Origin of the sequence: Phytoamicus setariae (assembly GCF_016722925.1) — a bacterium.
Taxonomy (GTDB): domain Bacteria; phylum Pseudomonadota; class Alphaproteobacteria; order Rhizobiales; family Rhizobiaceae; genus Rhizobium_E; species Rhizobium_E setariae.
Genome location: NZ_JAEQNC010000005.1, coordinates 227725 through 282965, shown reverse-complemented (window position 1 = coordinate 282965; position 55241 = coordinate 227725). Strand labels below are relative to the sequence as shown.

Sequence of the window (55241 nt, the reverse complement as noted above, 5' to 3'; positions counted from 1 at the left end):
GTTCGATGCGTTCGCCGTTCACCATGAAGCCCCAGCGCATCGTGCGCCCATCGGCGGGGAGCCGATAGCCGATGCAGTCATGGCGGGCGATGTCCCCGGGAGTGAGTGGCGTGCCCCGGCGCGCGACATAGTCGGGCGAAGCACACATGATCATCGGGACGGTTGCGATCTTGCGGGCGATGAGGCCGGGCTCCAATTGTGCGCGGAAACGGATGCTGACGTCGATCTCGTCGGCGATATGGTCGACATTGCGATCGGTCAGGACCAGTTCGACCGACAGTTTTGGATAGAGGCTGGCGAAACGGGCGACCTGCACAGCGATACGGTGGCGACCGAAGGCGACGGCGGAGGCAATGCGCAGGCGACCGGAGACTTCGCCCTGCGATTCCGTCACCTGCTGGCCAGTCATTTCAAGCTCGTGGATCAGCGGCTTGGTGCTGGCGTAATAGCGGGCGCCCGCTTCCGTCAGGCTGATCTTGCGGGTCGTCCGGTTCAGCAACCGGGCACTGAGACTCTGTTCCAGCTTCTGGATGTTCTGGCTGACCGCCGCGGGTGTGACGCCCAGCTTGCGTGCGGCCGCGGCAATCGAGTGTTCCTCGACCGTGGTTACGAAGCACTCTATCCAGCGCAACTTGTGCAAACGGATTTTCCCTCATGTCATTCGATAGTTTTTCTAACTAATGCATTCAGAATATGCCGTCTACTCTAATGGCGGTCGAACGACTAGATACAGCTCCATCGAACAAAAACAACAATCAATGGACCAATTATGAACAATACATCTGCCGAAATCGCCGCTCGCCGCCCGTTCACCCTGGGCCTGCCGCGCGCTTTCACACCCTACGTTTTTTCGTTCTACATGGCGTTCATCATGTCGTTTGTCATGTCGGCAGTGCTGATCGCGGTCAACGCTGGCATTCAGGACGATTTTGGCGCGCGCCTGCTCGCAAGCTGGCGGATCGCATTTCCGACAGCCTTCGTCATCGTGCTCGGCGTCCGCCCGATTGTTCTCAGGCTTGTGGCACTCACGGTGCGTATGGCTTGATGGAGTGGGGGCAGGGAGGCCGGCGCCTCATTTGGCTGCCTGGCGCTTGTCATTTTCGCGGCACCGTTCCCAGGCGGTTTTGCCCCAGTTGCGCAGTGCCTTGAATTTGATGTAGCCGGTTGTCTCAAGCCCGGCCAGCCGCATGTCGCGCAGGTAGCCCTCGTCGCAATCCATGCGGCTTCTGCCCTGCGGGTCTGAGTAACAGGCGTCGTGATTGTAGCAGGCAATGTTCTCGCCCTTCGAAGGCTTCACCAGTACCGCGTCGTTACAATAGACCTTGCTCTCCTTGTAGGGCCGCTTCGTCGTGTTGGTCACCGGCACGGGGTTTGCGAGCGCTGTGGTCGCAAGAGCCGCTGCGGCAATGGCAATGACAAGGCGTTTCATACGGGAGTTCCTTCGGAAGAGAGCGGGACAATTCCACATCTCTGATTCGCAATAAAGAAGAATTGATGGCCGTCGGTACTGCGTCCTGCCGGGTTTAGCCTTTTATGACTTGCCGTCGGGATCGGTGCGAACGTCCAGTGTCAGTTGCAAGAAGGCAAGATCGAGCCAGACACCGAACTTCGTGCCCACCTGCTTCATATGGCCGACAGCCTCGAAGCCAAGTTTCTCATGCAATCTGATCGAGCCCTCATTGGTGGCGTCGATGCCGGCGACCATGACGTGCTTGCCGATCCCGCGGGCGCGTTCGATCAGAGCGATCATCAACGCTTTGCCCAAGCCCCCGCCGCGGCAATCCTTGCTGACATAAACGGAGTGTTCGACGGTGTGCCGGTATCCATCGAAGGCGCGCCAGTCGCCGAACGAGGCATAGCCGAGGACAGTGCCGTCGTCGCCGGCGGCGACCAGAACCGGATAGCCCTGTTTCTGACGGTCAGCCAGCCATCGGCTGCGGTTTTCGAAATCCACCAATGTGTCGTTCCAGATCGCAGTCGTGTTGGCGACCGCGTCGTTGTAGATTGCCAGGATGCCGGCGATGTCACCTGCCCCTGCGTCGCGTATTTGCATTGTCGATCTCCCTCGGGGATATTCGCTGTTGTAACGAAGGCAGGCGCAATCCGCTATTGGCCATTCACCAGTTTGAGCACCAGTTGATGGATATTGCCGCCCTCGCTAAGTTCCACCTGGTCGAAATCCCGACCTCTTTGGCGCTGTCGCTGGGATATGGTCGCCAGACGCGCCTGCAGATCCGCCCTGATCTTCTGGCACTTCGTATCATCCGGCGCGGACAGACCGACACTCACTTTCTCGATTTCCTGCACCATTTCCTTGATGAAGGTGCCATGAATGCGCTCGTGCGCGTGAACACCTGCAACGAACGCTTCCCAACTCGCGGCCAGCGGCGACGGAAGCGCGTTGGAGGGTTTCGGCAGTCTGTAGGTGATGATGAGTTTGGGCTTGGCAAGCGTCAGCACGCAGCTGCGATCAGGCTGCGGCTGGTACTTGCGCGTCCAGGTGAGCTTGAAATCCGTATGGGCGATGGCCCGGACATTGCCACCGGCAACGGGACCATGCTTGCCAATTGACCTATAAAGATCGATGCCCGAACTGCCTGTAATCGCATAGGTGGAGATCTTTTCGACGGGCTGCCATTCTGCTTGCCCGACAGCGGGAGCGATCGCCATCGCTGTCGCCAACCCCAATCGAATACCGGCCTTCAAATCTGCCCCCTGCAATGCATCGCGCCACGACATGTAACGGCAGGATGCCCTGTCATCAACCGGAATGGCTTTTGCCGGGCCATGGCGGCGGCGCTCAGTCAGCGCTTGCAGACATGGCGAATCTGCTGCAAGAGATCCGAATGACGCGCCAAAAGCGCAATCGTTCAGGCTCGCATTGCAAAGTTCTGGTCAATGATAGTTTCCCACAAGCACAAGATCATCTTCATCAAGCCGCGGAAGGTTGCGGGCACATCCTTTGAAATCGCTTTGTCCAAATACCTGGCTGAAGACGATATCATCACGCCGGTTTCACGCGAGGATGAAAAGATCAGGCGCAAACTCGGCTTTATCGGCCCACGCGGCTTCAGCTTCAGTCTTGCCAAGTATTTCAGCAAGAAGCCGTCCAAGCGCATTTCGTTTTTCGGCCTCAGGCTGCCCCACAAGTTTTACAATCACATATCGGCGCCGCAGATCAAACGCCGTTTGGACGCCGCCGCCTGGCGCGACTACCACAAGATCTCGATCGTGCGGAACCCGTGGGAGCGGGCTGTGTCCATCTTCTTCTGGAAGAATACCAAGAGCTGGAAGACGCCCGATCTGGCGGAGTTCACCAGTTACTTCAAGAAGAACAAATACCTGCTCAATATCAATTACCCGAATTACATGATCGGCGGCAAGGATGTCATCGACACCTATATCCGCTACGAGAATTTCGAGGAAGACATCCTCAAGCTCGAACGCCAGGTGCCCTCGCTCGCGGGACTATGGGACACGTTCAAGGACATCAATGCGAAAGCCGATACGCGCGACAAGTCGCGCAGTACGGCTGAGATATTCCGCAACAACCCTGAGGTGAACGCGCTTGTCGAGAAGATGAACCGCTGGGAGATCGAGAAGTTCTCCTATCATTTGTGACCTGTCCGGTTTCTCCGACTTTGCGCGACGCAGCGGCCTGAGCATCCGTGTGGGAGCCTTCCACATGGCGACCGCCAGCAATTGCCGCTCTTTTCGGTCCAATTCAGCCCTTCCCGGGCTGAACGATCTTTACACTTTTAGCCATTCCATTGTATGCGGGCCGCATGAGCACAGATAATCGCACTCCCCTATCCCATATCCGCAATTTCTCGATCGTGGCCCATATCGACCACGGCAAGTCGACGCTTGCCGACCGGCTGATCCAGACTACCGGTGGCCTGGCCGATCGCGAGATGTCCGAGCAGGTGCTCGACAACATGGATATCGAGAAGGAGCGCGGCATCACCATCAAGGCGCAGACTGTGCGGCTGCACTATCTCGCCAACAATGGCGAGAAATACATCCTCAACCTCATGGACACGCCAGGCCATGTCGACTTCGCCTATGAAGTGAGCCGCTCGCTGGCGGCCTGCGAAGGTTCGCTTTTGGTGGTCGATGCGTCCCAGGGCGTGGAAGCGCAGACGCTTGCCAACGTCTATCAGGCGCTCGACGCCAACCACGAGATCGTGCCGGTACTCAACAAGATCGACCTGCCTGCGGCAGAACCCGATCGCATCAAGCAGCAGATCGAGGATGTCATCGGCATCGATGCCTCGGACGCGGTGATGATCTCGGCCAAGACCGGCCTCGGCATTCCCGATGTGCTGGAGGCGATTGTCAACCGCCTGCCGCCGCCGAAGAACGGCGACGACAAGGCCCCGCTCAAGGCATTGCTGGTCGACAGCTGGTACGACACCTATCTCGGCGTCATGGTTCTCGTCCGCGTCATGGACGGCGTGATGAAGAAGGGCCAGACCATCCGCATGATGGGCACCGACGCCAAATACATGGTCGAGCGTATCGGCGTGCTGACCCCGAAGATGGTCAATGTCGAGGAACTCGGCCCCGGCGAAGTCGGCTTCATCACCGCTTCGATCAAGGAAGTGGCCGACACCCGCGTCGGCGATACTATTACCGAAGACAAGCGCCCGACTGCCGAAGCCCTGCCGGGCTTCAAGCCGGCCCAGCCGGTGGTGTTCTGCGGCCTGTTTCCGGTCGATGCCGCCGATTTCGAGGATCTGCGCGCCGCCATGGGCAAGCTGCGCCTCAACGACGCCTCGTTCTCGTTCGAAATGGAATCGTCGGCCGCGCTCGGCTTCGGTTTCCGTTGCGGTTTCCTCGGCCTGCTGCATCTCGAAATCATCCAGGAGCGGCTGGAGCGCGAGTTCGACCTCGACCTCATCGCCACGGCCCCCTCGGTCGTCTACCAGCTGTCGATGACCGATGGTACGGAAATCGAACTTCACAATCCGGCCGACATGCCCGACGTGGTCAAGATCAAGGAAATCCGCGAGCCGTGGATCCGTGCGACGATCATGACGCCGGACGACTATCTCGGCTCGGTGCTGAAGCTTTGCCAGGATCGCCGCGGTGTCCAGATCGAGCTTACCTATGCCGGCACACGCGCAATGGTTACCTACGACCTGCCGCTCAACGAAGTCGTGTTCGACTTCTATGACCGGCTGAAGTCGATCTCCAAGGGCTACGCCTCGTTCGACTACCACCTTACGGATTACCAGGAAGGCAATCTCGTCAAGATGTCGATCATGGTCAACGGCGAGCCGGTCGATGCGCTGTCGATGCTGGTCCACCGCTCGGCGGCGGAAAAGCGCGGTCGCGACATGTGCGAAAAGCTCAAGGACCTGATCCCGCGCCACATGTTCAAGATTCCGATCCAGGCGGCGATCGGCGGCAACGTCATTGCGCGCGAAACGATCTCGGCGATGCGCAAGGACGTGACGGCGAAATGCTACGGCGGCGACGCCACCCGCAAGCGCAAGCTGCTCGACAAGCAGAAAGAGGGCAAGAAGCGCATGCGCCAGTTCGGCAAGGTCGACATTCCGCAGGAAGCGTTCATCGCCGCACTACGGATGAGCGACGACTGAGGAAGCCCAAGCTTTCCAGTTTTTCCTGCTTCCATCAACCCACCTTTAGATCGCGTTCAGATTTTGGCGTTAGTTTGCGTTAATCTGTCCCACGAATCAGAGGGGGCGTTGATGGGTGCAGTGGCGGTGGAAGATGTGGATCGCCAGATCCACAATGGATTTCGGCTGCTGCGGTTCGCGCCTGACATAGAAGCGCCCTTCCTGCGTGATTATGTGGCTGCCCGCGTGCGGCTTGCGCCGATCTGGGCCGTGATCGGCATCCTGATCTACGATCTTGTCTATTTCGGCGATGCCACCATGATGTCGGATGTGTTCTCCGAACTGGTCGTAGTCCGTTTTCTGATCTTCACGCCGTTCGTCATCGCCAGCGTACTTGCGGTGCGGCGCTGGCCTAATGCCTTGCTATATGATCTCTTGTCGATCGCAATTGCCCTCCTCGGCGTGACGCTGCCGATGTCAGTCGCTGTCAACAGCCACAGCCCCTACATGTTTGTCTACCAGAACGGCAATGTCGCAGCCTTCCTGTTCTTCGTCATTGCGCTCAGGCCGCGCTTTGCCGCCATCGTGATCGGGCTGGTGCTGATGTGTGCGTCGCATTTCACCACGACCAGCCTCACCGGTGCGTTCGATGCGGTCACCCACAGCGGTATCGTTACTTTCTACGTGACCGTGTCGATCTTCCTGGCGATGAGCGCCTATTTCATGGAGCAGAAGGATCGGATGAATTTCCTCAACCAGCTGCGCGGCAGCATGTTGCACGCACAACTGGAGCAAAAGTCCGAACGTGACGAACTCACTGGCCTTCTCAATCGTCATTCGCTGGCGCGCGTTCGCGAAGCGGTCTGGCGAGGGCAAGGCTCGGCCGCCTCGGTGGCGGTGATCATGCTGGATATCGACAGGTTCAAGCTGTTCAACGATGTCCACGGCCATATCGAAGGCGACGATTGCATTCGCGCTGTCAGCCGGTGCATTTGCCGCGAGGTGGGTGGCGCTGGTGAAACCTTCCGCTTTGGCGGTGAAGAAATCCTGGTGCTGATGGCCAATGCCGAGGTTGAGGCAGCGTATGTGATGGCGGAAAGGATAAGGTCGGCGATCGAATCTCTTGGTATTCCGCATCACGGGCTTGCCGACGGCCATGTCGTGACTGCCAGCCTCGGAGTTGCTTGCGGCAAGTCATCAGAGCAGTCGCTGGAGGATTTGCTCAAGGGCGCGGACGCGGCGCTTTACAATTCAAAGCGTAACGGCAGGAATGCGGTTTCGGTATCCGGCGGCGGCACCGGCGTTTCGCTCCAGCGAAGCCAAGCGGACGACGGTGATGACGCCTCATTGGCGATGGCCGGCTGACGACCGACTACCCTAAATCTTGGCATTGAGCTTATCATATATAAGCAATACAACGCGTCGATGATTTGGATCAGCGCGGGCATGACATGAATTTTGAACGTTTCGACATTGAGGGGCCGGTGCTTGTCACCCCAAAGCGCATCGGCGACAGCCGCGGCTGGTTTTCCGAAACGTTCCGGGCCGACGCATTTGCCGACAATGTCGGCCCGCATACCTTCGTTCAGCACAATCAGTCGATGTCAGCTGCGAAGGGGACAGTGCGCGGTCTGCATTTCCAGCTTGCGCCGATGGGCCAGGGGAAGCTGGTAAGGTGCCTGCGAGGAGCGATTCTCGACGTTGCCGTGGACATCCGCCGCTCATCGCCGACCTTCGGCCGGCATGTGACGGCGGAACTGACTCCAGACAATAGCCGTCAACTTTGGGTGCCGGAGGGCTTTGCGCATGGTTTCGTCACGCTGACTGAAGACACCGAAATCTTCTACCTTGTGACCAACTATTATAGTCCGGCCCATGACCGAGGTCTGGCTTGGAACGATCCGGCGCTGGCGATCGAATGGGGCTTGGACGAAGCGAGCGCCCAGCTCTCGGACAAGGACCGCAAGTGGCCGGTTCTTGCCGAATTGCCCGACGCTTACATTTAAAGGGAATAGCATGAGAATTCTGATCACAGGCGGAGCGGGCTTCATTGGCTCGGCGCTGGTGCGCCATTTGGTGCGGGACGTTGGCGCTGACGTGCTTAATGTCGACAAGCTGACCTATGCCGGAAATCAGGCCTCGCTGAAGATTATCGAAAATGCCCCGAATTATCGCTTCCTCAAGGCCGACATCTGCGACGGGCAGGCGATGCATGAGGCATTTGCAAGCTTTCGGCCGGACCGGGTGATGCATCTTGCCGCAGAAAGCCATGTCGATCGCTCGATCACCGGGGCCGCCGATTTCGTTCAGACGAATGTGATGGGAACATTCGTGCTGCTGGAGGCTGCCCGCCGCTACTGGAGCGGATTGGAAGGTGAGGCGAAAGCCGATTTCCGATTCCTGCACGTCTCGACAGACGAGGTTTACGGTTCGCTGGGGCAGGATGGGCTGTTTCACGAGCAGACGCCTTATGATCCATCTTCGCCCTATTCGGCCACCAAGGCGGCAAGCGATCATCTGGCAATCGCCTGGCAACGCACGTATGGCCTGCCTGTCGTGGTTTCCAATTGCTCCAACAATTATGGTCCCTACCATTTTCCGGAAAAGCTGATCCCACTGATCATCCTCAATGCACTGGAAGGCAGGCAACTGCCGGTCTATGGCAATGGCGCCAATATCCGCGACTGGCTCTATGTCGAGGACCATGCGCGGGCGCTGCATGTCATCGCCTCGCGCGGCCGGCTCGGCGAGAAGTACAATGTCGGTGGCCGCAACGAGCGGCGAAACATCGATGTGGTGCAGCGGGTCTGCGCAATCATGGACCGGCTGAGCCCCAAGCCGAATCCACATGAGGCGCTGATCACCTATGTGACCGACCGGCCGGGCCACGATGCGCGTTATGCGATCGATGCCACCCGGCTTGAAACCGAACTCGGCTGGAAGGCGCTGGAGAATTTCGACAGTGGCATCGAAAAGACCGTCGCCTGGTATCTCGAAAACAGGTGGTGGTGGCAGCCACTGCGGGAAAAGGTTTACTCCGGCGAGCGGCTGGGCACGCTCGGCAAGGACAAATGATGCGTATTGTCGTGACCGGCAGGGAAGGGCAGGTGGCGCAGAGTCTGGCGGCGCTGGCGTTCGAACACGATGTCGAGGTCGTGCTTTGCGGCCGGCCGGAGCTTGATCTCGCTGATGCCCGCTCGATCTATCCGGCGCTCGCCGCGCTAAAGCCCGATGCCATTGTCTCGGCCGCCGCCTATACCGCCGTCGACAAGGCGGAAAGCGAACGCGAACTGGCTTTCTCCGTCAATGCCGTAGGGGCAGGGGCAGTGGCCGCCGCTGGCAAACAGATCGGCGTGCCTGTGCTCCACCTTTCGACCGATTATGTGTTCGACGGGAGCAAATCCGGTGCCTATGTCGAGACTGACCGGACAGGGCCGCGATCGGTATATGGCGCCTCCAAGCTCGAAGGCGAAAAGCGGGTTACTGCCGAGATATCGGACCACGCGATCTTCCGGACTGCCTGGGTCTACTCGGCGTATGGGCACAATTTTCTCAAGACCATGCTGCGGCTCGGTGAAACGCGCGATACTGTCTCTGTCGTTGCCGACCAGTGGGGTTGCCCGACCTCGGCGGAGGATATCGCCGCTGCGATTATCGTTGCGTCGAAGCGGATAGTTTCGGATTCCGATCCCCGCCTACGCGGCATTTTCCACCTGACCGGTTCGGGCGAGGCGAGCTGGGCGGATTTCGCCGAACATATTTTTGCCTGCGCCGGCCGGTTCGGGCGCCATCCGGTAGCGGTCAACCGCATCACCACGGCAGATTATCCGACGCCGGCCAAGCGGCCGGCCAATTCGCGGCTTTCCGGGCGAAAGCTGGAAGAGATCTACGGTATCACGTTGCCGCACTGGCAGGCATCGACCGAAAAAGCAGTCCGCGCATTGCTGGCGAGCCAAGGGAGCTGATATGAAGGGCATCATTCTGGCGGGCGGTAGCGGAACTCGACTACACCCGATGACTCTGGCGGTTAGCAAGCAGTTGCTGCCAGTCTACGACAAGCCAATGATCTACTACCCGCTGACGACGCTGATGCTGGCCGGTATCCGTGATATCCTCGTCATCTCGACCCCGCATGACATGCCGCAGTTCCAGCGGCTTTTGGGCGATGGCTCGCAATGGGGCATTTCGCTCTCCTATGCGGTGCAGCCCAGCCCGGACGGATTGGCGCAGGCTTTCATCATCGGGGCGGATTTCATCGGTTCGTCGCCGTCCTGCCTGATCCTCGGCGACAACATCTATTTCGGCCATGGTCTGCCGGAGCTGATGGCATCGGCGCGGGCGAACGAAGCCGGCGGCACCGTCTTCGCATACCACGTTTCCGACCCGGAACGCTATGGCGTGGTCGAGTTCGACGAGCGGATGAAAGCACTGTCGATCGAGGAAAAACCGATCCAGCCCAAGTCGCATTGGGCGGTGACGGGGCTGTACTTCTACGATTCCTCGGTGATCGACATTGCCGCCAACCTCAAGCCCTCCGCACGTGGCGAACTGGAGATCACCGACGTCAACCGCATCTATCTCGAACGCGGCGACCTGAATGTCTCGATCATGGGACGCGGCTATGCCTGGCTGGATACGGGCACACCGGAAAGCCTTCTCGAGGCGAGCGAATTCGTTCGTACCCTCGAGAAACGGCAGGGGTTCAAGATCGCCTGTCCCGAGGAGATCGCCCTTGCACAGGGCTTCATCTCGCTCGAGGCCTTCGAAAAGCAGGCAGCCAGATACGGCAAGGGTGACTACGGCAAATATCTGCAGTCACTTGCCAGGCAAGCGGGCAGGGCAGATTAGCCCCGCCGCGCAATCTCGGTGATGACCTCGAACGCGGTCTCGGCGTCCGCTTCGGTCATTTCGAACTGGCCAGCCTGGAAACGAATCGCGATCCGTCCGTCGACGCGCGTCTGGGTCAGGTAGATCCTGCCGTCGTCATTGATGGCGTTGACTAGGGCGATATTGTGGGCGTCGGGATCGCTTCCTCCGCGATGGCGGAAGGAAAACAGCGACAGGACCGGCTCTGTGACCAGTTCGAAATCGGCTTCGGCGGCGAGTTTCTCCGCCAGCCCGCGCGACCATGCCACATGGTTGCGGATCATCGTCCTCAGGCCTTCAAGACCGTGATAGCGCAGCAGGAACCAGAGCTTCAGCGCTCGGAAACGGCGACCGAGCGGCACGGACCATTCTGAATAGTTGATGATGCCGTCATGGCCATGGGTTTTGAGATATTCCGGCTGGATGGCAAGGGTACGGACCAGATCTTCCGGTTTGCGGATGAACTGGATCGAGCAATCGAATTGTGCACCGAGCCATTTGTGGGGATTGAAGACGATCGAATCCGCCCCTTCAATGCCTTTCCAGAGTTCCCGGAATTCGGGGCAGATCATTGCCGAACCCGCCCAGGCCGCGTCGACATGCAGATAGAGCCCGTGCTTGCGGGCAATTTCCGCCACTTCGGCAATCGGGTCGCAGGCGCCAGTCGAGGTGCCGCCGGTGCAGGCGATGATGCCGGCCGGCAGAAAGCCCGCCTCGCGGTCGGCGATGATTGCAGCTTCCAGCGCGGCAGGATCCATGCCGTTCAGGGGACCCGCAACAGGGATGCGCACCAGGTTTTTCTCGCCGATACCGGAAATCCAGATCGCCCGGTCGATAGAGGTGTGAACCTGGTTTGACGCATAGACTCTCGTGGCGGTATGGCCGGAAAGCCCGTCGCTGTTGCCATGCCATGCCAAAGCTCTCTCCCGCATCACCAGCACCGCGGCGAGAGTGGCGGTGGAGGCGGAATCCTGTATCACTCCGGCAAATCCGGAGGGCAGACCGATCGCCTGCCGCATCCAGTCAATCACCTTGGTCTCAAGCTCGGTTGCTGCGGGCGATGTTTGCCAGAGCATGCATTGCGCCGCCATCGCGGTCACCAGATACTCGGCAACCACAGAGACAGGCGCGGCGTTGGCGGGAAAGTAGGCGAAGAAACGCGGATGCTGCCAATGGGTCATTCCCGGAACGATCTTGCTTTCGAAATCAGCGAAGATTGTTTCCATGCTTTCGCCGGTTTCTGGCGCCGAGCGATCGATTGTCGAAGCGATCGATCCCGGTGCGGTTTTTGCTCGCACCGGCCGGTCGCGCAGAGATTTCCGATATTCCACGCCCCATCTGGCCGCTTTTTCCGACCAATGGTGAAATTCTTCTGTTTTCATGCCCGCCCCCAATAAAACTGCGAAACCTCTATAACAAATCAAACCAGAATTGGGACGAGGGCGATAACAAAAATTCGCGAGAGGGGTGGCGTTGAGCCTATCCAGTTGATTTCACTCATGCTAACAGCTTGCCGTTCGATGTTTTCTATTTATCTGGGGGACTACATGTTTAAGTTTATCAAGTCGTCGATTGCGACGCTTGCTGCATTCGCCTGCATTACCGCCGGCACCATATTGCCAACAGCTGCCTTTGCTGCGGACGTCACTTTCGTCATGAAGAACAGCCACCCGAATGCGGTGGAAGTCGAGCTTTACAGCCAGGATCGCGACCATGTCTGGCCGGGCAATGGTGAAGTCTATATTCTCGACGACGGTGAAACCAAGACCATGCCGCTTTCCTGCAATGAAGGCGAAAAGATTTGCTACGGCGCCTGGATTTCCGGCGACAAGGAAACCTACTGGGGTACCGGCCCAGGAAACAAGGAAACTTGCGAAGACTGCTGCTACACCTGCACGGGCGGTGAGACCGAAGAAGTCAACCTGACCGAATAATCAGGCCTGTTTTATCTCTGAATCTCCCCATTCAATTTCCTTATAGTCGAAGCCGTATTCCAAGGTCGGCTTGACGATGCGGAAGAATGGGGAGAGATCGAAATCCCGAGGCGCATAGAGCGAGTGATGCCTGATATGCAGGATCTCGCGCCTTGAAAATGACGATCGCGCTGATGACTGGCCCGGCTTGGGCTGGATATCCGGCAGGATCGGGTAGCGCACCATCTGAAAGGCTTCGGCGATCAGAGTCGAGCAGATCGCCCTTGTCGGGTCGCCGGAGCCGAACGCGATCATCTTGCGCCGCCAGCGCACCGGTACCGGTGGTGCCGGCAGGAAGTAGCGCAACAAGTCGACAATGTTCTTGAGGTCGTATTTTCGCCCCACGCTTGCGACCATAAACGCCAGGATGCGGTCCGCATCTTCGGGAACCAGACCGGATGGGCGGCATATGCGCGTGTTGTATGTTTCATACTTCCTGAGCGGTGAGGCAATGCAGCCATCGCCCAGCGTCACCTCGATGAGTTCGGGCCTGTCAGCCTCATCGCCGTTCCACGGCAGTTCGCGACCGGCATAGAATGCCGCATGCGACCATGTCGACTGGGTCAGATATTTGATCGCCGCGGACAAGCGATCGTTGCCTTCGATCAGGATCACATCACCGGGCCGCAGAGTCCTGCGCATTACCTCAGGATCGGATGGGGTAAAGGGTTCGTAGCCGGAGGTTTCCTGATGGAGCCGGCTTGCGAGCATTCGGCCGAACCGATCCAGAAGTGTGTCCTTCGCTAATTCCGGCCGCATCCACATCCCCAATGCTTGCTTTCGATCACATAGAGATAGTGTCCCCGTGTCGATAATTGCAACCGCCTTCGAAGCACTAGCTGCTTGACAGGTGAAGTTCGTCGTTGTCCTATTGTTGCAGTGCAAAACGGGGGTCTGACCATGAGTGACGACGTAACACCCGCAGACAACAAGCTTACGGCATCAAAGCGCCGCTGGGCCACCGAAGGCAAGTTTCTGACCGGCCGGATCAGCCGCCCCGAGGCAGATCGCCTGCCGCCGGGCCAGCACCTCGTCAAGAACTGGCCCGTGCTGGATCTGGGCCAGCAGCCGCGGATTACCACCAACGTCTGGAAGCTCGACATACGCGGCCTTGTCGAGGTGCCGTTGACACTCGATTGGCAAGCCTTCACGACGATGAGGCAGGTGGGGGCCGTCAGCGACATTCATTGCGTGACGAGCTGGTCGCGCTACGACAACTCCTGGAATGGTGTTGCGACTCGCGACCTCCTGGACCGGGTTAAGCCATTGCCCAAAGCCGGTCATGTGCTGCTGACCAGCTACGATGGCTATACCACCAACATGCCACTTGCCGACTTCGCAACATCGGATGCGATCCTTGCAACCGGATGGGACGGTGCGCCGCTGACACTGGAGCACGGAGGGCCGATGCGGCTTGTGGTGCCGCATCTCTACTTTTGGAAAAGCCCCAAATGGCTCAGCCGAATTGAATTCATCGCGGGTGATATTCCGGGTTTCTGGGAGCGGAACGGCTATCATATGTATGGCGATCCCTGGCGAGAGCAGCGCTATTCAGACGATTGATATTCATTGATAATCGGTCGTGTTTGCAGTTCCCGAGACTTGACGGTCCCTGATTGACGCCCTAAGTTTAGAATTATTCTAAACTTAGGGAATTGGTATGTTCAGCAGGTTTTTTTCCTCGGCCAAACGACCGCTCGCCTCGCTTTCCGAGCAGGAAGTTCTGGCGCTGGCGATCTCCAACGAGGAGGACGATGGCCGCATCTACCTCGCTTATGCAGATGCGCTGCGAGGAGATTACCCGCATTCGGCAAAGATTTTCGAGGACATGGCCGAGGAAGAAAGCCATCACCGGCAGATGCTGATCGATCAGCATACCGCACGCTTCGGAAGCAGAATCCCGCTGGTGCGGCGCGAGCATGTTCGCGAATTTCCCGAACGCAAGCCCGATTGGCTGATCCGCACCTTGTCGGTTGATGAAGCGCGAAAGCAAGCCGAGGTCATGGAGGAAGCCGCGCATCGCTTTTACCTGCAGGCAGCGGCAAACTCCACGGATGCTGCAACCCGCAAGCTGTTGGGCAACCTGGCGCTTGCTGAGAAAGCCCATGAAGGTCTCGCTCATCGTCTGGTAGAGAAGCATTTGCCGGAGGAAATAAAAGCCGGCGAGGATGAGACCGCACGCCGCAGTCTCGTTTTGACCTGGGTCCAGCCGGGGCTTGCGGGGCTGATGGATGGCTCCGTCTCCACGCTTGCGCCAATTTTCGCCGCCGCCTTTGCGACTGGCGATACTTTCCAGACCTTTCTGGTTGGCCTGTCTGCGTCGGTCGGCGCGGGCATCTCAATGGGATTTACCGAGGCGGCGCATGACGACGGGGTGATCTCCGGCAGGGGATCGCCAATCAAGCGCGGACTGGCATCCGGGATCATGACGACGATCGGCGGCTTAGGGCATACGCTGCCCTATCTGATCCCGAATTTTCAAACTGCCACGGCAATTGCCATCGCCGTGGTGTTCGTCGAACTCTGGGCCATTGCTTTCATTCAGAACAAATATATGGAAACGCCTTTCTTCAAGGCGACGCTACAAGTGGTGCTGGGAGGCGCGTTGGTGCTTGCCGCAGGTATCCTGATCGGGAACGCGTAACGGCGTTCCCGGATTGCTCTGTTACTTTTCGACGGCGCCGACGACCACTTCGTCGGAGTTGTCGATCGTGACCCAGCGGCCGGTGTTGAAGCTCGCCTGTCGCTTGAGATACCGGTAAGGTGTCTCGGACCAGAGCTTTACGGTGTCTTCGAGGTTATCGAGGACGTAGTCTCCGTCGGAGGTGCGCAAGGTGAGCACCGCATGGCCTTCGCCATCACGCTTGCGCACGACGGTAACCAGCAGGTCGGCAGCCGAAAAGCCGCGCTCCATCAGCATCTTGCGCTTGAGGAGCACGAAGTCCTCGCAGTCGCCGACTTCCTTCGGGTAGGCCCAGACTTCGTCGCGTCCATAGATCTGCTGGTCGGTCATCGGCATGATGTCCTGATTGACCTGAGCATTGATCTGGCGAACCACGTTCCAGCCGAATTCGGTCACCCGTGGAGCAACCGTATTGGTCGAGCGCACGGAACATTCGCTCTTGTGCGTCTGGCAAAACTCGTAGTGGCCGATTGGCTGCGAGGTAATAGCGCCGGCCTGCATGAAGCGCGAAGCGGCCTGCGCCGTCGTTCCTGCCGTGATCCCTGCCAGGATAGCCAGAGCCATCCATCCGGCTTTTGAACTCAATGCCATTGCCCATGCCCCTTCAATTCTTAAGAAAGAGTTAAAGTAATTTAGGGGCGATGAGTCAATCGTTAAGGAACCGTTAACCAATTCGTTCGCGCGATATGGTTAACAATCGGGCTGTTTTTCACCGGTTCTGTGTCATGGCAGTGACAGCGTCACAAATGCGCTCGATGTCCTCAGGGCGCGAAAGGCGGTGGTCGCCATCGCGAATTAACGTCAGGATTGCGTCGTCCGCGGCCAGCTGCTCCATGATCTTCAGCGCATGGGAGTAGGGCACATCCGGGTCCTTCATACCCTGCAGGATATGAACGGGGCAGCCGGTCTCGATCAAGCCCGTCAGCACTCTGTTGTTGCGGCCGTCATCGATCAGTTTCCTGGTGAAGCGGTTCGGCTCGGCGGCATATTCCGACGGTTCTTCGAAATAGCCCTTTTCCTCCAGCGAGGCGCGTTCGTCCGCCGTCAGGTTCGGTTCGATCAGTTCGACGGTGAAATCCGGGGCGGGTGCGATCAGTACCAGGCCCTCTGCCTGCGTTGCCGACTTCTGCTTGCGCAATTCCTCGATCAACCTGAGCGCCACCCAGCCGCCCATGGACGAGCCGACCAGGATCAAGCGCTTGCCCTGGGCAAAGGTGTCCAGTACCGCGCGGCTGTCTTCCAGCCAGGTCGAGATCGTGCCTTCGGTATAATGGCCGCTCGAGCTGCCATGGCCGGAATAGTCAAACCGGATGAACGGCACGCCTATCGCGGCTGCATGCGCCTCAAGTGCGACGGCCTTGGTGCCAGTCATGTCGGAACGGTAGCCACCGAGCCAGACTATGCAGAGATCGCCTTCGGCCCCCTCCATCCCCGTGGTGATCACCGCGATCCGGCGTGGTTCGTGTGCCGGACCGGCGTTGATATATTCGATGGAGTTGCCGTTTTCGGACATCATTCTTCCTTCCAATTCAAGTGCAAGTAACCGGCGCCGCAATTTCCATGGGTGATTCTTTGAAAAAATCGTGATATGAACTCGCGCTCTGCAAATCGGAGATTGCTTTCGAAAAGCGCTGATGGCAGATAGAGCCCCTGTTGTAAACGTTTAGGAGAATACGACCATTCGCAGACCTTTCAAGGCGGAGGGCCCCACCAAAGATGGCCCGCGTTCGAACCGGGAAATCCGTGTACCGCGCATCCAGCTGATTGATGCCGACGGAAACAACCAAGGTATAGTGCCGACCGATCAGGCGCTCGCCATGGCAGAAGCTGACGGTTTGGATCTGGTTGAGATTTCGCCGAATGTCGAACCGCCGGTTTGCAAGATCCTCGATCTCGGCAAGCTGAAGTACCAGACGCAGAAGAAGACGGCTGAGGCGCGCAAGAAGCAGAAGATCATCGAAATCAAAGAAATCAAGATGCGTCCGAACATCGACACCCACGACTATCAGGTGAAGATGAAGGCGATCCAGCGTTTCTTTGACGACGGTGACAAGGTCAAGGTGACCTTGAAATTCCGCGGCCGCGAAATGGCGCACATGGAACTCGGCATGAAGCTCTTGCATCAGGTCCGCGACGATACCCAGCTTATAGCCAAGGTCGAGGCCGAGCCGAAGCTCGAAGGCCGTCAGATGATGATGGTTCTGGCTCCCAGGTAATCCTTCCTGGTTTTAGGTTTGAAAAAGCCGTCCGGATCAACCGGACGGCTTTTTGCTGTCATGGGGCAATTTTCGGAGCCGTGACCCAGGCGTAGCTGAAGTCATAGCGGTCGCCCTCCCGGCCATAATGATAGGGAAGCGACATTTTCCCGATAGTGGAGATTGTGCCCGTGGTGGCGTTATCGCTCACCCATTGCTTGAGTTGTGCCGGAACGGAGGCGTCAGTCGCGGATCGCCAGACCAGCAAGACCGCTTGATCGTTGTTCCAGTCGAACGGCAGTTTGAAATTCGGAAACTGTGCGGTCATGACGGGTGTCTTGCCGACATTCAGCTTCATATTGCCGGCGAGATGCCGATCCTGGGCGATCACCACGGCCGGCGTTACGCTGTTGCCGGTCAGTTTCTTTGCGAATTCATCAAACGGGATATTGAGCTTGGTATAGGCACCTGTCATGCCTGTGGTCGTCACCCGCAGGAATATGCTTGCCGGGATCGCCAGCATGATAGCGAGCGGGATCACCAGAAGCCCCTTTCGCGTAATCGCACCGGCCTTGCCCGCCGCTTCGATTTTCATGCAGAGATAAAGCGGCAACACCAGAAGGAAGGGATCCAGCCAACGCTCGCGGACGTGCACGGTGCCGGTGGCGACAACGATGGCGATAAGCGCGACCGCCAGCAGCGCGATCATCCGTTCTGTGATCCTTATCGGGACCGATTGCGCTTTCAGGACCGTCCAGGCCGACCGGCGATAGACCGCGACGAAAATCAAAACGATCACTGCCGAGAAGGCGGCAATTGCGACGGCCATCGATCCTATGCCGCGAACAGCCGATATGGGGCCGACGGATACATCTCCGTTCTCGGTCATTTTACCGAGTGTCGCCGAAGTGGCGTGGTCGAAGTTCTGCAGCAGCCACAGCGCATGCGGCAGCACGATGGCGAAGGCGAGCGCCATGGCCATAACAAGACGCCAGTTGAAAATGCGGTCGCGCAGGTTTTTTTCGGGCAGGACCGCCAGCAAAGCCGCGATCGGCAGCAGCGGAAAATTGTACTTGGCGAGAAATCCGGCACCGACCGCCACGCCGGCCAGCAGGTAGGCTGTCGTGTCCGGTGCGGCGACAATCCGGTAAAAGGCATAGAGAAACAATGCCGTGGCTGAAAGAAGCGCCACCGTATGTGCCAGATCCTGCTGCGCCATGAACGAGACCTGCGGCAGCGCAAGCAGGCCCAGCACCGCGACGATCCTCAACCTGCTATCCCTTAGAACCTGGCAAGCGGCGAGCCAATAGAAGAAATAGCAGCTGAACAGGAGCGCGTTCTTGAGCAGGCTCAGCCCGAAGATTGAGCGGCCGGTGACCGCGAACACGGCGGTCTGTAGCCAGTTGTAGAGCGGCGGCTGCGGTCCATAGCCTAGTGTAAGCCACTGTGAATAGAATATCTGTTCGGCCTCATCCAGCTCGAGCGTCGCGGGCAGGCTCAAGCGCACGGCGATGTTTGCGAGAAAATAGACCGCCAATGCGATGAACAGGATTGTCGCCGGTTTTCGCTCGCTGGCCATCATAATCAGGCGTTTCGCTTGAATATGGTACGGATGACATAGCCGGGCGCAGCGCCGCCGCGGTTGTTGTTGCGCAGGTTCATCTCGGCGAGAATGCCTGTTGTGATCATCTGCACTGCACCAATGAAAAGCATGACTGCAACGATGAACAGCGGTCGCGTACCGATGTCCTCGCCGAAGATGAACTTCACCACGCCAAGCCAAACAAACATCAAGGCGCTGACGCCGCCGAAGCTGAGCCCGATCATGCCGAAGAAATGCCCGGGACGGGCGTGAAAACGCATGAAGAACAGCACGGCGAGCAGGTCGAGTATCACACGGAATGTTCGCGAAATGCCGTATTTGGACGTACCGTACTGGCGGGCATGGTGATTGACGACCGTTTCGCCGATGCGCGAGCTTGGGACCACGCTTGCCACCCATGCCGGAATGAAACGGTGCATGCCGCCCATGATCCGGACCTGTTTGATAATTTCAGCCCGATAAAGTTTCAGGCCACAGCCGTAGTCATGGATGTGTACGCCGGTAATCCTGCGGATCAGGCGGTTGGCGATCCACGAAGGAATGAGGCGCAGAAAGAGACCGTCCTGGCGCGACTTACGCCAGCCGCAGAGCATATGGAGGTCCCTTTCCTCGAGGACGCCGATCATCCTTGGGATGTCATAGGGGTCGTTCTGGAGGTCGCCGTCCAGCGTGGCGATCAGCCGGCCACGGGCCGCGTCGAAGCCTGCCTGCAGCCCGGCAGCTTGGCCGAAGTTGCGCTGAAATTCGATGATCCGGAGATCGATGTCGGTCCGGTCGAGCAATTTGCGCGCATTGGCAAGCGTGCCATCGGTCGAGCCGTCGTCGATGATGACGAGCTCCCAAGGCTTGCCGAAGTCTTTCAGCGCGTCGGCGACCCGTTCGATCATCAGGGTCACATTCTCCTCCTCGTTGTGGACGGGAATGAGAACCGAAAGTTCGATCGCGTTTGCAGGGTCGGCCTCTGCCTGCAGGACGGATGAGGACTGCAACAAGATGGTTCTCCGGAATGTGCTGGTTTTGCGAGCGCCTTCTGTTATAGCAGGCTCGGTGTCAAATCAATCGGGATCAAGAAGCGTCAAATGGCTGACGTGACGGTGCGAGGCTGGCTTGCAAGGAACCGCATCGCGCTTATCGCGGCCGCGGTGATCGCACTCTATGCGGCGTTCGTCCAGTATGCGTGGGGCTGGGCGTCGATCCTGTCGGGCTGGCGCGATGTGGGCGTGCTCAAAGTGTTCCTGGCGCTGGCATTGCTGGTCGGCACGTATTTTATCCGCACCCATCGCATGCAGGATTACTTCCCGCGCGAAACGGCGGGTCGCTTTCTATGGCTTTTCCGCGTCACGCAAATCCACAACCTGCTCAACATCATGCTGCCGTTCCGGACGGGCGAAACCAGTTTTCCGCTGCTGATGCGATCGGAATTCGGCGTGCCACTCGCGCATGGCGCCTCTGCCCTGCTGGTGCTCAGGCTGCTTGACCTGCATGCGCTGCTGGCGGCCGGCGGAGCCGGACTGGTGGCCGCGACCGGTTACAAGCCCTGGGCTTGCGCTGCCTTGGCCTTGTTTTTCGTTGCGCCGGTGCTGGTCTTTCCGCTCAAGGATCATGCAATTGGTCTTGTTCGAACGCGCGCAGGCAAAAGAATTTCAGCGCTGATGGATCAGGTCTCCGATGGCATTCCGGGTGATCTGCCGGCATTTCTCCGTGCATGGTTTCTCACGGTTCTGAACTGGGGCGTGAAGGTGCTTGTGCTCGCCTGGATACTCAAGCTGATGGGCGTCGATCCCATTGCTGCTTGCTTTGGGGGTGCACTCGGCGGCGAGCTTTCCTCCGTGCTGCCGGTGCACGCGCCAGGCGGTGTCGGCACCTATCCGGCCGGCATCGTGGCGGGCGCGGCAGCCTTTGGCGTGGGCACGGGGCTTGCCACCGTCGCCAAGGCTGGCATCAACGCGCATTTGCTGACAATCATTTCGGCGCTTGTCGGCACATGTTTGTCGTTGATCCTGCCGGCGTTGGCGGGAGTACAGCGGCACCGCACGTCCAACTGATCAAGGCAGCCTGCGCCGCGCATTTGCCCGAGCGATCTCGTCGCCGTCCACGCCCTCCGCCTTGCCTGTGGAGAACAGGAAGGCCAGAACGAACAATCCCGACATGATGAGAACGATTGTCGGCGCCGGGGCGCTGTCGATGAAGAACGACAGGTAGACGCCGGCAAACGACGAGAACACCGCTATCGCCACCGCTGTCACCATCATCGTTCCGAAGCGTCGCGTCACGAGATAGGCGATTGCGCCTGGGGCTATCAACAAGGCGATTGCCAGAATGATGCCCACGGCCTTCAACGCACCGACAATGGTCAGGGACAGGATGGCCAGCAGTCCGTAGTGCAGCCAACCCACGCGCAGGCCACTTGCCCTTGCCTGTGCTGGGTCGAATGCATGCAGCAGCAGGTCGCGCCATTTGAGCGTCATCGCCGTGGTTACGAAAAGCGCAATGAGCCCTGTCTCCAGTATGTCGCCCCAGCCGACTCCGAGAATGTCGCCGAACAGGATGTGATCGAGATGTACGTCGGACTGGATCTTGGTGTAGAGCACGATGCCCGAGGCGAACATGCCCGAAAACACCACCCCCATCACCGTATCCTGCTTGATGCGGCTGTTTTCCTTGAGGAAACCGGTGAGCATGGCCGAGCCCATGCCGGCGACGAAGGCGCCGATCGCCAGCGGTATGCCGGCGATATAGGCGAGCACCACGCCCGGAAGTACGGAATGGGACACGGCATCGCCCATAAGCGACCAACCCTTGAGCACAAGAAAGCAGGATAGCAGCGCGGCCGGGATCGCCACCAGCACGGCAATGATCAACGCCATCTGCATGAATTCGAAGCGGAAGGGCATCAGCGCAAGCTCGAGGAACCCGTTCATGGCATGGCCTCCAGTTCCAGGCGCGCCTTGCGGCGCGCTGCAAGCATGCCGTGCTTGGGTGCGAAGAAGAAGGCAGCGAGAAAGATCAGCGTCTGCAGAACGACGATGACACCACCTGTGGCACCATCGAGGAAATAGCTGATATAGGCGCCGAAAAAGCTGGTGACAGAACCTATCGCCACGCTGATCAAGAGCAGACGCGGAAATCTGTCGGTCAACAAATAGGCGGTGGCACCGGGCGTGACCACCAGCGCGATGACAAGAAAGGCCCCGACCGTCTGCAGAGCGGCGACAGTGCAGGCCGATAGCAACGTGAAGAACATGATTTTCAGCAGCACAGGATTGAGCCCGATGGTGCGCGCGTGGTTTTCATCGAAGAACACCACCATCAGATCTTTCCACTTCACCAGCAGGATGGCGAGGGAGACGAAACCAATGATGGCAAGCTGGATCGTATCCTCCGGTGTGATCGCCAGGATGTTGCCCATCACAATGGTCTGGATGTTGACCGCCATCGGCGAGAGCGAAACCATGAACAGACCCAGCCCAAAGAACGACGTGAAGATCAGGCCGATGACGGCATCTTCCTTCAATTTTGTCCGCTGGTTGAGGAAAAGCATGGCCGCTGCCGCCAGGCCGCCCGAAAAAAAGGCGCCAATAGAAAATGGCAAGCCGAGCATGTAGGCGCCGGCGACGCCAGGCACGATCGAATGCGAAAGCGCATCGCCGATCAGCGACCAGCCCTTCAGCATGAGATAGGCGGAAAGAAAGGCGCAGACGGCCCCCACCAATGCACTCACCCACATCGCGTTGAGCATGTATTCATAGGAGAATGGTTCGGCGAGCAGTTCGGTCATATGCCGTCCCCGCCTGGTTCATTGGGTCGATCGACCTGTCCACCGGCCTCATAGACCACGAAGGGGCGCTCGTCGTCGGTAATGACGCCCACCGCGTGGCGGTCGGTCTCACCGATGGTGTCGATAACCAGATGGCGCAGCACGCCGCCGAAAGCCTTCTCCAGGTTCTCGCGGGTGAAGACGCGTTCCGTCGGTCCGTAGGCCAGCACGGTTCCCTTGAGCAGCACTGTCTGATCGCAGAAATCCGGCACGCTGCCGAGATTGTGAGTGGATACCAGCATGACCCGGCCTTCGTCCCGCAGCGACTTCAACAGCGCGGTGATCGCTTCCTCGGTGGTGACGTCGACCCCGGTGAACGGTTCGTCCAACAGGATGACCTGGCCTTCTTGTGCAAGCGCTCGGGCAAGGAAGACACGCTTTTTCTGGCCGCCGGAGAGTTCGCCGATCTGGCGGTGCCGGAACGCGCTCATGCCGACCCGCTCGATCGCTGCATTGACAATCTCATGGTCCCTGCGCGAGGCAATGCGCAGCATGTTCATGTGGCCGTAGCGGCCCATCATCACCACGTCCTCGACCAGCACAGGGAAATTCCAGTCAACCTCTTCGGCCTGCGGCACATAGGCCACGAGATTGCGCTTGAGGGCTGCGGGAACCGGCATGCCGAGGATGGAGATCGAACCCGCAGACGCCCGTGCGAAGCCCATGATCGCCTTGAAAAGCGTTGACTTGCCGCTGCCGTTGACCCCGACAAGTGCCGTGATCGTACCCTTGCCAATCCGGAAGCTCGCGTTTCTGAGCGCGGTGTAGCCGTTCCGGTAGGTCACGGTCACTCCATCGACCGCAATGCCGGATCCGTCTGCTGGGTTGCCGTCGGGCTTGTTATCGCGGAGCGTCATATTCATTGCGACAGTCCCTTGGCTATCGTTTCCGATGTCACGCGGATCAGGTCGAGATATGTCGGAACTGGGCCATCGGCTTCACTGAGCGAGTCCACGTAAAGGACGCCGCCATAGTTCGCGCCGGTTTCCCGCGCCACCTGCCGTGCTGGTTTGTCCGAAACCGTGCTCTCACTGAATACCACGTGGATACCGTGCTCGCGTACGCCGTCGATGACCTTGCGAACCTGTTTCGGCGTACCTTGCTGGTCGGCGTTGATCGGCCAAAGATAGAGTTCCTTCAGCCCGAAATCGCGGGTGAGGTAGCTGAAAGCACCTTCGCTCGTCACCAGCCAGCGCTTTGCCGCCGGAATGGCATCGAGTTCAGCCTTGATCGGGCTGATCGTGGCGCTGATCTTCTGCTTGTAGGCCTCGGCGTTGGCTTTGTAGGTGTCGGCATTGGCGGGGTCATGCTTTGCCAACGCATCGCGAATGTTGTCGACATAGATCAATGCTGCCTGGGGCGACATCCATGCATGCGGATTGGGTTTTCCGGAATAGGGTCCTTCGCCGATGCTCATCGGTTCGACGCCCTCGGAGACGACCGCGCCCGGAACGTTGTCGAGGTTCTGGAAGAATTTTTCGAACCAGAGTTCGAGGCCAAGGCCATTCCAGAGGATAAGATTGGCGTCCTGGGCCTTGATGATATCACGGGGCGTTGGCTGGTAGTTGTGGATCTCGGCGCCGGGCTTGGTGATGGATTCGACGATCGCAGCGTCACCCGCGACGTTCTTCGCCATGTCGGCGATGACTGTGAATGTGGTGACTGCCTTGAACTTTGCGGATGCGCTGCCCGCACTGAGAAGGAGGAGGGCGGTCGCGGCAATGGCTGCGGCCGGTATGCACTTTCTGAGGGATCGAAACATAATTTCTCCAACGCCAGACATCATTGCCAGGCAAGATGGCACAGAGAATCTGCTATTGCAACTTATTCTCAATAACAAACTCAGCAACATCGAGAGAATCCGCAAACCCCCTGTTGCGCTTTCATCAGGCAGCGGTTATATCACCGCGTCCGAACGGTCCGGCAGGGCATGCCGTGGCCGTTCTTCACGCTTGAAATGAACCTCATCAGTTCGTTTCTCAAAAACCGACAACAATGGAGTAGCAAAATGCCCAAGATGAAGACGAAGTCGTCTGCCAAGAAGCGGTTCAAGATCACCGCGACCGGCAAGGTTCTGTCGGCAGCTGCCGGCAAGCGCCACGGCATGATCAAGCGTAGCAACAAGTTCATTCGCGACGCCCGCGGCACGATGGTGCTGGCTGAGCCCGATGGCAAGAAGGTCATCAAGAACTACCTCCCGAACGGTCTCTGAGACTACCGGTATTTGTTGTTATAAGGAGATCATGATATGGCACGTGTAAAAAGAGGCGTTACGTCGCACGCCAAGCACAAGAAGGTTCTGAAGGCCGCTAAGGGCTTTTACGGCCGTCGCAAGAACACCATCCGCACCGCGAAGGCTGCCGTCGATCGCTCGATGCAGTACGCAACGCGTGACCGCAAGGTCAAGAAGCGCAATTTCCGCGCGCTCTGGATCCAGCGCATCAACGCTGCTGTCCGCGAGCACGGCCTGACCTACGGCCGCTTCATCGACGGCCTCAACAAGGCTGGCATTGAAGTCGACCGCAAGGTTCTTTCCAACATGGCAATCACCCAGGCTGAAGCCTTCGGTGCGCTGGTCGAAGCTTCCAAGAAGTCGCTCGGCTACCTGAAGGATCAGGGCACCACCAACGAGTTTGAAAGCGTCGTCCGTTAAGGCCAGCGCTTCCCAAACCTATATTTTCTTATTGGGAAACCCGCGCTGGCAGGGCTAGCGCGGGTTTTTTCTTGTCTCCATCAAATTCCCACTGTCAATCATGAGCGGTGCAATGTCCGATCTCGATCAGTTGAAACTATCCATTCTCGCCGAGGTCGCGTCCGCAACCGACGAAGCGGCGATCGAAAATGTCCGCGTCAACGCGCTTGGCAAGAAGGGCTCGATTTCCGAACTCCTCAAGACGCTCGGCACCATGAGCCCTGAAGAGCGTCAGACGCGGGGCGCGGCGATCAATCTCATCAAGAACGAGGTGACATCCGAGATCGCTGTCCGCAAGGCAGCGCTCAAGGATGAGGCTATCAATGCCAGACTGGCGCGCGAAACCCTTGATGTGACGCTGCCCGTCAGGTCCTCGCCTGCCGAGCGCGGCCGTATCCATCCGATCACCCAGATCATCGACGAAATCACCGCCATCTTCGGCGATATGGGCTTCTCGATCGCCGAAGGCCCCGATATCGAGACGGATTACTACAACTTCACGGCGCTCAATTTTCCCGAAGGCCACCCGGCCCGCGAGATGCATGACACCTTTTTCCTGCCGCCGAACGAAAAGGGCGAGCGCAAGGTGCTCCGGACGCATACCTCGCCGGTGCAGGTGCGGACCATGGAGAACCAGGAGCCGCCGATCCGCATCGTCATTCCCGGTAAGACCTATCGCCAGGATTCGGACGCCACGCACTCGCCGATGTTCCATCAGGTCGAGGGGCTGGTGATCGACAAGGGTGCCAATGTCGCCAACATGCGCTGGGTGCTGGAAGAATTTTGCAAGGCTTTCTTCGAAGTGCCATCGGTGAACATGCGTTTCCGTCCGTCCTTCTTCCCGTTCACAGAGCCCTCGGTCGAGGTCGATATCCAGTGCGATCGCTCCGGCGACGTGGTGAAGTTCGGCGAGGGCAACGACTGGATGGAGATCCTCGGCTGCGGCATGGTGCATCCCAATGTGCTGCGCGCCGGTGGTCTCGACCCCGATGTCTATCAGGGCTTTGCCTGGGGCATGGGGCTCGACCGCATCGCCATGCTGAAATACGGCATGCCTGACCTGCGCGACTTCTTCAACGCCGATGTCCGCTGGATGAACCATTATGGCTTCCGCCCGCTCGACCTGCCGACGCTGTTCGGCGGCCTCAGTGCATAAAGGGAGATAGAGACAATGAAATTCACACTCTCCTGGCTAAAGGATCATCTCGACACCGACGCGACGCTTGAGCAAATCTGCGAGCGGCTAACCATGATCGGCCTCGAGGTCGAAGAAGTCGATGACAAGGCCAGCTTCAAGCCGTTCGTGATCGCCAAGGTTCTGAGCGCCGAAAAGCATCCGCAGGCCGACAAGCTCAAAGTGCTATCGGTCGATACCGGCATGGGCAAGCCGGTGCAGGTCGTCTGCGGCGCACCCAACGCGCGTGCGGGCTTGGTCGGCGCATTTGCGGCTGCCGGCACCTATGTTCCCGGTATCGCGGTGACGCTCGCCGTCGGTAACATCCGTGGCGTCGAAAGCCACGGCATGATGTGCTCGGAAAAGGAACTGGAAATCTCCGACGATCATGATGGCATCATCGATCTTCCGGATGATGCGCCTGTCGGTACGTCGTTTGCCACCTATTACGGCATCGATGATCCGGTCATCGAGATCAACCTGACGCCGAACCGTCCGGATTGCACCTCCGTCCATGGCATTGCCCGCGATCTGGCCGCGTCCGGCATGGGCACGCTCAAGACCCGTCCCGCGCCGACCTTTGCCGTTTCCGGCGAGACGCCGGTGAAGGTGGCGCTGGATTTCTCCGCCGAGGACAAGCATTTGTGCCCAGGCTTTGCGCTCCGCCTCGTGCGCGGCGTCAAGAATGGTCCGAGCCCGGCCTGGATGCAGAAGCAGTTGCGCGCCATCGGCCAACGGCCGATCAATGCGCTGGTCGACATCACCAATTACATGACCTTCGACCAGGGCCGCCCGTTGCACGTCTTCGATGCCGCCAAGGTCAAGGGCAACCTGACCGTTCGCCGCGCCAAGGACGGCGAGACGGTGCTGGCGCTCGACACCAAGGAATACAAGCTCAACCCGGCCAATGTTGTTATCTCCGACGAAAAGGGGATCGAGTCGATCGGCGGCATCATGGGCGGTGAACATTCTGGCTGCGATGAGAACACGATCGACGTGCTGATCGAGTCGGCTCTCTGGGATCCGCTCAACATCGCCCGCACAGGTCGCGCGCACTCCATCATCACCGATGCGCGCTACCGCTTCGAGCGTGGCGTCGACCCGGAATACATGGTGCCGGGCCTGGAACGTGCCACCGAATTGGTGCTGGAGCTTTGTGGCGGCACGCCGGCTAAGACGGATGTCGTGGGCTACGAAGGATACACGCCCAAGGCCGTGACGTTCCCGCTTTCCGAAGTCAAGCGCCTTACGGGGCTTGATGTCAGCCGCGACGAAAGCCTTGCGATCCTCGGTCGTCTTGGTTTCAAGGTGGATGGCACTGGCGACACGGTCGCGGTGCAGGTTCCCTCCTGGCGTCCTGATGTCGATGGCAAGGCCGATCTGGTCGAGGAGGTCATGCGCATCCACGGCATCGACGAAATCAAGCCGCAACCGCTGCCGCGACTTGCCGACGTCAACGCCAGGATCCTGACCACGCTGCAGATCCGCACCCGGCTAGCAAAGCGAGTACTGGCCACGCGCGGCATGCTGGAAGCGGTCACCTGGTCGTTCATCCCTGCCGATCAGGCGACGCTCTTCGGCGGCGGCAGTGCTGCACTGAAGCTCGAAAATCCGATCGCCGCCGATATGTCCGATATGCGGCCGTCGCTGTTGCCCGGTCTGCTGACTGCCGCCCAACGCAACGCCGACAAGGGGCATGGCGATGTGGCGATCTTCGAAGTCTCCGGCACCTATGAAAACGATACGGCAGAAGGCCAGCGGCGCGTTGCCGGCGGTATCCGCCGCGGTACCGCGACGCTCAACGGGCAGGGACGTCTCTGGTCGAACAAGGACAAGGGCGGCGGCAAGCCGATCGATGTCTATGACGCCAAGGCCGATGCGCTCGCCGTGCTGGAGGCCATGGGCTTTCCGGCCGCCAACCTGCAGATCGAGCAGGGCGGTCCGGCCTGGTACCATCCGGGTCGCTCAGGCACGATCAAGATGGGCCCGAAGCTGGTGATCGGCCATTTCGGCGAATTCCATCCGAGGACGCTCGAAGCGCTCGACGTCTCCGGTGCACTGTGCGGCTTCGAGATCGTTATCGACAAGCTGCCCGAGCCGAAGAAGAAGGCGACACGCACCAAGCCGGTGCTGGAGCTCTCGCCCTTCCAGGCCGTGAAGCGCGACTTCGCCTTCATCGTCGATCGCAAGGTCGATGCGGGTGCGATCCTCAGGGCGGCCGGCAGCGCCGACCGCAAGCTGATATCGGGCGTAACCGTGTTCGACGTGTTCGAGGGTGCTTCGCTTGGCGAGGACAAGAAGTCGATCGCCATCGAGGTGTCGATCCAGCCGTCCGACCGGACGCTGACCGACGAGGATTTCGAGGCGCTGACCGCGCGTATCATCGCCAACGTGGAAAAATCCACCGGCGGTGTGCTCAGGGGTTAATTCTTTCGGTCTTCGATCCTTTTGAGATGACGCTGGTCATAGGCAATGCTGCGGTGCGCAACGCCTATGACCAGCACAAATCCTTGATCTGTCTCCAGTAACTGGCAGATCAATCGGTGGGTCCCCGACGCGAAGCTTCCAAAGACCTTTCATGTTGGCGGAGTACGCTACCAGCTTTTGCCTGGGGTCCTCCAACGTCAAAAGTTCTGCGAGAACCTTCCTGATGCGACGTTAGACCGGTTCGCCAAGCCGCCGCAGATCATCGATCGCTTCCGGGTGCCACTCAATCTTCAATGCCTAGTTCCTTCCAGACATCTTCATTGGAGATCGTCTTGAAAGAATTGGACAGTCGTTCCTTCACGACATAGAAGTCTTCGAGTTCTTCCAGCTTTTCTAAGATTGCCTGCTGGAAAAGCTCGCTTTGATTGAGGCCATGGGTCTTGGCGAGGTTGTTCCACCTATCTTTGGTTTCGTCATCGATGCGGATGCTGACGGTCGCCATCGCAAAATATCCTTGTGCTACTTGTAATACAAATTGCACAGATATAGAGCGATTCCAACAAAGGCGCAGCGGACCTAAAAACTGTATGCCTTCCGCGCGCCTCGGATCGGCTTCATCTCCGGCTCGACCCAGTTGCTGGGCGGCGCGAGTAGATCACCGGGCAGGTCCGGCGTCGGCAGGTCGTTCATCCACAGCCAGACGCGCATGCAGAGCCATGCATCCTCAAGTGCGCCATGCTGCTTGCCGCGGCTTTTGTGGCCCATGTGGTCGAGCACCTTGTCGAGCCCGCCTGGCCGCGCATGCTTCTTCTTGTAGGCGCGCATGGTGCAATCGAACCGAGCTGGCGCCAGGGTATAGCCGCAAAGGGAGAACTCTGTGCGCATGAAGCGCTCGTCGAAGGCGGCATTGTGCGCGATGACCTGTTCCGCTCGTTCGAAGGGCGGCAGCAATTCCTCGGCATGGTTGGAAAATTCCGGCTGGTGCCTAAGCGTCCAGTCATCGTAACCATGTACGGCAGCCGCAAACGGATTGCTCGGCCGGCCGGGATTGAAGATCATATGGCCGGTTCTGGCGGCATCGGCGCCATCCCTCAGCGCTTCGAGGTCCAGCTCGACGTAGCCCAGCGTGATGACGCGGTCGTCATAGGTCAGGCCGGTGGTTTCGACGTCGACGAAAAGAAGCTTGTTGGGTGAAGTCACTCGGTAATCCACATTAGCCGGTCGTTTTATCCAGCTGGGTTAAGGTGTAAGGGCGGGGCTGGCAAGCCCCGATATGCGGGGAGCGGCCCCACTTCCAGTGTCGTCAATCCGGAATGTGGAATGCGCCCCTGAAATAGGCACGAAACGCCGTCATTGCGGGGGTGAACTCGGCGCTGCGCTTCCAGGCCAGGCCGACATCCATTGATGGAACAGGATCCTGCAACATCATCGCCTCGATGCGCCGTCCTTCGAGCGACCAGGGTCGGTGTACCATATCGGAGAGGATCGCCACACCCTGGCCATTGGCGACCAGCGAGCGCACCGCCTCGACCGAGGAGGTCCTGAGTGAGATCTTCGGTTGGTAGGGTGTCTGGCTCCAGTATTTCAGCGACGTATGCGAAGCCTCGTCTACTGTCAGCATGATATAGGGTTCCTCGGCCACTTCGCGCAGCCCCACCGGGCCGGCTGAAAGCAGCCTGTGCTGCGCTGGCAACCAAAGCCGGCGCGGCGAGCTCAGCAGTTTTTCCGCGCTCAGTTCCGGATTGAGGATGTTGGAGGTCAGCAGAACCGAGATGTCGTAGCGGTTGGTCAGCAGGCCTTCTTCGATCGACTCGCGATTGAGTTCGAAGAGCTGGATATCCAGGCCGGGGAACTGTCGCTTCAGACGTTCGATGTGATAGGGCAGGAAGTAGCCGATGACGGTATAGGTCGCGGCCACCGTCAGCCGCCCCGACACCTGGCTGGTTACCAGATTGAGCTGCTGGGCATCGGCCACCTTTTTCATGATGTCGTAGGCATGTGACAGGAACTGGCGGCCGGCATAGGTGAGGTGCATTCCGTGCGGCGCGCGGTCAAACAGCTGCGCCCCAACTGTCTCCTCAAGGTCGCGGATGGCTGTGGTGATCGCCGACTGCGATATCGACAGGTTGACGGCTGCCTGCGAAACCTGACCGGCTTCTGCCGTGGCAATGAAATAGCGGATTTGCTTGAAGCTCAGCGACACAGGTCCGTTCCTTATCTGAAAATCAGAACTTTAATATTTAAAATTCAGATAGACATGCGACCGATGCGTGCATTTCCGGTCGTTTCTGGATAAGGGAGTGCTGTAAAAATATGAAACTGCTTGGCAAAAACGCACATATCCTGTCCCCGGATCGTTCTGATTTTTAGATAATAGACACGAAAAAATAGAATTTTTCAAATGCAGTTTTTGCGCATAGCGTCGAAAGACCACTACCAATGCAGTCTGCGAAGCTGCGAAAAATGCAATCACAACGGGGAATATCGTGGCTCTCGACGTCGTAGATATCAATTGTGACATGGGCGAGGCGTTCGGCCGCTGGCATGTGGGCGACACGGACGATGCAAGCCTGATGGGCCTGATCAGCTCCGCCAACATCGCGGCCGGCTTCCACGCTGGCGATCCCAACCTCATGGACGAGACCGTCCGCCTAGCCGTCGGCCATGGCGTCGGTGTCGGCGCCCATCCCGGTTACAACGACCTGCAGGGTTTTGGTCGTCGCCGGATCAACGGCACGCCGCGCGAACTCGTCAACGACATCGCCTATCAAGTCGGCGCGCTCAGGGAATTTGCCCGCCGTCATGGCGCCAGCCTGCAGCATGTCAAGCCGCATGGCGCGCTCTATATGGAAATGGCTGTCAATCCCGAGCTTGCCCAGCAGTTCATCACCTACATGCGGACCGTTGCGCCCAACGCCTTCGTCTTCTGCATGGCTGGATCGGCAACCGAGCGGGCGGCAAAAGAGGCCGGCCAGCCGGCGATCCGCGAATTCTACGCCGACCGCGATTATGACGAAAGTGGCTCCATCGTGTTCACCCGCGATGCAGGCCGTCCCGATCCGGCCGCGATCGCCCGCAAGGTGGTCAGGGCGTGTACCGAGGGCAAGGTCACCGCAGTTACCGGCCGCGACATCGAAGTCCCATTTGAGAGCATCTGCTTTCATTCGGATACGCTAGGCGCGCTGGACATCATCCGCAACATAAGGGAAGCGCTGAAGGCTGCGGGCATTCGCATTGCGCCCGTATCCGAAATCGTCAGCGAACAAAACCGGAGACACTTATGAGCAAGTTGGAAATCAGATCGCCCCTTCCGGGCACCTTCTATCGCAAGCCGTCTCCGGATGCGCCGTTGTTCAAGACAGATGGCGATGCGGTGGCAGCCACTGATGTCGTCGGACTGATCGAAGTGATGAAGACTTTCCACGAGATCCCGGCCGGTCTCGACGGCAAGAACATCACCTTCCTGGTCGATGACGCCGAGCCGATCATGGCCGGCCAGGTGATCGCCGAGGTCGAGGTATGACGATCCGCTCGCTCCTCATTGCCAATCGCGGCGAGATCGCTGTCCGGATCATCCGGGCGGCGAAAGCGCTGGGCATCAGGACGGTTCAGGTCCATTCGGCGGCCGACAAGGATATGCTGGCGGTCAAACTTGCCGACGAGGCAATTGACATCGGACCGCCATCGGCGGCCAAGTCCTATCTCAAGATCGACGCCGTTATCGCGGCCGCGAAGGCTGCCGGCGTCGATGCGGTCCATCCCGGCTATGGCTTCCTGTCCGAGAATGCCGCCTTTGCGCAGGCGGTCGAGGATGCCGGCATGATCTTCGTCGGCCCCAAGCCCGAGGCGATCAGCCTGCTCGGCGACAAGGTCGAGGCGCGCAAGGTCGCCATGCGCGCCGGCGTGCCAACGGTACCGGGCAGTGACGGCCGCGTCGATAGCGTGGACGTTGCCCGCGAGATCGTCGGCAAGATCGGTTTTCCCGTAATGATCAAGGCCGCTGCCGGCGGCGGCGGTCGCGGCATCCGCATTGCCGATACGATGGAAGATTTTGAGCGGCATTTCCCGCAGGCCTCTGCCGAGGCGCTCGCAGCGTTTGGCGACGGTGGGCTCTATATCGAAAAGGTCATCACCCGTGCGCGCCATGTCGAGGTGCAGATCTTGGGTGACGGCGAAAACGCGGTGCATTGCTTCGAGCGCGAATGCTCCTTGCAGCGTCGCCGCCAGAAGGTCTGGGAAGAGGCGCCGTCGCATCTGCTGCCGAAAAATGTGCGTGCAGCCCTGTGCGCCAGCGCCGTGGCGCTTGCCCGTCAGGTCAATTATCGCGGCGCCGGCACCGTCGAATATCTTTACGATGAAGTGAGCGGCGCGTTCTATTTCATCGAGGTCAACACCCGCATCCAGGTCGAACATCCGGTCACCGAAATGATCACCGGCATCGATCTGGTGCAGGAGATGATCCGCATCGCCGGCGGCGAAAAGCTGTCGGTCCGGCAGGAAGACATCAAGGTCCATGGCCATGCGATCGAGTGCCGCATCAATGCCGAGGATCCGGCCAAGGGCTTCCTGCCCGGTCCCGGAACGGTCGAGACGCTGATCGTGCCGGAAGGCGAGGGCATCCGTTTCGATACGATGCTTTATGAAGGCTATACGGTTCCGCCGTTCTACGATTCTTTGCTGGGCAAGCTGATCGTCTGGGCCGAGACCCGCGAAGCCTGCCTTGTGCGTCTGGAAAGCGCGCTGGAGGGGCTGATCATCAAGGGGTTGCCGACCACCATACCGCTGCATATCGCGCTGGCGCGCGATGCTGCCGTGGCCAAGGCGGATTTTCATACGCGCTTTCTGGAATCGTGGCTTGAAACGGATTTTCCGGCGGCGCTGGCCGCTATCGAGGAGGTTGCCTGATGCCCATGCGTTACTCATTCGGGGGCGACGAGCATTTGTTCGTCGAGTGCAGCGAGGACATGTCGCTGGAAGCCTTCTTCAACAGCCTGTCGATGACAACGGGCATCAAAGAAGCAGGCATCAAGGGCATTACCGAAATCTGCCCGGCCAACGCCTCCTTCCAGATCAAGTTCAATCCGGATGTCATCCATCCCGACGATATTCTGAAGGAAGTGAAGATGGTCGAGGCGGCGGCCACCAAGGCCGAGCCCGTCATCACCACCCGCATCGTTGAAATCCCGGTGTTCTACAACGATCCCTGGACGCATGAGACGCTGATGCGGTTTCGCGAGCGCCATCAGGATCCCACAGGCACAGACCTCGATTACGCCGCGCGGATCAACAATTACGATACGGTCGGCGATTTCATTGGCGCTCATTCCGGTTCGCCGTGGTTCGTGTCGATGGTCGGCTTCGTCTCCGGCTTGCCGTTCATGTACCAGATGGTCGATCGAAAGCGGCAGATCCAGGTGCCGAAGTATCTCCGGCCGCGGACCGATACGCCGCGCCTGACTGTCGGTCATGGCGGCTGCTTCGGCTGCATCTATTCGGTGCGTGGCGCAGGCGGCTACCAGATGTTCGGCATCACGCCGATGCCGATCTACGACCCGACCCAGAAGACCTCCTACCTAAGGGATTTCATGGTGTTCTTCCGCCCCGGCGACATCGTGAAATTCAAGCCCGTCGATCGCGATGGTTACGACCAGGCAGTGGAGGATGTCGACAAGGGCAGATTCTCGCCGCCGATCCGCGAGGTCAGGTTCGATCTCAGGGAATTCCAGAACGATATCGATGGTTACAACGCAAAGCTGGAGGGCGTGCTCAATGGCCATTAAGGTTATTCATCCGGGCCTCGCCACCACCGTTCAGGATCTGGGTCGCCCCGGCTACTTCCATCTCGGTATTCCCGAGGGTGGCGCCATGGACCGGCTGTCGCTGAAGGCGGCAAACCTGCTGGTCGGCAACGACGCGGGGGCTGCCGGGCTCGAAGCAGTTTTCATCGGGCCTAAGCTTGAGTTCACCGCCGATGTCATGGTCGCCGTGACCGGCGCCGAAATGCCGATCAAACTCGACGGGGTCGAACAACCCGGCTGGACGGCCTTCAAGGTCAAGGCCGGCCAGGTATTGACCTTCGATTTCCTCAAGAGCGGTGCGCGCATCTACATCGCCGTATCCGGTGGCATCGACGTGCCGCTGGCGCTGGGCAGCCGCTCGACCTATCCGATCGGTGCGCTTGGCGGTTTCAAGGGCAGGCCAATCGCCGTCGGCGACGAGTTGCCCGTTGGCGTTGCCGGCAAGGCCACGGAAGGCAAGTCCATTCCCGAGGAACTGCGGCGCAAGCCCGGCATGCCGGCCGGCCTGCGCGTGCTGCCGGGCCTCTATTGGCACCGGATCACCGAGGAGGCAGGCAAGAACTTCTTCGAGGACGAATGGAAGGTCGCGCCGGAAGCAGACCGGATGGGCTATCGCTTCCGTGGCGGCAGGCCGCTCAGCTTCGTGGAACGCGAACAACCGTTCGGCGCAGGGTCGGATCCGTCCAACATCGTCGATAGCTGCTATCCCTACGGTTCGATCCAGGTGCCGGGCGGCACCGAGCCGATCATCCTGCATCGCGATGCGGTGTCGGGCGGCGGCTACTTCATGATCGGAACAGTGATTGCCGCCGACATGGACCTGATCGGCCAGATGCAGCCGCATACCCCGACCAAGTTCATCAAGGTCGACATGGAAACCGCGCTTGCGGCCCGCAAGGACCGCGCCGCACTGGTCAACCGGATCAAGGCGCTGTTCTAGACTCAGGGAGGGTAGAATGATGGCCGAGACAACGAATGCAAGACGCAGTCATCTGGCCATCATTGTGTCGGAGGGGAAGGCGGCGGCCTATCCGCGCCGCGCTTTACCTCTATTCCATGACGCGCGTCAGGTAGTCGGCCGTGACGCTCGGGCCGGGAATGATCGCCACGATCTTCATCTGGGCGATCGTCCGGTTTACCGACGCGTCGAGATGGCTTTCCAGCATCGCGGCCGCGGCGGTGACGCCGCCACGCATCAGCAGTTCCACTACCAGCCTGAGTTCGGTGATGATCATCGGCTCGCCCGGCAGGCCAAGCCGGCGCAGCAGCCGCTCGGTCGCCGCGACAGGCAAAAGGTTGTTGGCGATCAGGTCGCGCAGTTTCTCGTTCGGCGTGGCAAGGATGCAGGTGTCGATAAAGCGTGTCTGGATGTCCTCGAGATCGCGCTGGAAATCCATCGTATGGCGGCTCTCGAGTTCGGCGAGACGGTTGAACAGCCGCGTCAGCGCATCGCGATTGATGAAGGTTGCGCCGCTGATCAGCGCTTGTGGTTCCAGCATCTTGCGCAGCACGAAATGATCCTTGACCGTTTGGGCGGTCAGGGGGCCGGCAATCCAGTGCGAGCTCTGGTTCTTGCGCACCAGCCCACGCTCGCGCAGCCGGGTGAGGACATCGCGCACCACGGTGCGGCTGACATTGAAATGCTCGGCCAGTTCGGTCTCGATGATGCGGTATTGGCCGAAGACGACGCAGCCAGCGACATCCCTTTCGACGGTGTTGTAGATCCGTTCCCAGGAGGAGCGACTCTGCAGTGCCTCGTCGGCATCCTGCGGAACGATCAGGCCGATCGACTTGATGTCGATGCGGTTGGGTTCGACATTGTCGCTGCCGGGTCCGACGAGGTAGCCACGACCCTTGAAACGCGACACCAGCCCCTCGGCTTCAAGCGTTTGCAGGGCGCGTTGCACGGGAGCGCGGGAGATTTGCAGAATTTCGGCGATGGGGCCTTCGAGCAGCACCAGGCCGGGCGGCAGGATGCCCTCAAGGATGTTCTTGCGCAGCACGTCCTCGGCTATCTCGTAGCGGCGTTGGGTGCTCTGTCCTGTTCGATCGTCGGCCATGAAATCAAGATACCTTCGTTCTGGCGCCATGCGAGCCTCAAGCCTTGTACGCGATCTGTAGCACAACTTCGATAGGTTGAATAAATGCACATTGCATACATTATTTGCAAATGATGGACGTTTTGTCTAGCGGAGTTGCCTGGCTTTTGCGAACGGAAGCGCGCTGTTTCAATCGATTTGAAACGGATGTGTTGAATTGTATTTTGCGGAAAACTGTAAAAACAGTCTGCTTCTGTCTGTTTCTGGTTGCGTTTCGCGCATTTTATAGGCGTTTCAAAAGTGGGCGCTACTCGCGCGCATCGCTTCCGTAAACGAAAACAGGCAGGCGCAGAAAATTTCTGCAAAAGTCTATTGAATACAAAAATCATTTATGTATTGTATTCGATAGCAATCGCGCCAACAGAAGCGCGTGGGAACGGAACAGAATTTTTAACTTAGCGGATCATCTGAAGCGCGCGTGGAGTCTCCACGCGTGAACGCTGTCGGCATGTCTTCGTGGCTCGTTTCCGGGTCGGCGATCGTGCGAGTGTGCTCTAAAGGATGCCCGCCGCAAACTGGTAGGGAAAACAGTGTCGGCTGTGCTTCAACTCTCCAATGTCGTGAAAGCCTATGGCGACCAGCGGGCGCTCGATGGGATCGATCTGTCCTTGCCGGACGATTCCTATGTCTCGTTGCTCGGCCCAAGCGGCTCCGGCAAAACGACCCTTTTGCGCGTCATCGCTGGTTTCGAGCAGCCGGAGAGTGGTTCCATTCATTTCGTTGGCAAGGACATCGCAGCCATGCCGCCGCACGAACGCAACATCGGCTTCGTGTTCCAGAACTTTGCTCTGTTTCCGCATCTGTCGGTCTACGACAACATTGCCTTCGGCCTGATCAACCGGGTCGTCAATCCGGTGACGGATGACAAGATCGTCGCCTCCAAGGTGCGTGACATCATTTCGCTGGTTGGCTTGACCGGGCTCGAGGATCGGGCGGTGACCCAGATTTCCGGCGGACAAAAGCAGCGTGTGGCGCTCGCCCGCACGCTGGTTACCGAACCGAAGATGGTTCTGCTCGACGAGCCGCTCGGGGCGCTCGATGCCAATCTTCGCGCTCGTATGCGCAGCGAGCTGAGGATGATCCGTGAACGCTGCGGCGTGACCTTCCTGCATGTGACGGGCAGTGAAACCGAGGCGCTGTCGATGGGCGACACGGTGCTGGTGCTCGACAAGGCCCGGATTGCCCAGCAAGGCGATTCCGACACGATCTACAACAGGCCCTGTTCGCCCGCTGTGGCGCGGTTTCTCAATTGCTACAACCTGTTTCCGGGCAAGCTTGAAAACGATCGTTTCGCAAGCCCGCAGGGTCTGCTCGGCTTCGATGGCCAGCCCCGCAAGTCAGCCGACCCGGCCTATGCGATCCGCTATGACCGCATCGCCATCCGCCCGGCGGGTCAAATCGCAGCCGCCGATGAAGTGCAGATCGAAGGCACCTTTGTCGCCAGCGAATATACCGGTTCGGCCGTCAATGCCTTCTTCTCGCTCGACGATGGCCGGGTGTTCGAAGTCGAGGCGCATCTCAGCCACCGGGCGCCGGAAAATTATGAGCCGCACAAGCGTTATGCGTTGGCCTGGAAGCGGGAGGATGCCCTTGTTTTCGCCTGAGCCGAATGCACGGAGACACTCCGTTTCAGCCCTTTCGCGGAGAATTGCGAGATGACCATGACCGCCGTAACCGAAGATCTCAAGACTGAAAAGGCAGTGACCGCCAAGCCCTCGGGCAAGACGCTGTGGCTGCTTGCGCCCGGCGTCCTGTGGATGTTGTTCTTCCTCGTCCTGCCATTGGCCATGATGCTATACGTGTCCTTCTGGACGCAGACAACATTCAAGATCGAGCCGACGCTCACGCTGAAGAGCTGGATCACCTTCTTCACCAGCGAGACCTATCTCAGCGCGTTGTGGACCACGATCCGCATCTGGCTGATCGTGCTCGTGGCAACCGTACTTGTTGGCTATCCCGCCGCGCTCTTTGTCGGATTGTTCGTCAAGAACAAGACGCTGCAGACCGTGCTGCTCGTCCTCTGCGTCATTCCCTTCTGGACATCGTTCCTGATCCGCGTGCTGGCCTGGCGGCCGATGCTCGGCAAGGAAGGCGCCATCAACATGATTCTGATGAAAGTCGGCATCATAACCCATCCGATCGAAGTGCTGCTGTTTTCCGAACTGTCTGTGATCATCGGCATGACCCAGATCTATTGCGTGTTCATGGTCGGCCCGATCGCCTTCATGCTCGGCCGCATCGATCCATCGATCATCGAAGCGGCAAAGGATCTCGGCGCAGGCTTCTGGCGGATCTTCCGCACCATCATCCTCCCGCTCTCCATGCCCGGCGTGGTGGTCGGGGCCATCTTCGTCTCCGTCATGGTGCTCGGCGAATTCGCCACCTCTGCCGCGCTTTCGGGCCGCAAGGTCAACCTGCTCGGCAATATCATCGTTACCCAGGTGGGATCGCTCAAATGGGCCTTCGCGGCAGTCGCCGGCGTGGTTCTGACCATCCTCATGGGCGCAGTCGTGGCGGCTCTGCTCAGGGTTGTCGATCTCAGGAAGGAGCTCTGATCATGAACGCAAGCGGCATCAAATTCGGCCTCGGCGTCTACACCACGCTCTTCCTTGTCTTTCTCTACGCTCCCCTGGTGGTGCTTGCCATCCTGTCGTTCCAGACAGGACCGGAAGGCGGCCCGCAGTTTCCGATCATCGAATGGTCGACCTACTGGTACAAGCATCTCTTCGGGCTGGCGCCGCCGTCACGCATCGCGCCGCTGCCGATCGACCAGAGCCTTGGCCGCTCGATGCTGCTGGCTGTGATGACCATGGTGGTCTCTACCATTCTCGGCGTAACGGCAGCACAGGCGTTCCGTCGCAAGTTCACCGGTTCGGGCGTGGTCTTCTACCTCATCGTTCTCGGCATGATGGTGCCGGGTGTGCTGGTCGGCCTCGGCATGGCGCTGGTCGCCAACAGTTTTGGCATCGATCGCCATTGGTGGGGCACGGCCTTCGTGCTGCACGTCGTCTACACTTTCCCGTTCGCCTTTCTGGTGATGCTGGCGATCTTCAACCGCTTCGACCAGAGCGTCGAGGAAGCATCCTGGTCGCTCGGCGTCAGCCCGGCCCGCACATTCCGCAAGATCACCTTTCCGCTGATTTTCCCGGGCGTGCTGTCGGCGATGCTGTTTGCCTTCACGCTCTCCTATGACGAGTTCTCGCGGACGTTGTTTGCCTCCGGCCGCGACTTGACGCTGCCGCTGGCGATCTACGGCACCTTCTCGGTGGAAGTGCATCCCAACGTCTTTGCCTTCGGGGTTCTGACGACGCTGTTCTCGTTCGCGCTGCTGTCGGTCTATGCGATCCTGATGGGCCTGTCTGTCCGCCGCGCCAAGCGCGTTGCCGTGCAGGAGGACGCATGATGGCCGCCGTCTCCACCATCGTCACCGGTGCCGGTTCCGGCATCGGTAGGGCGATTGCCGAACGGCTCGCGGTTGATGGCTATGCGGTGCTGGTCAACGATCTTTCCATCGAGCGCGCTGAAGCGGTGGCGTTTGCCATCCGTGCAAAGGGTGGGGTAGCGGCCGCCCGCGCAGGCGATGTCTCTTCCGAGGCGGAGGTCGCCGCCATTCACAAGTCAGCCGTCGATACCCATGGTGAAGTCGGCCTTCTCGTCAACAATGCCGGCATTGCCCATCAGGCGCTGTTCGAGAACCTCGAGGTTCGCGATTTCGACCGGATGTTTGCGGTGCATGTCCGCGGCACCTTCCTGATGACCAAGGCGGTACTGCCGGCCATGCTGGCATCCGGCAAGGGCTCGATCATCAACATCGCCTCGCAGCTCGGCCAGATCGGCGGCATCGAGCTGAGCCACTACGCCGGAGCCAAGGCCGCCATCATCGGCATGACCAAGTCTCTGGCACGCGAAGTGTCCAGCCGTGGCGTGCGGGTCAACGTAGTCGCGCCGGGCCCGATCAATACGCCGCTGGTGATGGAGCTATCTGCCGAGTGGCGTGAGCGGAAGAAGTCCGAACTACCACTCGGCCGTTTCGGCGAACCGGAAGAAGTCGCGGCGACCGTCGCTTTCCTCGCTTCCGACGACGCCAGCCTGTTCGTCGGCCAGACGCTCGGGCCGAATTCCGGCGATGTGATGCTGTAAGGGAATGAAAGACATGTTAGCAAACGAAAAGCGTATTGTCATCGTCACCGGCGCCGGTATCGGCATCGGCCAGGCCGCAGCCAAGGCCTTTGCCGCGCTCGGCGATCATGTCGTGGTCACCGATATCCTGGAGAAGGAAGGCAACGCCACCGTCGAGGCGATCAAGGCGTCCGGTGGCTCTGCCGAGTTCCAGCACTATGACGTTCGTTCCACCGAACGAACCGATGCGCTCGTCGCCGATATTGAAGTCCGGCACGGCAAGATCGACGTGATCGTCGCCAACGCGGGTATCGCGCACCGCACGCCACTGGCCGAACTGAGCGATGCCAAGTGGGACCTGACCTTCGACATCGACCTCAAGGGGATCTTCCGCCTCGTTCGCGCGGTAGCTCCCGGCATGCGCGTCCGCAAGTCGGGCAGCATTGTTGCGCTCTCCTCGATTATGGGCGTGGCCTATGGCTGGGACGAGCATGTGCATTATTCCGCCGCCAAATCCGGTGTGGTCGGGCTGGTGCGCGGCCTTGCGGTGGAACTTGCCAAGGATGGCGTGCGCGTCAATGGGGTCGCTCCGGGCTACATCCGCACCGCCCAGCTGCTCTCCGAAGAAAACTCGCTCGGCCCGGTCGGCGCCGAGAAGGCCGGGGAATTCATCCCGATGGGGCGCATCGGCGCACCGGAAGAAATTGCAGATGTCATCGCATTTCTCGCGTCGCATGGCGCGAGATACATGACCGGCCAGGTGCTGGTCGTAGACGGGGGGCTCCTGGTGGGCCGCTACTGAGGACTTTCTCCGGCCAGGAGCGGGCACCGCGAAGGCCGGAGCGGGGGCGAATGAACGAGAGGCCCAGGCAACAACGGGGCTTCAGGGAACTTTCAAACTGGAGATAGAGACTATGAGCAAAATGGAAATCAATCGCCGCTCGCTCTTGAAGCGGTCAGCCGGGGTCATGGCGCTCGCCATGGGAGGCGGCACACCATTCCTGTCGTCGCGTGCGGCGTTCGCACAGGCAGCCGACCTTGCCGGTCAGCAATTGCGCACGATCGGTCTGTCGGTGACCGTTCAGGAGCGTATCCTGGAAGAATTCAAGAAGGCTTCCGGCGTCGGCACGACTTCGGGTACTGCCGCGACCTTCCCGGACGCCCAAACCAAGATCCTGTCCGGCTCCAAGGACTACGATTGCTGGGAAATCATCGCCGAGCGCCTGCCGTCGATCGTCATGACCAACAATGTCGAGCCGCTTCCTGCTGCCGAGATCAAGAACTGGGGCAACATCCGCGACGTCTTCACCAAGGCCAGCGACAAGTGGGACCGCAAGTCGCAGATCGTCGGCCAGATCTGGGCCGACGATAGCCAGACGACCCTGAACATGGTTCCGGCCGTCTACAACTACGACTCCATCGGCTATAACCCGGATGTGGTTTCGGCCGAAGAAGCCAACAGCTGGGCCTGCATCTTCGACCCGAAGTGGAAGGGCAAATCCGGTCTCAACACCGACCCGCTCATCGCCTTCGGCCAGGCCATCATGGCGATGAACACGCTCGGCTTGTCCGACGTCAAGAATCCGGGCAACCCGACCCAGGCTGAAATCGACCAGGCCGCAGCCTTCCTCATTTCCAAGAAGAAGGAAGGCCAGTTCCGCGCGCTCTGGGGCGATTTCGGCGAACTCGTCAACCTGATGGCTTCGGGTGAAATGGTGGTTTCCGATGCCTGGCAGCCGGCCGTCATGGCAGTCAAGGCCCAGGGCAAGCCCGCCAAGTACGCCGTGCCGAAGGAAGGCTATCGCGGCTGGGCCATCGGCCCGTCGATGATTGCAGGCACGCCGAACAAGGCCGCCGTTCTCGCCTATGCCGACTACTGGCTCTCGGGCGAACCGGGCATCACCGTGTCCGAGCAGGGCTATTATTCGCCGTCGACGAACATCAAGAACGTCATGGCTCCGGAAAAGTACGCTTTCTGGTACGAAGGCAAGCCCTGGGTCGGTGCGGAAGAGCGCGGCATCAAGGAAGGCGATTTGCGCGATGGCGGCTCGCTCGAAGAGCGCGCCGCGAACGTGGCTTACTGGCACCAGTGGCCGGATGAGTACGACTACCTCATCCAGAAGTGGGACGAGTTCCTGAACGCGTAATCCCAGTTTGGCAAATGCCCCTTCCCCGGCATTCGGGGGAGGGGCGTCCAGACGATCTCGCAGCGCGATCACGGTCGATCAGCGCGCGGCAATCCGGAGAATTAGGATGATTTTCGACCTCGAACTGAAAAAAGTCGGCAAGGTCTTTGACAATGGCACAACCGCTGTCAGCGAATTCGATCTGTCGGTAAGCAAGGGCGAGTTCATCGCGTTTCTCGGGCCGTCGGGTTGCGGCAAGACAACGACACTGCGCATGATCGCCGGCTTCGAAAGCATCTCGTCCGGCGACATGATGATCAAGGGCGTGCGCATGAACGATGTGCCGCCTGAGCACCGCCCGACTTCGATGATTTTCCAGAGCTACGCGCTCTTTCCACACATGACCGTGCGCCGCAACGTCGGATACGGCCTTGAGGTCAAAGGTCTGTCGGATGCTGACCGCAACGCCAAGGTCGACCGCATCCTCGCAACACTGGGCCTCGAAGATATCGCCGACCGCAAGCCGGACAAGCTTTCCGGTGGCCAGCGCCAGCGCATTGCGCTCGCGCGCGGTCTGGTCGTCGAGCCTGATATCCTGCTGCTGGACGAACCGCTCGGCGCGCTCGATGCAAACCTGCGCAAGGCGATCCAGAACGAATTGAAGCTGCTGCAGAAGAATCTCGGGGTTACCTTCATCTTCGTCACCCACGCCCAATCCGAGGCGTTGGCGCTTTCGGACCGCATCGTGGTGATGAACCAGGGCCGCGTCGAGCAGATCAGCCCGCCGCACCAGCTCTACACACGTCCCAACACACCATTCGTGGCCCAGTTCATTGGCCGTAATACCATCTTTACTGGCGAGATGCAGAAATCCGAAGGCGATACCGCTGTTGTCAAGACGGCAGCAGGCGTGCTGTCGGGCCGCGTAAACGGCTCCATCAGTGATCGTGGCAAGGTCAACGTCGTCGTCCCCGCCGAGGCAATCGAGGTGCATGGCGCCGCCGGTGTCGAACGTGCTCGGATCGCCGGCGAATTTGGCGGCAATGTAATCGACGCCATGATCACCCGCTGCGATGTCGTTGGCCATCTCTCGCAATTGACGGCGGCGCTGCCGGACGGAAGGGCGATCTCGCTCGAAGCGCATGTCGACAAGTATCGCCCTGACACGTTTGCGGTCGGTTCCGGCGTGCTTCTGTCATGGAAGCCGGCCGAGGCGACCGTCATCCCGGCGCATTGACAGTTCATAATCAAAAGCATCAACGAAGGAGATACAACCCCATGGCGAAGGAAATCTTTTGCAGTTTCGGCATCGACGTCGACGCTGTTGCCGGATGGCTCGGTTCCTATGGCGGCGAGGATTCGCCGGACGACATTTCACGCGGGATGTTTTCCGGTGAAGTCGGCAGCCCACGCCTCCTGAAGCTGTTCGACCGTTTCGGCATCAAGACGACCTGGTTCATTCCCGGCCACTCGATCGAGACGTTCCCCGAGCAGATGCAGGCCGTTGCCGATGCCGGCCACGAAATCGGTATCCACGGTTACACGCACGAAAACCCGATCGCCATGACGCGCGAACAGGAAACCGAAGTGCTCGACAAGTGCATCGAACTCGTCACCAAGCTTTCGGGCAAGCGTCCGACCGGCTATGTTGCGCCGTGGTGGGAATTCTCCAACGTCACCAACGAACTGCTGCTCGAACGCGGCATCAAGTACGACCACTCGCTGATGCACAACGATTTTACGCCCTATCGCGTGCGCGTCGGCGACAGCTGGACTAAGATCGACTACTCCAAGAAGCCGTCCGACTGGATGGTTCCCTTGAAGCGCGGCCACGAAACCGATCTCATCGAAATTCCGGCGAACTGGTATCTCGACGACCTACCGCCGATGATGTTCATCAAGAAGTCGCCGAACAGCCACGGTTTCGTCAATCCGCACGACATCGAGCAGATGTGGCGCGACCAGTTCGACTGGGTCTACCGCGAGATGGATTACGCGGTGTTTCCGCTCACCATCCACCCCGACGTGGCAGGTCGCCCGCAGGTATTGATGATGCTCGAGCGGCTTTATGCCTATATGATCAAGCATCCGGGCGTGAAGTTCGTCACCATGAACGAAATCGCCGACGATTTTGCGCAGCGCTTCCCGCGCAAGAAGTAAGTGGAGACAGGCCTCTCCCAAACCCTCCCCGCTGGGGGAGGGTTTTAAAGGCCGAGCCTCCCGCATTTGGTCGCCCATGCCGAAGACATGAGCCAGTATGGCATTCCTTCTGCCGGTGCGACGGATTTAGCCCTCCTTCTGCGTTGGGTTTGGGAGGGGTTAGGAACCTCTGACGGGAGAAAACATATGTGCTCGCTCTGCGGAATTCTCGGCGGCAATGAACACTGGGCCGATGCGGTAGCGCGACCGGGCGTCTACACGCGCAACACCGAGCGGATCGACCGCCGAAGGGAACGCGCCAATCGTGTATCCGCGGCCAACAAGGTTCTTTCGGCCTATGCGCTCAGCCTTTCGGACTGGCAGGGTTCTTCCTACGTTATCGCCAACCGTACGGGAAAAAGCGAGATGATCGAGGATCTCGGCCATCTGTGGCCGACGGCTGAGAAGATGATCGGGCGTGCATGCGATCCGCTCGATGCCGATCTCATCGCCCGGATGGAAGCGTTGCGGCATGACTGAGATTCCCCTTTTCACAACGGTCAACCTGCTGACGGGCTTTCTCGGCTCCGGCAAGACGACCCTGCTCAAGCGGTTGCTCAACGACCCGGCACTTGCCGATGCGGCCGTGCTGATCAATGAGTTTGGGGAGACTGGACTCGACCATCACCTTGTCGAGCGCATCGATGAGAACATGGTGCTGCTGCAATCCGGCTGCGTCTGCTGCACGGTGCGCGGCGAGCTTGCCGAGGCGATCCGCGACCTGCTGTCGAAGCGCGATCGCGGAATCGTGCCGCCGTTCAAACGGCTGGTGATCGAAAGTACGGGACTGGCCGATCCGTTTCCGGTCCTGTCTACCCTGAAGGCTGATCCAGTGCTCAGGCATCATTTTAAGGCGGGCAACGTCATCACGACGGTCGATGCAGTCAATGGAGCCCGTTCACTCGATACATATCTCGAATCCAATCGTCAGATAGCGGTCGCCGATCGTCTCGTCATTACCAAGTCGGATCTCGTCGACGAGGCGACTATGGATGGGCTGATTGAGCGGATAACACGCATAAATCCCGATTGCGTGGTCCTGGACGTTCATGACGAAGCCCTGTCCGTGGCGGACCTGCTGGATTCGGGGGACTTTGTTCGTGGCGAGCACGTCCAGTCGGCCACCGGCTTTTACTGCGAAGATAGCCGAGATCTGCTGGATTCCAAGGGCGCACCTCACAGCGCCGAGTTCCGTTCCTTTTCGATCACCGTCGATCGGCCCGTCGACTGGACGGCGTTCGGCATCTGGCTGACGATGCTGATCAACAGGCATGGCGAGCGGGTGTTGCGGGTCAAGGGGATTTTGGATATTGCCGGTGAGGATCGTCCTGTCGCGATCCATGGCGTGCAGCATCTTGTCCACACTCCTGTTCACATGCAGGCGTGGACAACCGAGGAACGGCAGTCCAGGATTGTTTTTATTGTTGATGGACTCGACCCTAAATTGCTGAGGCGGTCATTCGAAGCATTCGCGCTGGTGGATCGCGTCCCGGTTCAACCGGCGACGGTCGTTGCCCAACGGGAAAATGCCATGACGGTCGAGCACTAGACAATGAACAAGCATCAATCAGCATCGCAGATTTCGGGCGCGCCGTCCCTGAAGCTTTCCGGCAAGCCGCGCCTGCGCGTGCTTGGAACGGCGATCTCGCTGCTCGAGGAGTTGCGGGTGCAGGCGGAGAAAGATCTCGGCATCGAGATTGTCTTCGACAACAATGATTTCCTGACGGCACAGACAAAGGCCGCTCAGGAGCCCGACAGCTATGATATCTATGACCAGTGTTTCCACAATCTCGATATCGTCTGGTACTGGCGGGCCATCCAGCCCATTGATGTCAGCCGCGTTCCGCTCTGGGACGAGATCACTGACCTGACCAAGACGGGGCAGATCGCGCCGACGGCGCGGCTGGGGCAGGGCGATGCGCCGGTCAAGAAACTGTTCGTGCAGCCCAATCTTGCGTTGGGAGACAAGCCGAGCGGCTTCATTTCGATGCTGCCCACGACGCATAATTTCGACAGCTTCGCCTATCGCACTGATGTAGCCGACGCTGGCGAGGTCAATAGCTGGGGCGCGCTTCTAGATGATCGCTGGGCGGGCCGTTGCGCACTGGTCGACGAGCCCGCAATCGGCATTTTCGACGCGGCGCTCGCGGCACAGTCAGCGGGACTGCTCAGTTTCGGAAACATGGGCAACATGACGGTTGCCGAAATCGACAGCCTTTTCGATCTTCTCGAAGAAAAGAAGAAAGCCGGGTTCTTTCGGGCATTCTGGTGCACGGCGGAGGAAGCGGCCCAGTTGATGGCGCAGGATCAGACGGACATCCAGAGCATGTGGTCCACTGGTATCAGCATCCTCAACGGCAAGGGCGTACCGGTGGAACAGAGCGTGCCGGCCGAAGGCTATCGGGCGTGGCATGGAGGACTTTGCCTTTCCCGCGCGCTTCAAGGCCGCATGCTCGATGTCGCCTACGAGTACCTCAACTGGTGGATTTCCGGCTGGCCCGGGGCAGTGGTGGCACGGCAGGGCTACTATATTTCCACGCCGCAGCTTTCGCGGAAGTTCCTGACTGAGGCTGAATGGGACTACTGGTATCGCGGGTTGCCGGCGGCCGAAAGTCTTACGGGTCCTGACGGTTCCGTCAGGGTCCAGGCTGGTTCGGTTCGCAGCGGTGGCTCCTACTGGCAGCGCGCCAACAGTATTGCCCTCTGGAACACGACGATGGATGAGCATAACTATCTCGTGCGCCGCTGGATGCAACTGGTCGGCCGTAACTGAATATTCGAGGAAGATGATGACGAAATCGATTGCCCAGCTTTCCACCCTGATCCAGTCTGGCGCGCTCGATCCGGTGGCTCTTACCGAGCAAACGCTGGCCAACATCAAGGCGTTTCCGGATCGGTCTGTCTTCACCACCCTCACTGAAGACCGCGCGCTGGCTGAAGCCCGCGCGGCCTCGGGGCGCATCAGGTCCGGCCGCTCACTGGGCGCGCTGGATGGTATACCGATCGCTTGGAAGGACCTGTTCGACATCGACGGGCTGGCGACGACGGCGGGGTCGAAAGTGCTCGCAGGCGCGCCGCCTGCCAAAGTGGATGCGGCGGTGGTATCCGCGCTCAAAAACGCCGGGATGGTCAGCGTCGGCCGGGTGAACATGAGCGAGTTTGCCTTTTCCGGGCTCGGCATCAATCCGCATTTCGGCACGCCGGCAAACCCTGCTTCGACGGACGGTCATCGCATTCCGGGGGGCTCGTCATCCGGATCCGGTGTGGCTGTCGCGGCCGGCCTCGTGCCCGTTGCAATGGGTACTGATACCGGCGGCTCGATCCGTATTCCCGCTGCCTTCAACGGTATCGTCGGCTACAAGGCCACCCGCGGTCGCTATTTCATGGACGGAGTCTTTCCCCTGGCAAAGAGCCTGGATTCGCTTGGTCCTCTCTGCCGCACGGTCAAGGATGCCGTCTGGATCGACGCGGCGATGCGTGGCGTCACCGCTCCCTCTGTCGCAATGGCTGATATCCGGCAACTGTCGCTGCTCGTGCCCGAAACGGTGATGTTCGACGGCGCCGAGCCGGAGGTCGTGGCGGCATTCGAGGCTGCGCTCGCAAGGCTCGTCAAAGCCGGCGCCAGCGTTCGGCGGGCTGCCGTGCCGCTATTCAGCGAGATCTTCGACCTGATGGCAAGGCATGGTGCACTCGTGACTGCGGAAGCCTACGTGTTGCACAAACAGCGGCTGGTGGGTCCTGAAGCTGTCGATATGGACCAGAGGGTCGTGGCGCGGGCACGGCTCGGCGCCAATATCTCGATGCCGGACTATGTCGAAACCATCAATGCGCGCGAGCGTATGATCGCGAGAATGGCCGAGCTTCTGCTTCCCGGCGAACTGATTGCATCGCCGACGCTACCGCATGTGGCCCCGAAGCTTGCGCCGCTTGTCGATGACGACGACGCCTTTTTCGCCATGAACGGCAAGACGCTGCGCAACACGTTGATCGGCAACTTCCTCGACTGGTGCGGGGTTTCCATCCCCTGCGGCACAGGACAGGCGGGTATGCCTGTCGGCTTTATGCTGTCCGGCCTGCCCAATGGTGACGAGCATCTGCTGGGCCATGCGCTCGCGGCGGAGCAGACCGTCAGGGGCCTCTGAGCTCCCCAATTTACCGGAATTTCATCCGGTAGCGCACATGGCCGTCGGATTTGACGTAGGTGTCGTAGAGTTTGCGAGCTGTGGCGTTGCCTTCGTCCGTATGCCAGTAAAGACGTTCCCAGCCATTCTTCTTGGATAGTGCGACGAGATCGTCGAGCAGCGCCCGGCCGATGCCCTGGCCACGAAACTTGCTGTCGAGGTAAAGATCCTCAAGATAGCAGTCGTTGTGCATCACCCAGGTGGACGGGTGGATGAGATGGATGGCGAAGCCAGCAAGCTCGCCGTCTTTTTCGGCGACGCGCATTGCGACGGCCGAAGCCGGGTCGAGGATCCGCTTCCAGGTCGAATCCGTGACGGCGGGATCCAGCGTAACCTTGTAGAAGGTGAGATAGCCGTCCCAGAGTTGCCGCCAGGCCAATTCGTCTTCCGGTCGCGCATCGCGTATTTCAAGTGTCACCGATGCCTCCTCCAATCGTTGCCGGACGTTCATAGAGCATAGAAGGGATGGTTGGAAGCGCTCGTTGAGCGGGCGATGTACGTCCATCATTTCGCCGATTGCCACCGGGCGGCATTGCCAATATGGTTCGGCGAAAATCAGACGAAGGGAGAGAGACATGCTGCGTTTCGGGATAATTTCGACCGCTCGGATCGGTCGCGAGCTGGTGGTTCCCGCCATTCAGGATGCGGAAAACTGCGTGGTCACGGCGATTGCCAGCCGCGATCTTGCCAATGCGCGGGCGATGGCTGATCGCTTCTCTGTTCCACACGCCTTCGGCTCCTATGAGGAGATGCTGGCATCCGACAAGATCGATGCGGTCTACATCCCGCTACCGACATCCCAGCACGTCGAGTGGACCATCAAGGCGGCTGAAGCCGGCAAGCATGTGCTCTGCGAAAAGCCGATCGCGCTCAACGCTGGTGAAATCGACCTGCTGATCGCGGTGCGCGAGCGCACCAAAGTGCTGATTTCAGAGGCCTATATGGTCACCTACTCGCCGGTCTGGCGGAAGGTCCGGTCGCTGCTCGCCGAAGGCGCGATCGGCACGCTACGGCATGTGCAGGGCGCGTTCACCTATTACAATCGCGACCCCGGCAATATGCGCAACATCCCGGCGCTCGGCGGTGGCGGACTGCCCGATATCGGTGTTTATCCGACGATCACCACCCGGTTCGCGACCGGCATGGAACCGCTGCGTATTCAGGCACGTACGGATCGCGATCCCGAATTCGGCACCGATATCTATTCCTCGGTCAAGGCGGATTTTGGCTCGTTTGAGCTGAGCTTCTATATCTCGACCCAGCTGGCGGGACGCCAGATCATGGTGTTTCATGGCGACAAGGGTTTCATCGAGGTCAAGTCGCCCTTCAATGCCGACCGCTACGGGGCAGAAGAGGTCGAGCTCACCAACCAGAACCACTCCGAGTCGCAGCATTTCCGGTTCCAGGATTGTCGCCAGTACAAGCTGGAGGCAGAATCTTTCGCTCGCGCCGCAGCGGGCGAGAAGGAAGAAGTGGTGACGTTGGAAAGCTCCAAGCTCAATCAGAAGGTCATCGATGCGATCTACAAGGCATCGGAAATCGACGGCTGGCAGACGGTCTGATAAAGGCAAAAGCGCCCGGCCGGTTGCCGGGCGCTTGTCGCTCTGCTCACCAAGCATCAGGCGTTGACGGCGGTTTGCCGTGCGTTCAGCCCGACCATTTTCAGCAGCATGATGTCGGCCACGGCGATGGCAAGCACTGCAATCGCGACTACCCCGAGACTGCTCAGCCCGTTCCAGCCTATGGCCAGCAGTGCCGCGCTTGCTGCGACCCAGGCTGCATCGCCGGCGATGGCGATGCGAACGGCGCGTCCGGATATCCGTTCGGCGCGACCGGCAGCGAGATGAAAGACGCCCCAGCCCAAGAGGAACAGGCCGATGCCGAGCACCGCTATGGCAGGCAAGGCGGGCCCGAAAAGGCCAGCGATCGCGCTGGAAAAAGTGGTGAGCGCGGTGCCGGCGACGAGCGAGACGACACCGTCGGCGAGCATGACGATCTTGAGGAGATTGCGCTTGATTAGGTCGAACATCGGAGATCCCTTTCGTTGAAGACAGGGCGACTATCACCGGATCGGGGAAGCAAACCAATTACCTCAGAGGTAATGGATTTGCGTCTCGCCATCGGACCTTGTGCCTGAATTAACCGGAGACCAAAGATGCAGTTCGGCGATTACCTGAAGGAATGGCGCAGCCACAGGCGCATGAGTCAGCTCGATCTGGCAATGGAAGCCGGCATATCGACCCGGCACCTTTCGTTTCTCGAGACCGGTCGTTCCCGCCCCACCGAAGGGATGATCCTGCGGCTTTCCTCGGTGCTGGACATTCCGGCGCGCGATCAGGGCATACTGTTTTCGTCGGCTGGCTTCCGGCCACGTTTCGAAACGCGGCCTGCTGCAGCTCTCGATAAATTGCCGGTTGCTATCGCCGAAGCCATCAAGCTCATTCTTGCCCGTCACGATCCCTATCCGGGCGTGGTCTTCGACCATGAGTACAATGTACTGGCGGCGAATGGCGCTTTTGTCGGCTTGGCCGGCATGGGGGGTGTTACGGTCGCCCTCGGCGACAATTTCCTCGACGCCTATCTCGGGCCGACCCCGCTCCGGTCGATCATCGTCAACTGGGAGCAGTCCGCCGCCGATCTGGTCCATCGGATACGCGGCGAAGCCTGGCTGCAGGGGCCACGTTCGCCACTTGCCAAGCGGATCGAGCGCCTTGCGGGCCATCCGGATATCGGTGCGGCACTTGCGGCGTTTCCCGATAGCGAGCGGCTGCCGGTGCTGCCCATCGAGATGCGTATCGGCTCCAAGCGGTTCAACTGGATCACCACGCTCACCAGCTTCGGTTCGGTACAGGATGCGCTGGTACAGGGCGTGATGATCGAATCTTTCTTCCCTGCAGATGACGAAACAAAAAATCACTTTGAGAAGGGCTGAAGCGATCGGGGCGACAGCCGTGGAAATGCCGTCTAGCCATTGATGGCGATCAAGCCGCCGATGATCAACGCAGCGCCAAGGAAATAGCGGAGCGTCAGCGTCTCGCCGAGAAAAGCGAGCGCCAGCAGCGGCACGAACAGAAAGGTCAGCCCCATAAACGAATAGGCGACCGTTAGCGGCACCTGCTTGAGTACGAAGATCCATACGATCGTACCGAAACCGTAAAGCGCCAGCGCTGCGAGAAAGATCGGGTTGAGAAACAGACCCATCAGGCCCTTGGTATCCAGCCCGCCGGTGGTCGAACTGGTCAGCTTGAACAGCACCTGACCGGCGGCGATCAGCAATGGCGTGCCGAGCAGGCCGATCCAGGCGCCCGGCGTCAACGACCCGAACATCAGCCGCGCTCTTCCGAATAGAAGATGTCGCGGCCGATATCCTCGCAGACATAGTGCGCCGGCACCGGATGTACAGCGCGCAGGAAGGAATGGGTGTAGGGGAAGAAGTTGAAATGCGGGTTGAACGTGTAGCGGGATTCCCGTTCGCGAGGGACGACGATGATCAGCCGCTTGCGGGCGATGCGGCGCAGCTCGGCGATTGCCTCACGGTATTCCAACACATGCTCGATGACATGGGTGCAGATGACGGTGTCGAACTCGCCGTCGGCGAAAGGAAGCTTCTCGACCATGGCGGCGACATATTCGATGCCGTCCAGCTTGGCGGCGTCGTCGATGACGAAGTCCACGCCGGTCAGGCGCTTGAGGTTGGGCGACCCCGACTGGATGCGGCGAAGCAGGGCGCCGGTGCCGCAGCCGACATCGCAGACGCTTTCGCCTGCGACCGAAGCAACGATCTTCTTGATGCAGGCTTCGGAATTGTCGGTGCCTTCATGCACCCGTGGATGCTTGCGGTAGAGATCGGCATATTCCTCGGCGGTCAGAAACGGCGCACGCTCACGGAACTTCGCCAGATGATCGATATGGTTGCCCCAGGCAAGCTTGGCGGCATGGCGGAACAGCTGCGAATCCCGCACGACGGGCGGCAGGATGTCCTCGATCACGAAACGGATGCGGTTGGTCATTTCCCTGTTCATGGCGGTTACCTGCGAAATTTCTGTTGATGCGGTCAGGCCGCGAACTGGGTTTCGGTGCGGGCTTCGTCCGTCTTCGGGAAAGAGAACGAAGGGCGGGTGAAACCGAATGCGGCTGGAATGGCGAGATAGCCGACCCTGAGCTGTTCAGTGCGCGAGCGAGCCAGCGAATCGAGAATGAGACCGGCCATGAACATGCCGAAAGATAGGGCGATCAGTGTAACCGACAGCATCCATGTTGGCATGCGATTGACGAGGCCGGTGGTGAAATACTCGATCAGTACCGGCACGGAGAAGGTCAGACCGGCTGCCATGAGGGACGCGGAGAAGATCAGATAGAAGGCAAACGGCCGGGTTTCCTTCATCAGCATGGCGAACATCCAGAGGATCTTGCCGCCATCGCCGAAGGTCGAGAGCTTGGAGTGCGAGCCCTCGGGGCGGCGACCATAATCGAGTTCGAGCTCGCAGACCGGCAGCTTCAACCGCGAGGCATGGACCGACATCTCGGTTTCGATCTCAAAACCGTTGGAGACGGCGGGAAAGCTTTTGACGAAGCGTCGCGAAAAGGCGCGGTAGCCGGAAAAGATATCGGTGAAGTCGCGGCCGAAGATCGAGCGATAGAGCCGGTTGAAGATCATGTTGCCGAATGCGTGCCCTTGACGGCCGGCATCGATCCGCACATCGCGGCGGGTGCCGACCACCATGTCGGCGCGCTCTGTGATCAGCGTGTTGATCAGGTCCTCGCCATCTTCGGGAGAGTAGGTGCCATCGCCATCGGCCATCAGGTAGATGTCGGCGTCGATATCGGCAAACATCCGCCGTACGACATTGCCCTTGCCCTGCCTGCGCTCGCGAAAGACGGTCGCGCCTGCCAGAGCGGCGCGCATGGCAGTATCGTCCTTGGAATTGTTGTCGTAGACATAGATGCGTGCTGTCGGAAGCGCCCGCCGAAACCCTCTGACCACCTCAGCGATCGTCAGGGATTCGTTATAGCAGGGAATGAGCACCGCTATGTCGTAGGTTTCGCTCATGATCGCCCGTCCACTCCTCAGCCAAGGCGGGCGCGGCCCGCGAAATGTGCGCCTTTACTATTTCTTGAGAAGGTTAAGGCTAGGTTTCGACTGGCAAGACAATCTGCGGCAAGAGTTCTCCGATGACAGATAATGGTAAAGAAGCTGCTTCCGGAGCCCGGTTGTGCGGCAGCTGGCGCAATGACCAATGTGACAAGCCGGTGTATTTCTGGCGGGCGGTGCTTCTGTTCAGCTTGATCGCGATTGTCTATCAGATCGGCGCGCATTTCCTGAACTACAAGGACTATATCGGCCCCGATCCCGACGACTCCATGCGGCTTGTCGAAGTGCGCGATTTCCTCGGCGGGCAGGGTTGGTTCGATCTGCATCAATATCGGCTCGGACCGGCTGGTGGGACGCTGATGCACTGGTCCCGACTGGTCGATGCGCCGATTGCCGGCCTGATCCTGTTGTTCTCGATGTTTCTCAGTCCGACGGCTGCGGAAGCCGCTGCGGCTTTCGTTTGGCCGATCGCCCTGGTTCTTCCGCTGATGGCGGCAACCGCGCTGGCTGGCTACCGGATTGGAGGCAGGCAGGCGATGGTGGTGGCGCTCATTCTCGCCACAGTTTTCCTTACCGCGATTATCCGGTTTCGTCCCGGGGCGATCGACCATC

General features: G+C 59.5%; 60 protein-coding genes (2 of these 60 only partly in view). 37 read left to right on the top strand and 23 right to left on the bottom strand.

The window, feature by feature from the left end; translation table 11 throughout:
- On the bottom strand, positions 1-640 hold the 5' portion of the coding sequence (locus JJB09_RS11200; RefSeq protein ID WP_201657585.1) for a LysR family transcriptional regulator. 275 nt of this gene lie to the left of the window's left edge; the window shows 640 of its 915 coding nt (coding positions 1-640); the start codon lies at positions 638-640; its stop codon lies beyond the left edge, outside the window.
- Positions 641-769: 129 nt separating this feature from the next.
- Between JJB09_RS11200 and JJB09_RS11195 the strand changes: the two genes are divergently transcribed.
- Complete coding sequence (locus tag JJB09_RS11195) at positions 770-1045, top strand: DUF2798 domain-containing protein (RefSeq protein WP_201657582.1); 276 nt, start codon at positions 770-772, stop codon at positions 1043-1045.
- 27 nt (positions 1046-1072) lie between these two features.
- Here JJB09_RS11195 and JJB09_RS11190 read toward each other — a convergent pair whose 3' ends face one another.
- The 3 genes from JJB09_RS11190 to JJB09_RS11180 form a co-directional block, all read right to left on the bottom strand.
- A complete protein-coding gene (locus JJB09_RS11190; protein ID WP_201657579.1) occupies positions 1073-1429 on the bottom strand; it encodes a hypothetical protein in 357 nt (118 codons plus the stop codon).
- Positions 1430-1531: 102 nt separating this feature from the next.
- The gene (locus tag JJB09_RS11185) at positions 1532-2053 is read right to left on the bottom strand and encodes a GNAT family N-acetyltransferase (protein WP_201657576.1); all 522 of its coding nucleotides are present in this window, start codon (positions 2051-2053) and stop codon (positions 1532-1534) included.
- A gap of 53 nt (positions 2054-2106) precedes the next feature.
- A complete protein-coding gene (locus JJB09_RS11180) occupies positions 2107-2739 on the bottom strand; it encodes a DUF922 domain-containing Zn-dependent protease (protein ID WP_201657574.1) in 633 nt (210 codons plus the stop codon).
- A 159-nt stretch (positions 2740-2898) separates the two neighbouring features.
- Here JJB09_RS11180 and JJB09_RS11175 point away from each other — a divergent pair, with 159 nt between their 5' ends.
- From JJB09_RS11175 to rfbA, 7 genes are all read left to right on the top strand, one after another.
- Positions 2899-3621: a sulfotransferase family 2 domain-containing protein gene (locus JJB09_RS11175; protein WP_201657571.1), complete on the top strand. Its 723-nt coding sequence runs from the start codon at positions 2899-2901 to the stop codon at positions 3619-3621.
- Positions 3622-3785: 164 nt separating this feature from the next.
- Positions 3786-5606, top strand: coding sequence for a translation elongation factor 4 (lepA, locus tag JJB09_RS11170; protein ID WP_201657568.1), 1821 nt, complete (start codon positions 3786-3788; stop codon positions 5604-5606).
- 111 nt (positions 5607-5717) lie between these two features.
- Positions 5718-6950: a GGDEF domain-containing protein gene (locus tag JJB09_RS11165; protein ID WP_201657565.1), complete on the top strand. Its 1233-nt coding sequence runs from the start codon at positions 5718-5720 to the stop codon at positions 6948-6950.
- Between the two features lie 86 nt (positions 6951-7036).
- Positions 7037-7591, top strand: a complete 555-nt coding sequence (rfbC, locus tag JJB09_RS11160; protein WP_201657562.1) for a dTDP-4-dehydrorhamnose 3,5-epimerase — start codon at positions 7037-7039, stop codon at positions 7589-7591.
- Positions 7592-7601: 10 nt separating this feature from the next.
- Complete coding sequence (gene rfbB / locus JJB09_RS11155; RefSeq protein ID WP_201657560.1) at positions 7602-8660, top strand: dTDP-glucose 4,6-dehydratase; 1059 nt, start codon at positions 7602-7604, stop codon at positions 8658-8660.
- A complete protein-coding gene (rfbD, locus tag JJB09_RS11150) occupies positions 8660-9550 on the top strand; it encodes a dTDP-4-dehydrorhamnose reductase (RefSeq protein WP_201657940.1) in 891 nt (296 codons plus the stop codon). Before rfbB ends, rfbD begins: the two co-directional genes overlap by 1 nt.
- A gap of 1 nt (position 9551) precedes the next feature.
- A complete protein-coding gene (gene rfbA / locus JJB09_RS11145) occupies positions 9552-10433 on the top strand; it encodes a glucose-1-phosphate thymidylyltransferase RfbA (RefSeq protein ID WP_201657557.1) in 882 nt (293 codons plus the stop codon).
- Here rfbA and JJB09_RS11140 read toward each other — a convergent pair.
- On the bottom strand, positions 10430-11833 hold the full coding sequence (locus JJB09_RS11140) for a pyridoxal phosphate-dependent decarboxylase family protein (RefSeq protein WP_201657554.1): 1404 nt from the start codon (positions 11831-11833) through the stop codon (positions 10430-10432). The genes rfbA and JJB09_RS11140 overlap by 4 nt on opposite strands.
- A gap of 165 nt (positions 11834-11998) precedes the next feature.
- Here JJB09_RS11140 and JJB09_RS11135 point away from each other — a divergent pair, with 165 nt between their 5' ends.
- A complete protein-coding gene (locus JJB09_RS11135) occupies positions 11999-12385 on the top strand; it encodes a hypothetical protein (RefSeq protein WP_246748668.1) in 387 nt (128 codons plus the stop codon).
- Here the strand turns inward: JJB09_RS11135 and JJB09_RS11130 are convergent, their stop codons facing one another.
- Positions 12386-13183, bottom strand: coding sequence for a C40 family peptidase (locus JJB09_RS11130; protein WP_201657551.1), 798 nt, complete (start codon positions 13181-13183; stop codon positions 12386-12388).
- Positions 13184-13324: 141 nt separating this feature from the next.
- Between JJB09_RS11130 and JJB09_RS11125 the strand changes: the two genes are divergently transcribed.
- Together JJB09_RS11125 and mbfA are read left to right on the top strand one after the other, a co-directional pair.
- Positions 13325-13987 carry a sulfite oxidase-like oxidoreductase gene (locus JJB09_RS11125; protein ID WP_201657548.1) on the top strand — a complete coding sequence of 221 codons (663 nt, stop codon included), beginning with the start codon at positions 13325-13327 and terminating at the stop codon, positions 13985-13987.
- Between the two features lie 97 nt (positions 13988-14084).
- The gene (gene mbfA, locus JJB09_RS11120) at positions 14085-15068 is read left to right on the top strand and encodes an iron exporter MbfA (protein WP_201657545.1); all 984 of its coding nucleotides are present in this window, start codon (positions 14085-14087) and stop codon (positions 15066-15068) included.
- 21 nt (positions 15069-15089) lie between these two features.
- Here the strand turns inward: mbfA and JJB09_RS11115 are convergent, their stop codons facing one another.
- Both JJB09_RS11115 and JJB09_RS11110 read right to left on the bottom strand, forming a co-directional pair.
- The gene (locus tag JJB09_RS11115; protein WP_425523707.1) at positions 15090-15698 is read right to left on the bottom strand and encodes a transglutaminase-like cysteine peptidase; all 609 of its coding nucleotides are present in this window, start codon (positions 15696-15698) and stop codon (positions 15090-15092) included.
- A 118-nt stretch (positions 15699-15816) separates the two neighbouring features.
- Entirely contained in the window at positions 15817-16620 is an 804-nt protein-coding gene (locus JJB09_RS11110; protein WP_201657931.1) for an alpha/beta hydrolase, read from the bottom strand.
- A 166-nt stretch (positions 16621-16786) separates the two neighbouring features.
- Here JJB09_RS11110 and infC point away from each other — a divergent pair, with 166 nt between their 5' ends.
- On the top strand, positions 16787-17323 hold the full coding sequence (gene infC, locus JJB09_RS11105; RefSeq protein ID WP_201657928.1) for a translation initiation factor IF-3: 537 nt from the start codon (positions 16787-16789) through the stop codon (positions 17321-17323).
- A 58-nt stretch (positions 17324-17381) separates the two neighbouring features.
- On the opposite strand, the gene JJB09_RS11100 is transcribed toward infC, so the two are convergent.
- Both JJB09_RS11100 and JJB09_RS11095 read right to left on the bottom strand, forming a co-directional pair.
- Complete coding sequence (locus JJB09_RS11100; RefSeq protein ID WP_201657542.1) at positions 17382-18884, bottom strand: glycosyltransferase family 39 protein; 1503 nt, start codon at positions 18882-18884, stop codon at positions 17382-17384.
- A gap of 2 nt (positions 18885-18886) precedes the next feature.
- Positions 18887-19897, bottom strand: a complete 1011-nt coding sequence (locus JJB09_RS11095; RefSeq protein WP_201657539.1) for a glycosyltransferase family 2 protein — start codon at positions 19895-19897, stop codon at positions 18887-18889.
- Positions 19898-19984: 87 nt separating this feature from the next.
- On the opposite strand from JJB09_RS11095, the gene JJB09_RS11090 reads away from it, so the two are divergent.
- Positions 19985-20950, top strand: a complete 966-nt coding sequence (locus tag JJB09_RS11090; RefSeq protein WP_201657536.1) for a lysylphosphatidylglycerol synthase domain-containing protein — start codon at positions 19985-19987, stop codon at positions 20948-20950.
- On the opposite strand, the gene JJB09_RS11085 is transcribed toward JJB09_RS11090, so the two are convergent.
- From JJB09_RS11085 to JJB09_RS11070, 4 genes are read right to left on the bottom strand one after another with little or no spacing between them, the layout of a single operon-like run.
- Positions 20951-21826: a metal ABC transporter permease gene (locus JJB09_RS11085; RefSeq protein WP_201657533.1), complete on the bottom strand. Its 876-nt coding sequence runs from the start codon at positions 21824-21826 to the stop codon at positions 20951-20953.
- Positions 21823-22683, bottom strand: coding sequence for a metal ABC transporter permease (locus tag JJB09_RS11080; RefSeq protein WP_201657530.1), 861 nt, complete (start codon positions 22681-22683; stop codon positions 21823-21825). Before JJB09_RS11080 ends, JJB09_RS11085 begins: the two co-directional genes overlap by 4 nt.
- Complete coding sequence (locus tag JJB09_RS11075) at positions 22680-23585, bottom strand: manganese/iron ABC transporter ATP-binding protein (RefSeq protein ID WP_201657527.1); 906 nt, start codon at positions 23583-23585, stop codon at positions 22680-22682. Before JJB09_RS11075 ends, JJB09_RS11080 begins: the two co-directional genes overlap by 4 nt.
- Positions 23582-24484, bottom strand: coding sequence for a metal ABC transporter substrate-binding protein (locus tag JJB09_RS11070; protein WP_201657524.1), 903 nt, complete (start codon positions 24482-24484; stop codon positions 23582-23584). The genes JJB09_RS11075 and JJB09_RS11070 overlap by 4 nt, the downstream gene beginning before the upstream one ends.
- A 246-nt stretch (positions 24485-24730) precedes the next feature.
- On the opposite strand from JJB09_RS11070, the gene rpmI reads away from it, so the two are divergent.
- The 4 genes from rpmI (at position 24731) to pheT (ending at position 29015) form a co-directional block, all read left to right on the top strand.
- Positions 24731-24934 (top strand): 50S ribosomal protein L35, encoded by a 204-nt coding sequence (gene rpmI, locus JJB09_RS11065; RefSeq protein WP_201657521.1) that lies wholly within the window; start codon positions 24731-24733, stop codon positions 24932-24934.
- A 36-nt stretch (positions 24935-24970) separates the two neighbouring features.
- Positions 24971-25375, top strand: a complete 405-nt coding sequence (gene rplT / locus JJB09_RS11060) for a 50S ribosomal protein L20 (protein WP_201657518.1) — start codon at positions 24971-24973, stop codon at positions 25373-25375.
- Positions 25376-25487: 112 nt separating this feature from the next.
- Positions 25488-26570 (top strand): phenylalanine--tRNA ligase subunit alpha, encoded by a 1083-nt coding sequence (gene pheS, locus JJB09_RS11055; protein ID WP_201657515.1) that lies wholly within the window; start codon positions 25488-25490, stop codon positions 26568-26570.
- A gap of 15 nt (positions 26571-26585) precedes the next feature.
- On the top strand, positions 26586-29015 hold the full coding sequence (gene pheT, locus JJB09_RS11050) for a phenylalanine--tRNA ligase subunit beta (RefSeq protein WP_201657512.1): 2430 nt from the start codon (positions 26586-26588) through the stop codon (positions 29013-29015).
- Between the two features lie 283 nt (positions 29016-29298).
- Here pheT and relB read toward each other — a convergent pair whose 3' ends face one another.
- The 3 genes from relB to JJB09_RS11035 form a co-directional block, all read right to left on the bottom strand.
- Positions 29299-29517: a type II toxin-antitoxin system RelB family antitoxin gene (gene relB / locus JJB09_RS11045; protein WP_201657509.1), complete on the bottom strand. Its 219-nt coding sequence runs from the start codon at positions 29515-29517 to the stop codon at positions 29299-29301.
- A 74-nt stretch (positions 29518-29591) separates the two neighbouring features.
- A complete protein-coding gene (locus JJB09_RS11040; RefSeq protein ID WP_201657506.1) occupies positions 29592-30215 on the bottom strand; it encodes an exonuclease domain-containing protein in 624 nt (207 codons plus the stop codon).
- 103 nt (positions 30216-30318) lie between these two features.
- A complete protein-coding gene (locus JJB09_RS11035) occupies positions 30319-31218 on the bottom strand; it encodes a LysR substrate-binding domain-containing protein (RefSeq protein ID WP_201657503.1) in 900 nt (299 codons plus the stop codon).
- Between the two features lie 283 nt (positions 31219-31501).
- Here JJB09_RS11035 and JJB09_RS11030 point away from each other — a divergent pair, with 283 nt between their 5' ends.
- The 5 genes from JJB09_RS11030 to JJB09_RS11010 are packed head-to-tail and all read left to right on the top strand — an operon-like array spanning position 31502 to position 35753.
- A complete protein-coding gene (locus tag JJB09_RS11030) occupies positions 31502-32299 on the top strand; it encodes a 5-oxoprolinase subunit PxpA (RefSeq protein WP_201657500.1) in 798 nt (265 codons plus the stop codon).
- Complete coding sequence (locus JJB09_RS11025) at positions 32296-32538, top strand: acetyl-CoA carboxylase (RefSeq protein WP_201657497.1); 243 nt, start codon at positions 32296-32298, stop codon at positions 32536-32538. Before JJB09_RS11030 ends, JJB09_RS11025 begins: the two co-directional genes overlap by 4 nt.
- Positions 32535-33920, top strand: a complete 1386-nt coding sequence (locus JJB09_RS11020) for an acetyl-CoA carboxylase biotin carboxylase subunit (protein WP_201657494.1) — start codon at positions 32535-32537, stop codon at positions 33918-33920. Before JJB09_RS11025 ends, JJB09_RS11020 begins: the two co-directional genes overlap by 4 nt.
- Positions 33920-34795, top strand: coding sequence for a 5-oxoprolinase subunit B family protein (locus tag JJB09_RS11015; RefSeq protein WP_201657491.1), 876 nt, complete (start codon positions 33920-33922; stop codon positions 34793-34795). Before JJB09_RS11020 ends, JJB09_RS11015 begins: the two co-directional genes overlap by 1 nt.
- Positions 34785-35753, top strand: coding sequence for a 5-oxoprolinase subunit C family protein (locus JJB09_RS11010; RefSeq protein ID WP_201657488.1), 969 nt, complete (start codon positions 34785-34787; stop codon positions 35751-35753). Before JJB09_RS11015 ends, JJB09_RS11010 begins: the two co-directional genes overlap by 11 nt.
- A 109-nt stretch (positions 35754-35862) precedes the next feature.
- Here JJB09_RS11010 and JJB09_RS11005 read toward each other — a convergent pair whose 3' ends face one another.
- Positions 35863-36903, bottom strand: a complete 1041-nt coding sequence (locus tag JJB09_RS11005) for a GntR family transcriptional regulator (RefSeq protein ID WP_246748667.1) — start codon at positions 36901-36903, stop codon at positions 35863-35865.
- Positions 36904-37442: 539 nt separating this feature from the next.
- Between JJB09_RS11005 and JJB09_RS11000 the strand changes: the two genes are divergently transcribed.
- From JJB09_RS11000 to JJB09_RS10945, 12 genes are all read left to right on the top strand, one after another.
- Entirely contained in the window at positions 37443-38516 is a 1074-nt protein-coding gene (locus tag JJB09_RS11000) for an ATP-binding cassette domain-containing protein (RefSeq protein ID WP_201657485.1), read from the top strand.
- A gap of 51 nt (positions 38517-38567) precedes the next feature.
- Positions 38568-39467: an ABC transporter permease gene (locus tag JJB09_RS10995; RefSeq protein WP_201657482.1), complete on the top strand. Its 900-nt coding sequence runs from the start codon at positions 38568-38570 to the stop codon at positions 39465-39467.
- Between the two features lie 2 nt (positions 39468-39469).
- The gene (locus JJB09_RS10990) at positions 39470-40315 is read left to right on the top strand and encodes an ABC transporter permease (protein WP_201657479.1); all 846 of its coding nucleotides are present in this window, start codon (positions 39470-39472) and stop codon (positions 40313-40315) included.
- Positions 40315-41052, top strand: a complete 738-nt coding sequence (locus JJB09_RS10985; protein ID WP_425523714.1) for an SDR family NAD(P)-dependent oxidoreductase — start codon at positions 40315-40317, stop codon at positions 41050-41052. The genes JJB09_RS10990 and JJB09_RS10985 overlap by 1 nt, the downstream gene beginning before the upstream one ends.
- Positions 41053-41065: 13 nt before the next feature.
- Complete coding sequence (locus JJB09_RS10980; protein ID WP_201657474.1) at positions 41066-41833, top strand: SDR family NAD(P)-dependent oxidoreductase; 768 nt, start codon at positions 41066-41068, stop codon at positions 41831-41833.
- A 112-nt stretch (positions 41834-41945) separates the two neighbouring features.
- On the top strand, positions 41946-43178 hold the full coding sequence (locus tag JJB09_RS10975; protein WP_201657470.1) for an ABC transporter substrate-binding protein: 1233 nt from the start codon (positions 41946-41948) through the stop codon (positions 43176-43178).
- A gap of 106 nt (positions 43179-43284) precedes the next feature.
- Positions 43285-44394, top strand: coding sequence for an ABC transporter ATP-binding protein (locus tag JJB09_RS10970; protein WP_201657467.1), 1110 nt, complete (start codon positions 43285-43287; stop codon positions 44392-44394).
- A 41-nt stretch (positions 44395-44435) separates the two neighbouring features.
- Entirely contained in the window at positions 44436-45317 is an 882-nt protein-coding gene (locus JJB09_RS10965) for a polysaccharide deacetylase family protein (RefSeq protein WP_201657464.1), read from the top strand.
- 186 nt (positions 45318-45503) lie between these two features.
- Positions 45504-45836 carry a hypothetical protein gene (locus JJB09_RS10960; protein ID WP_201657461.1) on the top strand — a complete coding sequence of 111 codons (333 nt, stop codon included), beginning with the start codon at positions 45504-45506 and terminating at the stop codon, positions 45834-45836.
- The gene (locus JJB09_RS10955) at positions 45829-46905 is read left to right on the top strand and encodes a CobW family GTP-binding protein (RefSeq protein ID WP_201657458.1); all 1077 of its coding nucleotides are present in this window, start codon (positions 45829-45831) and stop codon (positions 46903-46905) included. The genes JJB09_RS10960 and JJB09_RS10955 overlap by 8 nt, the downstream gene beginning before the upstream one ends.
- 3 nt (positions 46906-46908) lie before the next feature.
- The gene (locus JJB09_RS10950; protein ID WP_201657455.1) at positions 46909-48129 is read left to right on the top strand and encodes an ABC transporter substrate-binding protein; all 1221 of its coding nucleotides are present in this window, start codon (positions 46909-46911) and stop codon (positions 48127-48129) included.
- 13 nt (positions 48130-48142) lie between these two features.
- Positions 48143-49498, top strand: coding sequence for an amidase (locus JJB09_RS10945; protein ID WP_425523706.1), 1356 nt, complete (start codon positions 48143-48145; stop codon positions 49496-49498).
- A 10-nt stretch (positions 49499-49508) separates the two neighbouring features.
- On the opposite strand, the gene JJB09_RS10940 is transcribed toward JJB09_RS10945, so the two are convergent.
- The gene (locus JJB09_RS10940) at positions 49509-49955 is read right to left on the bottom strand and encodes a GNAT family N-acetyltransferase (RefSeq protein ID WP_201657450.1); all 447 of its coding nucleotides are present in this window, start codon (positions 49953-49955) and stop codon (positions 49509-49511) included.
- Positions 49956-50112: 157 nt separating this feature from the next.
- On the opposite strand from JJB09_RS10940, the gene JJB09_RS10935 reads away from it, so the two are divergent.
- Entirely contained in the window at positions 50113-51099 is a 987-nt protein-coding gene (locus JJB09_RS10935; protein ID WP_201657447.1) for a Gfo/Idh/MocA family protein, read from the top strand.
- 56 nt (positions 51100-51155) lie between these two features.
- On the opposite strand, the gene JJB09_RS10930 is transcribed toward JJB09_RS10935, so the two are convergent.
- Complete coding sequence (locus JJB09_RS10930; RefSeq protein ID WP_201657444.1) at positions 51156-51566, bottom strand: hypothetical protein; 411 nt, start codon at positions 51564-51566, stop codon at positions 51156-51158.
- Between the two features lie 126 nt (positions 51567-51692).
- Here JJB09_RS10930 and JJB09_RS10925 point away from each other — a divergent pair, with 126 nt between their 5' ends.
- Positions 51693-52469 (top strand): helix-turn-helix domain-containing protein, encoded by a 777-nt coding sequence (locus tag JJB09_RS10925; RefSeq protein WP_201657441.1) that lies wholly within the window; start codon positions 51693-51695, stop codon positions 52467-52469.
- A gap of 32 nt (positions 52470-52501) precedes the next feature.
- Here the strand turns inward: JJB09_RS10925 and JJB09_RS10920 are convergent, their stop codons facing one another.
- The 3 genes from JJB09_RS10920 to JJB09_RS10910 are packed head-to-tail and all read right to left on the bottom strand — an operon-like array spanning position 52502 to position 54587.
- Positions 52502-52864, bottom strand: coding sequence for a DMT family transporter (locus tag JJB09_RS10920; protein WP_201657439.1), 363 nt, complete (start codon positions 52862-52864; stop codon positions 52502-52504).
- Positions 52864-53547 carry a class I SAM-dependent methyltransferase gene (locus tag JJB09_RS10915; protein ID WP_246748666.1) on the bottom strand — a complete coding sequence of 228 codons (684 nt, stop codon included), beginning with the start codon at positions 53545-53547 and terminating at the stop codon, positions 52864-52866. Before JJB09_RS10915 ends, JJB09_RS10920 begins: the two co-directional genes overlap by 1 nt.
- A 44-nt stretch (positions 53548-53591) precedes the next feature.
- Positions 53592-54587, bottom strand: a complete 996-nt coding sequence (locus JJB09_RS10910) for a glycosyltransferase (RefSeq protein ID WP_201657435.1) — start codon at positions 54585-54587, stop codon at positions 53592-53594.
- A 122-nt stretch (positions 54588-54709) separates the two neighbouring features.
- On the opposite strand from JJB09_RS10910, the gene JJB09_RS10905 reads away from it, so the two are divergent.
- On the top strand, positions 54710-55241 hold the start of the coding sequence (locus tag JJB09_RS10905) for a hypothetical protein (protein WP_201657433.1). It continues 1301 nt past the right edge of the window; 532 of the gene's 1833 nt are visible here — the first part of the coding sequence; the start codon lies at positions 54710-54712; its stop codon lies beyond the right edge, outside the window.

Excerpts from the sequence above, each read along its gene's own strand:
- JJB09_RS11195 (WP_201657582.1), top strand. The coding sequence starts at position 770 with ATGAACAATACATCTGCCGAAATCGCCGCTCGCCGCCCGTTCACCCTG.
- JJB09_RS11190 (WP_201657579.1), bottom strand. The coding sequence starts at position 1,429 with ATGAAACGCCTTGTCATTGCCATTGCCGCAGCGGCTCTTGCGACCACA.
- JJB09_RS11185 (WP_201657576.1), bottom strand. The coding sequence starts at position 2,053 with ATGCAAATACGCGACGCAGGGGCAGGTGACATCGCCGGCATCCTGGCA.
- JJB09_RS11180 (WP_201657574.1), bottom strand. The coding sequence starts at position 2,739 with ATGTCGTGGCGCGATGCATTGCAGGGGGCAGATTTGAAGGCCGGTATT.
- JJB09_RS11175 (WP_201657571.1), top strand. The coding sequence starts at position 2,899 with ATGATAGTTTCCCACAAGCACAAGATCATCTTCATCAAGCCGCGGAAG.
- lepA (WP_201657568.1), top strand. The coding sequence starts at position 3,786 with ATGAGCACAGATAATCGCACTCCCCTATCCCATATCCGCAATTTCTCG.
- JJB09_RS11165 (WP_201657565.1), top strand. The coding sequence starts at position 5,718 with ATGGGTGCAGTGGCGGTGGAAGATGTGGATCGCCAGATCCACAATGGA.
- rfbC (WP_201657562.1), top strand. The coding sequence starts at position 7,037 with ATGAATTTTGAACGTTTCGACATTGAGGGGCCGGTGCTTGTCACCCCA.
- rfbB (WP_201657560.1), top strand. The coding sequence starts at position 7,602 with ATGAGAATTCTGATCACAGGCGGAGCGGGCTTCATTGGCTCGGCGCTG.
- rfbD (WP_201657940.1), top strand. The coding sequence starts at position 8,660 with ATGCGTATTGTCGTGACCGGCAGGGAAGGGCAGGTGGCGCAGAGTCTG.
- rfbA (WP_201657557.1), top strand. The coding sequence starts at position 9,552 with ATGAAGGGCATCATTCTGGCGGGCGGTAGCGGAACTCGACTACACCCG.
- JJB09_RS11140 (WP_201657554.1), bottom strand. The coding sequence starts at position 11,833 with ATGAAAACAGAAGAATTTCACCATTGGTCGGAAAAAGCGGCCAGATGG.
- JJB09_RS11135 (WP_246748668.1), top strand. The coding sequence starts at position 11,999 with ATGTTTAAGTTTATCAAGTCGTCGATTGCGACGCTTGCTGCATTCGCC.
- JJB09_RS11130 (WP_201657551.1), bottom strand. The coding sequence starts at position 13,183 with ATGCGGCCGGAATTAGCGAAGGACACACTTCTGGATCGGTTCGGCCGA.
- JJB09_RS11125 (WP_201657548.1), top strand. The coding sequence starts at position 13,325 with ATGAGTGACGACGTAACACCCGCAGACAACAAGCTTACGGCATCAAAG.
- mbfA (WP_201657545.1), top strand. The coding sequence starts at position 14,085 with ATGTTCAGCAGGTTTTTTTCCTCGGCCAAACGACCGCTCGCCTCGCTT.
- JJB09_RS11115 (WP_425523707.1), bottom strand. The coding sequence starts at position 15,698 with ATGGCATTGAGTTCAAAAGCCGGATGGATGGCTCTGGCTATCCTGGCA.
- JJB09_RS11110 (WP_201657931.1), bottom strand. The coding sequence starts at position 16,620 with ATGTCCGAAAACGGCAACTCCATCGAATATATCAACGCCGGTCCGGCA.
- JJB09_RS11100 (WP_201657542.1), bottom strand. The coding sequence starts at position 18,884 with ATGATGGCCAGCGAGCGAAAACCGGCGACAATCCTGTTCATCGCATTG.
- JJB09_RS11090 (WP_201657536.1), top strand. The coding sequence starts at position 19,985 with ATGGCTGACGTGACGGTGCGAGGCTGGCTTGCAAGGAACCGCATCGCG.
- JJB09_RS11085 (WP_201657533.1), bottom strand. The coding sequence starts at position 21,826 with ATGAACGGGTTCCTCGAGCTTGCGCTGATGCCCTTCCGCTTCGAATTC.
- JJB09_RS11080 (WP_201657530.1), bottom strand. The coding sequence starts at position 22,683 with ATGACCGAACTGCTCGCCGAACCATTCTCCTATGAATACATGCTCAAC.
- JJB09_RS11075 (WP_201657527.1), bottom strand. The coding sequence starts at position 23,585 with ATGAATATGACGCTCCGCGATAACAAGCCCGACGGCAACCCAGCAGAC.
- JJB09_RS11070 (WP_201657524.1), bottom strand. The coding sequence starts at position 24,484 with ATGTTTCGATCCCTCAGAAAGTGCATACCGGCCGCAGCCATTGCCGCG.
- rpmI (WP_201657521.1), top strand. The coding sequence starts at position 24,731 with ATGCCCAAGATGAAGACGAAGTCGTCTGCCAAGAAGCGGTTCAAGATC.
- rplT (WP_201657518.1), top strand. The coding sequence starts at position 24,971 with ATGGCACGTGTAAAAAGAGGCGTTACGTCGCACGCCAAGCACAAGAAG.
- pheS (WP_201657515.1), top strand. The coding sequence starts at position 25,488 with ATGTCCGATCTCGATCAGTTGAAACTATCCATTCTCGCCGAGGTCGCG.
- pheT (WP_201657512.1), top strand. The coding sequence starts at position 26,586 with ATGAAATTCACACTCTCCTGGCTAAAGGATCATCTCGACACCGACGCG.
- relB (WP_201657509.1), bottom strand. The coding sequence starts at position 29,517 with ATGGCGACCGTCAGCATCCGCATCGATGACGAAACCAAAGATAGGTGG.
- JJB09_RS11025 (WP_201657497.1), top strand. The coding sequence starts at position 32,296 with ATGAGCAAGTTGGAAATCAGATCGCCCCTTCCGGGCACCTTCTATCGC.
- JJB09_RS11020 (WP_201657494.1), top strand. The coding sequence starts at position 32,535 with ATGACGATCCGCTCGCTCCTCATTGCCAATCGCGGCGAGATCGCTGTC.
- JJB09_RS11015 (WP_201657491.1), top strand. The coding sequence starts at position 33,920 with ATGCCCATGCGTTACTCATTCGGGGGCGACGAGCATTTGTTCGTCGAG.
- JJB09_RS11010 (WP_201657488.1), top strand. The coding sequence starts at position 34,785 with ATGGCCATTAAGGTTATTCATCCGGGCCTCGCCACCACCGTTCAGGAT.
- JJB09_RS11005 (WP_246748667.1), bottom strand. The coding sequence starts at position 36,903 with ATGGCGCCAGAACGAAGGTATCTTGATTTCATGGCCGACGATCGAACA.
- JJB09_RS10995 (WP_201657482.1), top strand. The coding sequence starts at position 38,568 with ATGACCATGACCGCCGTAACCGAAGATCTCAAGACTGAAAAGGCAGTG.
- JJB09_RS10990 (WP_201657479.1), top strand. The coding sequence starts at position 39,470 with ATGAACGCAAGCGGCATCAAATTCGGCCTCGGCGTCTACACCACGCTC.
- JJB09_RS10985 (WP_425523714.1), top strand. The coding sequence starts at position 40,315 with ATGGCCGCCGTCTCCACCATCGTCACCGGTGCCGGTTCCGGCATCGGT.
- JJB09_RS10980 (WP_201657474.1), top strand. The coding sequence starts at position 41,066 with ATGTTAGCAAACGAAAAGCGTATTGTCATCGTCACCGGCGCCGGTATC.
- JJB09_RS10975 (WP_201657470.1), top strand. The coding sequence starts at position 41,946 with ATGAGCAAAATGGAAATCAATCGCCGCTCGCTCTTGAAGCGGTCAGCC.
- JJB09_RS10970 (WP_201657467.1), top strand. The coding sequence starts at position 43,285 with ATGATTTTCGACCTCGAACTGAAAAAAGTCGGCAAGGTCTTTGACAAT.
- JJB09_RS10965 (WP_201657464.1), top strand. The coding sequence starts at position 44,436 with ATGGCGAAGGAAATCTTTTGCAGTTTCGGCATCGACGTCGACGCTGTT.
- JJB09_RS10960 (WP_201657461.1), top strand. The coding sequence starts at position 45,504 with ATGTGCTCGCTCTGCGGAATTCTCGGCGGCAATGAACACTGGGCCGAT.
- JJB09_RS10955 (WP_201657458.1), top strand. The coding sequence starts at position 45,829 with ATGACTGAGATTCCCCTTTTCACAACGGTCAACCTGCTGACGGGCTTT.
- JJB09_RS10950 (WP_201657455.1), top strand. The coding sequence starts at position 46,909 with ATGAACAAGCATCAATCAGCATCGCAGATTTCGGGCGCGCCGTCCCTG.
- JJB09_RS10945 (WP_425523706.1), top strand. The coding sequence starts at position 48,143 with ATGATGACGAAATCGATTGCCCAGCTTTCCACCCTGATCCAGTCTGGC.
- JJB09_RS10935 (WP_201657447.1), top strand. The coding sequence starts at position 50,113 with ATGCTGCGTTTCGGGATAATTTCGACCGCTCGGATCGGTCGCGAGCTG.
- JJB09_RS10930 (WP_201657444.1), bottom strand. The coding sequence starts at position 51,566 with ATGTTCGACCTAATCAAGCGCAATCTCCTCAAGATCGTCATGCTCGCC.
- JJB09_RS10925 (WP_201657441.1), top strand. The coding sequence starts at position 51,693 with ATGCAGTTCGGCGATTACCTGAAGGAATGGCGCAGCCACAGGCGCATG.
- JJB09_RS10920 (WP_201657439.1), bottom strand. The coding sequence starts at position 52,864 with ATGTTCGGGTCGTTGACGCCGGGCGCCTGGATCGGCCTGCTCGGCACG.
- JJB09_RS10915 (WP_246748666.1), bottom strand. The coding sequence starts at position 53,547 with ATGACCAACCGCATCCGTTTCGTGATCGAGGACATCCTGCCGCCCGTC.
- JJB09_RS10910 (WP_201657435.1), bottom strand. The coding sequence starts at position 54,587 with ATGAGCGAAACCTACGACATAGCGGTGCTCATTCCCTGCTATAACGAA.